The organism is Pseudomonas sp. I8001, assembly GCF_013385345.1.
Taxonomy (GTDB): Bacteria; Pseudomonadota; Gammaproteobacteria; order Pseudomonadales; family Pseudomonadaceae; genus Aquipseudomonas.
Genome location: NZ_JACAQC010000057.1, coordinates 1 through 55,937, shown reverse-complemented (window position 1 = coordinate 55,937; position 55,937 = coordinate 1). Strand labels below are relative to the sequence as shown.

Sequence of the window (55,937 nt, the reverse complement as noted above, 5' to 3'; positions counted from 1 at the left end):
ATGGAAACGGCTGACGGCCCATCGGATGTGGTCGCGCAAGGTGCGCAGGCGGGAAGTGATCACGGGGGCAAGCTCCTGGAAAAAACGACCGGCGATTCTAACAGTCTTAAGCTGTACCGACGATGTACGAAAAAACCCTTTGCCGCACGTCGGATTTCATCTTAAACGTGGTTTTTGCCTAAACGTAGTGCCCTATTGACATCGCTGCACGCCAACAACGGCGTACCTTACGATGGTAGCGATTCACAGAAGCGCTCAGCCAGAGGACAATGTCACAAAAGCCCCACTCACAGGAGCCCCAGAATGTCCGTTCCAAAGACGATGTTTCAACTCAGCGGTCGTGGTTACGCAGCGGCGAACCTGAACCATGCGACCCTCGTGATCATCGACGCCCAGAAGGAATACCTCAGTGGTCCCCTCGCCCTCTCGGGCATGGACGCTGCTGTCGAACATATCAAGCAACTGGCGGCTGCCGCGCGCAACGCCGGGCGCCCGATCGTGCATGTGCGCCACCTGGGCACTGTCGGCGGGTTGTTTGACCCTCAGGGCGAGCGCGGTGAGTTCATTCCTGGCCTTGAGCCACAGGCCGACGAAACCATCATCGGCAAGCTGCTGCCCAGCGCCTTCCACGGCACCGGCCTGGAGAAACACCTGCAAGACCTCGGTTCCCTGGACCTGATCGTCTGCGGCTTCATGAGCCACTCCAGCGTCAGCACCACGGTGCGTGCGGCAAAAAACCTGGGCTTTCGCTGCACCCTGGTGGAAGACGCCTGCGCCACCCGCGACCTGCCTTACAAGGGCGGCATCCTCAGCGCCGACCACGTGCAGCAGACTGAAATGGCCATCATGGCTGACAACTTCGCCACCCTCGCCTTGACCAAAGATCTGATCTGATCGACCTTCGATGAGCGGGTAGCCGCCCGCTCATCCGCAAATACCTGTCATTTGCTGCAATTGCCTCTGTACCCGGAACAACCTGTGTATCTTCCGGTCGAAGGGCCGATACCCTGGAGGAAAGGTCGGAATGAAGATATCCGATGGTTTTGATGCTCGTCGCTTGCGCCCCAAGGGCCCGAGCAACTGGCGTCTGCGCATCGGCGCCGGCTTTGCCGCGCTGTTGGCGATAGGTGGCGTACTACTGGCAATTGCTGGCGGCGCTGGTTTGGTTGGACACTCACCGGCCCTGGGCGAGCTGAATGCCAGCCCTGGCGGTTCTGCAATACTCTTGGTCATCGGCCTGCTGGTGCTGTGGTTCGGCGTATGGCTGTGGCGCCGTTGCCGTCGGCGCATGCGCCAACCGCTGTCACTGAACATCGCTTCGCACCTGATGAAAAAGCACGACTGATGGCGCACAGATAGCGTTTGTTGCGCATCAAGCCGCCGCGATTAGGTAAACTGCCCGCCCTTCGCGGAGGCTGACATGCAAGACGACGATTTTTCCCTATTCAAGAACGAGCTGCGCGGCGTCAAGCCGATCAAGCATGATCGCGCCGACACCGGCAAACCCAAGACCGATCGCGCCCAGATCGCCAAGCTGCGCCAGGCCGCGACCGTGCGCACGGACGCCACCACCGTGGACGGCCTGTCGGATCAATTCGTTATCGATGTAGGTCCCGAAGACGAGTTGATGTGGGCCCGCGACGGCGTGCAGGAAAGCCAGATGCGCAAGCTCAAGGTCGGCCAGATCCCGTTCGAGGGCAGTCTCGACCTGCACGGCATGACCGTCGAAAAAGCCCGCGAAACCCTCTGGGCGTTCCTCGCCGAAGCCACCAAATTCGAAATCCGCTGCGTGCGCGTCACCCACGGCAAGGCCGTGCGCCTGGACGGCAAGCGGCCGATGATCAAAAGCCACGTCAACACCTGGTTGCGCCAGCACTCCCAGGTGCTGGGTTTTACCTCATGCCAGCCACGTCACGGCGGCGCTGGCGCGGTGTATGTGATGCTCAAGCGCACCATGATGGAAGGCCGCGACGAGTAACAAGTGCCATCGTCAGGCTTGCAGCGATGTGTTGGCCGCCGTACCCTTGCCCTTTGCGAAAATCCCACTAGGTAGTTTCATGTCCCTGGAACAGAATTACACCGCGATCCTCGGCCAGCTCGGCGAGGACGTTTCCCGCGAGGGCCTGCTCGACACGCCAAAACGTGCCGCCAAGGCCATGCAGTATCTCTGCCGCGGTTATGAACAGACCCTCGAAGAAGTCACCAACGGTGCCTTGTTCAGCTCTGACAACAGCGAAATGGTGCTGGTCAAGGACATCGAGTTGTACTCGCTGTGCGAACACCACCTGCTGCCGTTCATCGGCAAGGCTCACGTCGCGTATATCCCGAGCGGCAAAGTGCTGGGCCTGTCGAAGGTCGCGCGTATCGTCGATATGTATGCCCGCCGCCTGCAGATCCAGGAAAACCTCAGCCGCCAGATCGCCGATGCGGTCCAGCAGGTCACCGGCGCCCTGGGCGTTGCAGTGGTGATCGAGGCCAAGCACATGTGCATGATGATGCGCGGTGTGGAGAAGCAGAATTCGTCGATGATCACGTCGGTGATGCTGGGTGAGTTCCGCGAAAACGCGGCGACCCGCAGCGAGTTTCTCAGCCTGATCAAGTAATACGCGGCACCTGGAAAAACCGGCGTTCATCGCCGGTTTTTTTTCGCCTGTGAAAAATCAGGTAAGCTGCGCCCCCTTAAGTCTAGGGCAAGAGGTTTCAGCCATGTTCGTCAAAGCACTTCGAGTGGGCCTCGGCCACGTCATCATCGCCGGCGACTTCCTGACCCGTCCGCGCAAAAAGCAGCGCCCTGCCGAACAACAGGCGCAGGTGAACGCAGCGGCCAAGGACCTGACCCTGTATCAATTCCACGCCTGCCCGTTCTGCGTGAAGACCCGCCGCACCCTGCACCGCCTGAACGTGCCGGTGGCCTTGAAGGATGCGAAGAACAACGAGCAGGACCGCCAGACCCTGCTGGAGCAAGGCGGCAAGATCAAGGTGCCATGCCTGCGCATCGAAGAGAACGGCCAGACCACCTGGATGTACGACTCCAAGGTGATCATCGATTACCTCGACAAGCGGTTTGCGGCGGTCTGACAAACAGCGAGGATCCAGTGTGGGAGCGGGCTTGCTCGCGAAGGCGGAGTATCAGCCACAGACGTAGTGGCTGATACTCCGCCTTCGCGGGCAAGCCCGCTCCCACATTAGTTTGGTATTGCCAATTCAAGATCCAGCAATGCTGAGCCCAGGCACTTGCCATGGGCGTCCAGCGCCAGCGACCGCGTCACCCCGCCCCGCAGGATCCCCGGCAACACGAAGTTCAGTGCCTGCACATTGGGCAGTTCATAACGCCGCACCGGTGCGGCACCCGCCTCCAGCAACGGCGCAAAAAACGCCGCCACCACCTCAGCCGTGAGTTGCTTGCAGAGCAGCGGATAGTCCTCGGCCCGATACGCGATGATCGAGATGTTCGAGGTGTCGCCCTTGTCGCCCGTTCGGGAGTGGGCCAGGGTGTGCAGTTTCATGACTCGATCCTCGGGTTGACCGCGTGACGAGGCAGCAGCAACGATGCCACCGCCACCACCTGGCGCAGGCTCTTGCTGGCGCCGCCGCCGCCGGACGGGCCGTTGGTGTAGAGGGTTTCCACTTCATTGCCGACACGCACCGCCTCGCTGCGTTCTGCGCAGCGGGCGGCGATGCGCAGGCGCACTTCCCACGGTTCAACCGTGCTGCGCGGGCCGTGCAGGGAGTCGACGCCGATCAATTCGGCACGCACGTCCTGCATGCGCACACCGGTCAACTCCAAGCGTTTCAGGACCACATCGCGAGCCAGTTGCGCACGAGCGACCGCGCCCGGGCCACCGTAGGAAATCTGCCCCTCACCGATCCAGCCGTCCAGATAACCGACGCTGACTTTCAACGCTTCGGGACGTGGCCGTCCGCTCGCGCCGTGGGCACGCACCCGGTCCACGGCTTCTTCGGTAAACGCCACCTGGGAAAAATCCGCGCACACGTCCGGTGTGAGGTAGGCCGCCGGGTCGTGCACTTCGTAGATCAATTGTTCGGTACACGTGGCACGGCTGACCCGCCCACCGGAACCTGCGACCTTGGTGATCAAGGCCTCGCCGTCTGGGTCAATCTCGGCCAGTGGAAAGCCCAGGCGTGCCAGATCGTCCACGTCCTTGAAACCCGGATCGGCAAAGTAGCCACCGCTGACCTGCCCCGCACATTCCAGTAAATGCCCCACCAGCGTGCCGCGCCCCAGCCGTTGCCAATCATCCGCAGCCCAGCCGAATTCGAACATCTGCGGCGCCAGGAACAACGAAGGGTCTGCCACCCGGCCGGTGATCACCACGTCAGCCTCGGCGCGCAAGGCGTCGATAATGCCGTCGGCGCCCAAATAGGCGTTCGCGGAAATCAACCGCTCGCCCAACGAGCCAAGGGTCTGGCCGTTGTCGAGCAACTGCTCCGGCTGGGCACGCAAGGTCTCAAGCACGTCGTCGCCAACCACCGCCAGCACCTTGAGGTTAAGCCCCAGTTCACTGGCAATCCGCCGCACTTCAACCGCCGCCGCCACCGGATTGGCCGCGCCCATATTGGTGATTACCCGCAGGCGTCGGCGCCCTTCGGGCCGGCCGACAAAGGGCAGCACGCGGCGCATGCGCTCACTCAACAGCGGGTCGTAACCGCCTTGTGGATCGCTGATCCGCGCCTGTTGCGCCAGGGCGATGGTGCGTTCGGCCAGGCATTCGAAGACCAGGTAATCCAGGTCGCCCTGTTCGGCCAATTCCACCGCAGGTTCGATACGGTCGCCGGAGTAGCCGGCGCCGGAACCGATGCGCAAGGTTTTCATTTCAAATCACTCCCAGGAGCAAAGCCGTCAGGGTCATCAACACCGATGCGGCAAACAGAAAGGGGATGGTGAAGCGCTGGTGATCGGCCAATTCGATCTTGCACAGGCCCACCAACAGGAAGGTCGCAGGCGTCAACGGGCTGACCGGAAAGCCGGTGGTGTGCACGCCCAGCAACGAGGCCTGGGCCACTTGCAGCGGGTCGACGCCCAAGGCCTTGCCGACTTCGGCGATCACCGGCATCACGCCGAAGTAGTAGGAATCCGGGTCAAACAGCATGCTCAGCGGCATCGACAGGAAGCCCACCACCGCCGGGATCAACTTGCCGTGGCCCGCCGGAATCTGCGCCACCGCCACTTCGGCGATGGCCTTGAGCATGCCGGTGCCTTGCATGATGCCGGTGAACACACCGGCAGCGAGCAGGATGCTGGCCATGGTCAGGGCGGTTTTTGCGTGGGCGTCGATCCGCGCGCGCTGGGCGTCGACGTTCGGGTAGTTGATGCACAGCGCCACCACCGTGCCGAGCATGAACATCACCACCGGGTCGACCCAGCCGGCGATCATCACCACCATCACCAGTACCGTCAGGACCAGGTTGACCCAGAACAGCCGCGGGCGACGCAGGGCAATGTCATCGTCGCTGAGCACCCGTTGCGGCACGGCGTCCACGCTGGAACCAGCGCCCAGGCCCAGGCGTTTTTCTTCCCGGTGGCCCAGCCACCAGGCGCAGGCGAATACAAAGACCAGGCCGACGATCTGCACCGGGATCAGCGGCTGGAACAAGTCCGCCACCGGCACGTGCAGCGCCGCCGAGGAACGCAGTACCGGGCCGGTCCACGGCAGGAAGTTGACCCCGGCCGCCATCGCCGCCACACACGCGAGGATGCGTTTATCAATTCCCAGCCGCGTGTACAGCGGCAGCATCGCCGGCACCGTCACCAGGAAGGTCACCGCGCCGGAGCCGTCGAGGTGCACCAGCAGGGCCAGGGTCGCGGTACCGACGACAATCCTTGTAGGACGCGTCCCTACCGTGCGCAGGATGCGATCAATGATTGGATCCAGCATGCCGGCATCGGTCATGATCCCGAAGAACAGGATCGCGAACACAAACATCCCCACCACGGGGGCGACGTTCTTGATGCCGGTGATGATGAAGGCGCTGGTTTGCAGGCCGAAACCGCCCAGCAGCGCGGCGATGATCGGCAAGGCGATCAGGGCCACCAGTGGCGACAGACGTTTGCTCATGACGGCAGTGAGCAGGCACAGGATGGTGATGACACCCAGGGTAGCGAGCATGGGGTAGCTCCAGAACGGCGTTTTCGGCCGGTTATTGTTTTCCCTGGAGTATTGGAATCGCGTTAGGCTTTGTAAATTGGAATATTCGGCACTCCACATTCGAAAAAACAAAACGCTCGAGCAAAATAAAAATGAAAAATTCGATCCAGCATATCCAGGCGTTTCTCGCCGTTGCCCGCACGGGCAGCTTTACCAAGGCCGCCAACGAACTGCATTTGTCGCCCTCGGCGCTGACCGTGCAGGTGCAGCAACTGGAGGAATGGCTGGGCGTCGCGCTGCTCGACCGCAGCCCGCGCCACGTCAGCATCACCGCCGCCGGGCTGGATGCACGCGGGCCGATGGAGAAGCTGTTGCTGGACCTGGACAACATCGTCACCGGCTCCCGTGACCTGGCAGCGCTACGACGAGGCGTGGTGACCATCGCCGCCCTGCCCTCCGTGTGCGCCGGCGCGTTGCCTCCCGCCCTGCGCCTGTTTCGCGAGCGTTTTGCCGGGATCGAGGTCCGCTTGCATGACCTGGTTGCTCACCGCATTCATGCGCAAGTGCGTTCGGGCGAGGTGGATTTCGGTATTGGTGTGCGGGCGCGGCTGAGTCATGGACTGGCGTTTGTGCCGGTGCTGAATGATCGGTTATGTGCGTTCGTGCCGCTGGATCATCCGCTGACTCGTTTTGCAAAGTTGAGCCTGGAGCAACTGGCCGACCAGCCGATCATCCTCACCGGCCGCGACAGCAGCGTGCGGGAACAGGTGGACGCGTTGTTCGATGAAACACGCCTGACGATGCTCGCGGGGATGGAGGCCAACTACATGTCGACCGTGTTGGCGTTGGTGCGGCAGGGCTTGGGGATCAGTGTGTTGCCGGAATCGGCGGCGGACAGTCTGGAGGGGTTGAAGCGGATTACCATTGATCATCCGGGGGTGAACCGGGAGATCGGGTTGATCAGTCGCAGTGGACAGCCGTTGAGCCCAGCGGCGCAGCGCTGTTTTGAGTTGCTCAGTGAAGAATTACCTGGCGCACCGCAAAACTAAATGTGGGAGCGGGCTTGCTCGCGAAGGCGGTGTGTCAGCCAATGCATAGGTTGGCTGATCCACCGCTTTCGCGAGCAAGCCCGCTCCCACATTTTTGACCGCATTTCAGCCCAGCATCGGCACATGCTTGGGATGGCTGGCCACGCGCTTCAACCAGGCTTGCACACCTGGATAGGCGCTCAGGTCAAAGCCACCTTCATCCGCCACATGGGTGTAGGCATACAGCGCCACGTCGGCAATCGAGAATTGGTCGCCCACCAGATACGGTGTCAATTGCAACTGGCGCTCCATCACCTTCAGGGCTTTATAACCGCCCTTGTGCAGCTTCTTATATTCCTCCAGGCGATCTTCCGGCAGCCCCAGGTAAAACTGGATAAACCGCGCCACCGCGATGTACGGCTCGTGGCTGTACTGCTCGAAAAACTGCCACTGCAGAACCTGGGTGCGCAGGCGCGGTTCGCTGGGCAGGAACTCGCTGCCATCGGCCAGGAAGTTGAGAATCGCATTGGACTCCCACAGGCAGGTGCCGTCTTCCAGCTCCAGCACCGGGATCTTGCCGTTGGGGTTCTTGGCCAGGAACTCCGCGGTCTGGGTGTCGCCCTTCAGGATGTCGACATCGATCCACTCATAGTCGATGCCCAACAGGCTGAGCATGAGTTTGACTTTGTAGCAGTTGCCCGATTTGTAATCGCCGTAGACCTTGTACATGGAGGCTCCCCTATGCCGCTTGCGCGTGCTGTGCTTGACGGACCACCGCAGCGAGACGCTTGAGACCTTCGTCCAAGCGCGCCGGGTCGATATGGCTGAAATTGAGCCGCAGGTGACCGTGATGATTGTCCGGCTCGGAAAAGAACGGTTCACCGGGCATGAACGCGATGTCCTGGTCGAGCGCAGGTGCCAACAAGGTGCGGGTATCGAGCGGCTGTTTCAAGGTCAGCCAGAAGAATAATCCGCCCTGGGGTATTTGCCAGTCGGCCAGGTCGCTGAAATGCCGCGCCAGTGCAGCCTGGAAAGCGTCGCGCCGGCCTCGGTAAAAGCTGCGCAACTCTACCAGGTGATGCTGGTATTTCTCGGTGCCGATCCATTGCATCGCCTGCCACTGGCCAACGCGGTTGGTATGCAGGTCGGCTGACTGCTTGAGTTTGAGCAGGTGCGGGAACAGGTCCGGACTGGCGATCAGGTAGCCGACCCGCAGGCCGGGCAACAAGGTCTTGGATACGGTGCCGGTGTAGATCCAGCTGGCCTTTTTCAGTCGGCTGACGATGGGTTGCGCGCTGCCGCCGTCGAAGGTCAGTTCGCGGTAGGGTTCGTCTTCGATCAGGGTTACGCCAAACTCGTCCAGCAACGCGGCGACGGCCTCGCGCTTGGCATCGCTGTAGCGCACCGCCGAAGGGTTCTGGAACGTCGGGATCAGGTAGACGAAGGACGGGCGATGCTGCTCAAGGCTGCTGCGCAAGGCTCTGAGGTCCGGACCGTCCGCCTCAAGCTGTACGGTCAGGCAATCGGCGCCGAACAATTGGAAAATCTGCAATGCCGCAAGGTAAGTCGGGCCTTCCAGGAGGATTTTGGTGCCCTTGTCGATGTACAGCTTGGCCGCCAGGTCCAGGGTTTGCTGGGAGCCGCTGACCACCATGACCTGGCGCGCATCGCAGGCAATACCCAGCACCCGCGCCTCGGCCGCCAGCAATTCACGCAACTGTGGCTCGCCTTCGCTCATGCCGTATTGGCCGATATTCAGCGGCATGCCTTCCCAATCCAGCGTGGGCAGCATCACTTCGGCCGGCAGGCCACCGGCGAAGGACATCACCTGCGGCTTTTGCGCCGCCGCGAGGATTTCACGGATCAGGGAGCTTTTAAGACGCGAAACACGTTCTGAGAAGGCCATAAGGGTCACCGGTAGCAAAGCCTGGGGAAAATACGTCAAACTGCTTGACCGAAATTACGACGACTTGGGCAGATACGTCAATATGCTTGACCTTAAAAACCAGACCAGCCAGCAAACCGCCATGGAAGCCTTCTTCTTCGGCTACCAGGCGTTCACCGCCAAGGCTGACGAAATGCTGGAGCGCCGCGGCTTGAGCCGGGTGCATCAACGCATCGTGTTTTTTATCGCGCGCTACCCGGCCTTGAGCGTCAAGGAGCTGCTGGAACTGCTCGGCGTGAGCAAACAGGCGCTGAACATGCCGTTGCGCCAACTGCAGGAGATGCACCTGGTGGACAGCGTGGCGTCCGAGACCGACAAGCGTAAGCGCCTGCTGGAGTTGACCGAGGAAGGCCGGCGTTTCGAACAATCGCTGCGGCGCGAACAGGTAAAGCTGCTGCAACGGGCGTTTGCCGAGGCAGGCGAGACGGCGGTAGAAGGCTGGCTGGCGGTAAACAAGGCACTCAGTGGCCAATCCTGAATTGCCTTTCATCCCCTTTCGCACACAAAATAGAAAACATTATTTGCTTTATTTGTATACAAAAGCATAATTCGCTTCGTGCGAGTTCCTGACCTATTGGTCAACAAAACCCGCTGGTACCTCAAAGCGCTGCTGCCCACTCATGTGTCCGGCGCTGGAAATAACAATAAAACTCTTGAGGAGTACTTGCTGTGGAAAGCCGCAAATCCGAAGCCCCTACGCTCGACCTCTCGCCAACCCACAACGGTTGGCTGGAACGCCTGTTCAAACTCCGCTTGCATGGCACCACAGTGAAGACCGAGCTGATCGCTGGCCTCACGACCTTTATCACCATGGCCTACATCATCTTCGTCAACCCCAACATCATGGCCGACGCCGGCATCGATCACGGCGCGGCGTTTGTCGCCACCTGCATCGCCGCCGCGCTGGGTTGCCTGCTGATGGGCCTGTACGCCAACTGGCCAGTAGGCCTGGCGCCGGGCATGGGCCTGAACGCGTTTTTCACCTACACCGTGGTCGGGACCATGGGCTACAACTGGGAGACGGCACTGGGTGCGGTGTTTATCTCCGGTGTGTTGTTCATGATCCTGACGCTCTCACGCATTCGCGAGTGGCTGCTCAACAGCATTCCGGTGAGCCTGCGCCATGCCATGGGCGCCGGCGTCGGATTGTTTCTCGGGGTGATCGGCCTGAAAACCGCCGGCATCATCGTGCAAAGCCCGGCCACCCTGATCAAGCTCGGCTCCCTGCATGAACCCGCCCCATTGCTGGCGGCCATCTGCTTCCTGTTGATTGCGATCCTCAGCTACCACCGGGTATTCGGCGCGATCCTGATCAGCATCATCGCCGTGACCCTCGCCGGTTGGGGCCTGGGCCTGGTGGAGTACCACGGCATCATGGCCACCCCGCCAAGCCTGGCACCGACCTGGATGGCCATGGACGTGATGGGCGTGTTCAACGTCAGCATGATCAGCGTGGTGTTCGCCTTCCTGTTTGTGCACATGTTCGACACCGCCGGCACCCTGATGGGCGTGGCCCAGCGCGCAGGCCTGGTGAATGCCGACGGCAAGATCGAAAACCTCTCCCGCGCCCTGAAAGCCGACAGCGCCTCCAGCGTGTTCGGCGCCATGGTCGGCGTGCCGCCAGTCACCAGTTACGTGGAAAGCGCCGCCGGGGTTGCCGCTGGTGGCCGCACCGGGCTGACGGCGGTTACGGTTGGCGTGTTGTTTATCGCAGCGATGTTTTTTGCCCCGCTGGCTGGCATGATTCCGGCCTATGCCACCGCCGGCGCGTTGATTTATGTGGCGATGCTGATGATGAGCGGCATGGCCCATATCAATTGGGACGACGCCACCGACAGCATTCCGGCGATCGTCACGGCCATCATGATGCCCCTGACCTTCTCGGTGGCCGACGGCATCGCCCTGGGTTTCATCACCTACGTGGCGCTGAAGGCCGGCACGGGTAAACACAAGGAAATTTCCATCAGCCTGTGGGTGCTTTGCGCGATCTTCATCGCCAAGTTCGCGTTCCTGTAGGCCAACCCGCTTGACCCTGCCTCACCCCGTCGGGTGGGGCTTTTGTACGAATGGAGGAATGCAATGAGTCTGGAAACCTGGCTGCTGTTCAGCGGCGCTGCGCTGGTGGTGATCCTGATCCCCGGCCCCCTGTCCTTGCTGATGATCAGCAACAGCCTGAACTACGGCCTGCGCCGTTCGTACCCGGCCTTTCTCGGCGGGGTGATTGCTTCCATCTGCCTGCTGAGCGCCTCGGCGCTGGGTTTGGGTGCGTTGTTGCTGGCATCGGAACAGCTGTTCAGCGCCCTGAAGATCGTCGGCGCGCTGTACCTGTTCTACCTCGCCTGGCAGAGCTGGCAGCAATCCCGGCAACCGGCCCACGTCGCCGACGTACCGCAAGTGGCCGCCACCCCGCGTTTTCGTGCGCTGTTTGGCCGGGCCTTTGTGCTGGGCGCCAGCAACCCGAAGGACATCCTGTTTTTCGCCGCCTTCCTGCCGCAATTCCTCAGTGCCCAGCAGGCCTTTTTGCCGCAGTTGCTGATCATGATCGCCACCTGGACCGTGCTCGACCTGCTGTGCAAACTGGCCTACGGCCTCGGCGCCCATGGCGCCGCGCGCTACCTGCGCAGCGGCAGGGGCCAGAGCTGGTTCAACCGGATCAGTGCGGGCTTGTTCACAGGCGCCGGCGCTGCGTCGCTATTGAGCCGCTGAAGATCCAACCCCGATCGCACTGAAGATCGGGGCCGCCTTTATGGTGCAATCAGCAGGCGAAAAAAAGCCCGCAGTGTGAGCGGGCGAAAAACCAACGAAGAGCTTTGGGGGTGTGAAGCGCGGTGACGACTCAGCTACCGCGATAGGTGGAGTAGCTGTAAGGCGAAATCAGCAAAGGCACGTGGTAGTGATCCTGTTCGGCGCTGATGCCGAAGCGCAGCACCACCACATCGAGAAATGCAGGTTCGGGCAGTTGCACACCGCGGGCGCGGTAGTAATCACCGGCGTTGAACTGCAACTGATAGACACCGCTGCGGTAGTCATCGCCTTGCAGCAGGGGTGCATCGCAGCGGCCGTCGCTATTGGTCAGGGTGCTGGCGACCAGCTCAAGCTGTGCGCCCTCGACACGGTACAACTCAACCTTGATTGCGCTGCCAGGGCAGCCATGCGCGGCGTCCAATACGTGTGTGGTCAAACGTCCCATAGCGTCTGCGCGCCTCCCGAAGTCAGTAAAAGTGAAAGACCGCACCTTTTCAGGTCACTGAAAAAGCCGGCGATGGCTGATTAAGACACTTTTCAAAAAAATTGTACACAATAAATTCAACAAGCCTGCGTTCCGTTGCTGACGCCGATACTGTAGGAGCGAGCTTGCTCGCGAAGATCGTTAACGATAACGCAGCGCTTCAGGGTTAACGAGGCGCTCTCAGGTTTTTCGCGAGCAAGCTCGCTCCTACAGTGAATGAGGTTTTTTTCAATTTAGCTGACCAGTCAGGCAGGTTTCTTGCAGTGCTATTCTGCAAAGACCCTGCGGAAAAAATGCAGAAATACAGGCTTACAAAGTGCACACTAAGTTGTATACAATCAGTCATCGTTGTGACGCCACCCAGTCTTTCCGCTGCCCGGCCGCCACACACACCGCTACCACGAACAAGAAGGAAGACTGCAGTGAGCGCTGACTACCCACGCGACCTGATCGGTTACGGCAGTAACCCTCCTCACCCACACTGGCCGGGCAAGGCCCGTATCGCCCTGTCGTTCGTACTCAACTACGAAGAAGGGGGTGAGCGCAACATCCTGCACGGCGACAAAGAGTCGGAAGCCTTCCTGTCCGAGATGGTCTCGGCGCAACCGCTGCAAGGCGAGCGCAACATGAGCATGGAGTCGCTGTACGAATACGGCAGCCGTGCCGGCGTGTGGCGCATCCTCAAGTTGTTCAAGGAATTCGATATCCCGCTGACCATCTTCGCCGTGGCCATGGCCGCCCAGCGCCACCCGGATGTGATCCGCGCGATGGTCGCCGCCGGCCACGAGATCTGCAGCCACGGCTACCGCTGGATCGACTACCAATACATGGATGAGGCCCAGGAACGCGAGCACATGCTCGAAGCGATCCGCATCCTCACCGAACTCACCGGCGAGCGCCCACTGGGCTGGTACACCGGCCGCACCGGCCCCAACACCCGGCGGCTGGTGATGGAGGAAGGCGGCTTCCTCTATGACTGCGACACCTATGACGACGACCTGCCCTACTGGGAACCCAACAACCCGACCGGCAAGCCGCACCTGGTGATCCCCTACACCCTGGACACCAATGACATGCGCTTCACCCAGGTCCAGGGTTTCAACAAGGGCGACGACTTTTTCGAATACCTGAAAGACGCCTTCGACGTGCTGTATGCCGAAGGCGCGGACGCACCGAAAATGCTCTCCATCGGCTTGCACTGCCGCCTGATCGGCCGCCCGGCACGCCTGGCCGCCCTCAAGCGGTTTATCGAATACGCCAAGGGCCATGATCAGGTGTGGTTCACCCGCCGCGTCGACATCGCCCGTCACTGGCATGACGTACACCCTTTCCAGGGAGCCGCCAAATGACCGCGTTCCAAACCCTGAAACCGTCGACCCTGAGCCGCGACGAATTCGTCGCAGCCTTCGCCGACATCTACGAACATTCGCCATGGGTGGCCGAAAAGGCCTTCGACCTGGGCCAGGACGCTTCGATCGACGAGATCGAAACCCTGCACCAGCGCATGAGCGACATCCTGTTGAGCGCCGATCACGCAAGCCAACTGGCCCTGATCAACGCTCACCCGGACCTGGCGGGCAAAGCGGCCGTCCAGGGCCAGTTGACCGAAGCCAGCACTAATGAACAGGCTGGCGCCGGTATTCACCAATGCTCGAGCGACGAGTTTTCGCGCTTCACCGAGCTGAACGATGGCTACAAGGCCAAGTTCAAGTTTCCCTTCATCATGGCGGTAAAAGGCAGCAACCGGCACCAGATCCTTGCCGCGTTTGAAACGCGCATTCACAACTCGGTGGAAGCCGAGTTCAAATGCGCGCTGGCCGAGATCAATAAAATCGCGTTGTTCCGATTACTGACCCTTTAGCAGACCTGGCCCGAGCGATTCATGAACGCCCAGGGCCTGGCGAGCATCCCAAGCCACTTACTTTAAGGCAGACAAGAAGAATGAAAGCGCAACCCGTACCTTTCGAAAAGTTCGTCAACCTGGCCGACGCCCGCCTGGGCACCAAGATCATCTCTGTCACCGATGACTGGTTCGCCGACGCCAACCGTCTGTTCCAGCCGACCCCGGCCGTGTGGAAGGAGGGCGTTTTCGATGACAACGGCAAGTGGATGGACGGCTGGGAGTCGCGCCGCAAGCGCTTCGAAGGCTACGACAGCGCCGTGATCCGCCTGGGCGTACCGGGTTCGATCAAAGGCGTGGACATCGACACTTCATTCTTCACCGGCAACTTCCCGCCATCGGCGTCCCTGGAAGCCTGCTTCCTCGCGAGCGGCGAGCCGGATGACAACACCCAATGGGTTGAAGTGCTGTCGGCTGTAGAGCTGCAAGGCAACAGCCATCACTTCCACGAAATCAACAACGACCAGGCCTTCAGCCACCTGCGTTTCAACATCTACCCGGATGGTGGCGTGGCCCGTCTGCGTGTGTACGGCATTCCGTTCCGCGACTGGTCGGCGGTGGGCGACAACGAACAGGTGGACCTGGCTGCTGCATTGAACGGCGGCCGCGCACTGGCCTGCTCCGATGAACACTTCGGGCGCATGAGCAACATCCTCAACCCGGGCCGTGGCATCAACATGGGCGATGGCTGGGAAACCGCACGTCGTCGTACGCCGGGCAATGACTGGGTGATCGTCGCACTGGGCCACCCGGGCGAGATCGAGAAGATCGTGGTCGACACCCTGCACTTCAAGGGCAACTACCCGGACACTTGCTCGATCCAGGGCGCATTCGTGAAGGGCGGCACCGACAGCCAGATCGAAACCCAATCGCTGTTCTGGCGCGAACTGCTGCCGGCGCAGAAACTGGAAATGCACGCTGAACACACGTTTGCCGAGCAGATCAAGGCGCTGGGCCCGATCACCCACATTCGTCTGAATGTGTTCCCGGATGGTGGTGTGAGCCGCCTGCGGGTTCTCGGTAAGGTCTCGAAGTAACACCCGATCGTTCCCACGCTCTGCGTGGGAATGCATACCGTGACGCTCTGCGTCACAAGAGCGGACGCAGAGCGTCCAGGGCGGCGTTCCCACGCAGAGCGTGGGAACGATCCATACACAAGATTAAGAAGACAGCCATGCGCACACTGATGATCGAACCCCTGACCAAAGAAGCCTTCGCCCCTTTCGGAGACGTTATCGAAACCGATGGCAGCGATCACTTCATGATCAACAACGGGTCGACCATGCGCTTTCATAAACTGGCGACGGTTGAAACCGCCACGCCAGAAGATAACGCGATCATCAGCATCTTCCGCGCCGACGCGCAGGACATGCCGCTGACAGTGTGCATGCTGGAACGACACCCGCTGGGCAGCCAGGCTTTCATCCCGCTGCTCGGCAACCCCTTTCTGATCGTGGTCGCGCCACTTGGCGATGAACCTGTATCGGGCTTGGTCCGCGCCTTCGTTACCAACGGCAGGCAGGGCATTAATTACCATCGCGGCGTCTGGCACCACCCGGTGCTGACGATCGAAAAGCGGGATGACTTCCTGGTGGTTGATCGCAGTGGCACAGGCAATAACTGCGATGAGCATTTTTTCAAAGAGGATGAGCGGTTGATCCTCGCCCCCCACCAATAAGAGAAGGTCTGATCACTCGACGACAGAGTGACAGGCGAGAGGTAAAGACTGTGGAAGCACATTTGATGGAATGGCTGAACCTGAGCGTGCGCTGGGTTCACATGATCACTGGCGTCGCCTGGATCGGCGCTTCGTTCTACTTCGTCTGGCTGGAAAACAACCTCAACCGCGTCAACCCCAAGGACGGCCTCGCCGGTGACTTGTGGGCGATCCACGGTGGCGGTATCTACCACCTGGAAAAATACAAACTGGCCCCGCCGACCATGCCGGACAACCTGCACTGGTTCAAATGGGAAGCCTACTTCACCTGGATGTCCGGCATCGCGCTGCTGTGCGTGGTGTTCTACGCCAACCCGACCTTGTACCTGCTGGCCCCGGGCAGCAGCCTCAGCGGTCCGGAAGGTGTGTTGCTGGGCCTAGGCTCGCTGCTGGCCGGCTGGTTCATCTACTCCTTTCTGTGCGACTCGGCACTGGGCAAGCGCCCTGCCCTGCTCGGCCTGATCCTGTTCGTACTGTTGATTGCCGCCGCGTACGGCTTCAGCAAGGTGTTCAGCGGTCGTGGTGCGTACCTGCATGTGGGCGCCGTGATCGGCACCATCATGGTGGGCAACGTGTTCCGCATCATCATGCCGGCCCAGCGTGCACTGGTGGCGGCCATCGCGGAAAACCGCACACCCGACCCGGCACTGCCGGCCAAGGGTTTGCTGCGTTCGCGTCATAACAACTACTTCACCTTGCCGGTGCTGTTCATCATGATCAGCAACCACTTCCCGAGCACCTACGGCAGCCAATACAACTGGCTGATCCTCGCAGGTATCGCGGTGGCGGCGGTGTTGGTGCGTCACTACTTCAACACCCGTCATAACAGCCAGAAATATGCCTGGACCTTGCCGGTTGGCGCACTGGCAATGATTTGCCTGGCCTACGTGACCGGCCCAAAACCGGTGGCGACTGCACCGGAAGTGGCCAAGGCGCCAGCGGCCATCGAGTACCAGCCGCTGCCGGAAACGGCGTTGGGTGGCGGGCTTAAACCGGCTGCTCCAGCGGCACCTGCACCGGCACCTGCCGAAGCAGCACCGGCCCAGGCATCGATTGATTTTGACAAGGTCCACGGGGTGATCCAGGAGCGCTGCGCGGTGTGCCATTCGGCCAAGCCGACAAGCCCGCTGTTCAGCACCGCGCCGGCCGGGGTGATGTTTGATACGCCGCAGCAGATCCAGCAAATGGCCCCGCGCATCCAGGCACAGGCCGTGGCCAGCCAGATCATGCCGCTGGGCAATATCACCCAGATGACCCAGCAGGAACGGGACTTGATTGGCACCTGGATCACTCAGGGGGCGCGTACCAACTGACTGATTAACGCAGGACTAGTGTGGGAGCGGGCTTGCTCGCGAATGCGGTGTGTCATTCAACACTTCAGGTGACTGAACCACCGCGTTCGCGAGCAAGCCCGCTCCCACATGGGATCTGCGGTGTGCTTTGACGAATGAGTTCCACACGGCAATTGAATGCCGAACAACACAACAATAAAAAGATCCGAGGTGTTGCATGTCCCAGCTAGAAACGCAGACTCCTGCCGCGCCCGCCATGGTGCGGCTGCCCCTCTTGCAACTGATTCTGGTAGGCCTGCAACACGTCTTGCTGATGTACGGCGGCGCCGTCGCCGTGCCTTTGATCATCGGCCAGGCCGCAGGCCTGAGCCGTGAAGAAATCGCCTTCCTGATCAACGCCGACCTGCTGGTGGCGGGCATCGCAACCATGGTCCAGTCCTTCGGCATCGGCCCGGTAGGCATTCGTATGCCGGTGATGATGGGCGCCAGTTTCGCCGCTGTCGGCAGCATGGTGGCCATGGCCGGCATGCCCGGCATCGGCCTGCAGGGGATCTTCGGTGCGACCATCGCCGCCGGTTTTTTCGGCATGGTGATCGCGCCGTTCATGTCCAAGGTCGTGCGCTTCTTTCCACCGCTGGTGACCGGTACCGTGATCACCGCCATTGGTCTTTCGCTGTTTCCCGTCGCGGTCAATTGGGCCGGCGGTGGCGCAGCGGCGTCCACGTTTGGCTCACCGATTTACCTGGCGATTGCCGCGCTGGTGCTGGCCACCATCCTGCTGATCAACCGTTTCATGCGCGGCTTCTGGGTGAATATCTCGGTGCTGATCGGCATGGCCCTCGGCTACGGGCTGTGCGGGATGATCGGCATGGTCGACCTCAGCGGCCTGGCGCGCGCCCCGTGGGTGCAAGTGGTGACGCCACTGCATTTCGGCATGCCCAAGTTCGAGTTGGCACCGATCCTGTCGATGTGCCTGGTGGTGGTGATCATCTTCGTCGAGTCCACCGGGATGTTCCTCGCCCTGGGCAAGATCACCGGCCAGGAAGTCACGCCGAAAATGCTCCGCCGTGGCCTGTTGTGTGACGCCGGCGCATCGTTTTTTGCCGGGTTCTTCAACACCTTCACCCACTCCTCGTTCGCGCAGAACATCGGCCTGGTGCAGATGACCGGCGTGCGCTGCCGTTCGGTGACGATCGTGGCCGGCGCGTTCCTGATTGTGCTGAGCCTGCTGCCCAAGGCCGCCTTTTTGGTAGCGTCGATTCCACCCGCAGTGCTGGGCGGCGCGGCGATTGCCATGTTCGGCATGGTGGCAGCCACCGGGATCAAGATCCTCCAGGAAGCCGACATTGCCGACCGTCGTAACCAGTTGCTGGTGGCGGTGAGTATCGGCATGGGATTGATCCCGGTGGTACGTCCCGAATTCTTTGCACAGTTGCCGCTATGGATGAGCCCGATCACTCACAGCGGCATCGCCATGGCCACGATCAGCGCGCTGTCGCTGAACCTGTTATTCAACATCCTGGGTGGCGCCGAACGCGCTGCCCCAAGCGCTCACGCACACCCACATTGATTCCTGCGTCACAACAAAAACAATAACGATCAGGGAACACACCATGTACGCCATTCACCCGGGGCCGGCCACGCGCCGTGCCCCATTCTCGCCCCGCGCGCTCTTTAACGGCGCACTTGAGCACAGGCCTGGGAGTCAGTATTCTCGGCGCCCGCTCAAATCGACTCAAAAAAAAACAGCGAATGTAAAAGCTGACTGCAAGGCCAACTTATCCCGGCCCCACGTCCGCAGCCAACGTGTGCAAAAACTCTCCGAATTCGACTGTGTTCATCACAGCCGACGGGGATTTTTTGGCTTTTTAAACACCTTGGCGCAGCTCTTGCTAAAAGCATCAAAGCTGACCGAACAGACGATTTTTGCGGCAAGCCAAAAGACGCCACACCAGAGCGTCCGCTTAGAAAAAAAACCAGAAACCTTTACCTCGGGAGCAACCGAATGAAACGTACCGTGAACAGCCTGATGCTGGCAGGATCCCTGCTGGCCGGGGGCCAGGCCATGGCCGGTGATCTGCTGCAGTGGCAGAACAACAGCCTGACTTATCTGTGGGGCAAGAACTTCACTGTTAACCCGCAGATCCAGCAAACCGTGACCTTCGAACACGCCGATGCGTGGAAGTACGGCGACAACTTCTTCTTCCTCGACCGCATCTTTTACAACGGCAAGGAAGACGGCAATGTCGGCCCGAGTACTTACTACGGTGAGTTCAGCCCACGCTTGTCGTTCGGCAAGATTTTCGACAAGGACTTGTCGTTCGGTCCGATCAAGGACGTGTTGCTGGCGTTCACTTACGAGTTCGGCGAAGGCGACAACGAGTCGTACTTGCTCGGCCCGGGCTTCGACCTGGCAATCCCTGGTTTCGACTACTTCCAGCTGAACTTCTACCAGCGCCAGACCGAAGGCAATCGCCCGGGTGACGGCGTATGGCAGATCACACCGGTGTGGTCGTACACGATCCCGGTGGGCAACTCCAATGTGCTGATCGACGGCTTCATGGACTGGGTGGTGGATAACGACAAGAACGCCCGCGGCACTTACCACGCCAACCTGCACTTCAACCCGCAGATCAAATATGACCTGGGCAAGGCGTTGCATTGGGGCGAGAAGCAGTTGTATGTCGGTATCGAATACGACTACTGGAAGAACAAGTACGGGATCCAGGACAGCGGCGCGTTCGAGACCAACCAGGACACTGCGAGCCTGTTGGTGAAGTACCACTTCTAACCACACCGCCTATCCCCTGTGGAATCGGGTTTATGTGGGAGCGGGCTTGCTCGCGAATACGGTGGGTCAGTCAATACATCTGGCGACTGACACACCGCATTCGCGAGCAAGCCAGCTCCCACACAAGCCCGCTCCCACATTCAGTCCGGTGTCAGGCCCAGGAACCGCTGCAACTCTTCGCGCTTGGCCAGCGCATCCCGCCTTCCCAATTCGATCAATTCGCTGCAATACCCCGCCTCGAACAGCAGGTAACTGAGCACCCCCGCGCCACTGGTTTTGGTCGCCCCCGGCCCGCGCAGAAACAGGCGCAATGCCGCCGGCAATTCCTGGCGGTGACGTGCCGCGATTTCGTCGATTGGCTGACTGGGAGCGATCACCAATACTTCCACTGGCGCCAAACCTTGTATCGCCGCGTTGGCCGGCAACACGTGGCTGAACTGGTTCAGGCGCTCGAGCAATTCGATATCGCTTTCCAGGCTGTCGATGAACGTGCTGTTGAGCATGTGCCCGCCGATCTGCGCCAACGTCGGCTCCTGGCCGGTGAAGGTGCGCGCCGGGTTCGATGGATCGTTGCCACGCGGGTTGCCACTGACCCCCACCACCAGCACGCGGCTGGCGCCCAGGTGCAACGCAGGACTGATCGGCGCCGACTGGCGCACCGCCCCGTCACCAAAATATTCCTGGCCGAGTTTGACCGGCGCAAACAGCAACGGAATCGCCGAGCTGGCCAGCAAGTGTTCAACGGTCAATTGGGTGGGAATGCCGATGCGCCGATGCCGCAACCAGGCATCGATGGTGCCGCCGCCCTGATAGAAGGTCACGGCTTGCCCGGACTCGTACCCGAACGCGGTCACCGCCACAGCATGAAGGTGTTTCTCGCGGATCGACTGCGCGATACCTTCCAGGTGCAGTTTGTCGCGCAACAAGTCCCGCAGCGGCGAACTGTTGAGCAGCGCCACTGGCTCGTGCGCCCCCATCCCCAGCAGGCTGTGGATAAGGAATCGACTGGCCTGGCTGATCACCCCGGGCCAGTCGCTGCGCAGCACCAGGTGGCTGCGAAAGCCCTGCCAGAAGGCGGTCAGGCGCTGGATGGCGGCGGTAAAGTCCATGGCGCCACTGGCCAGGCTCACCGCATTGATCGCCCCGGCCGAGGTGCCGACGATCACCGGAAACGGATTGGCCGCGCCCGGCGGCAACAGCTCGGCTATCGCCGCCAATACCCCCACCTGATAGGCGGCCCGCGCCCCGCCGCCGGAAAGAATCAAGCCTGTGACCGGTTCAGCTGGGCGCATTGCATCACTCCATGGTGCTTGGGGACTTCAGATCAACGGCGGCGTTTTTCATACAGCTTAGGCTCACCTGGCGGCCGGCTCTTGAAGCGGCGGTGCGTCCACAGGTATTGCTCGGGGCATTCGCGCACGGAGGCTTCGACCCACTGGTTGATGCGCAGGCAATCGATCTCGTCGGATTCACCCGGGAAGTCGGTCAGCGGCGGATGGATCACCAGGCGATAACCGCTGCCGTCGGCCAGGCGCTCCTGGGTGAACGGCACCACCAGAGCCTTGCCCAGGCGTGCGAACTTGCTGGTGGCAGTGACGGTGGCGGCCTGAATACCGAACAGCGGCACGAAGATACTTTGCTTGGCGCCGTAGTCCTGGTCCGGTGCGTACCAGATCGCACGACCGGCCCGCAGCAGCTTGAGCATGCCGCGCACGTCTTCGCGCTCTACGGCCAGGGAGTCGAGGTTGTGCCGCTCGCGGCCACGGCGCTGGACGAAATCGAACAAGGGGTTGCCGTGCTCGCGGTACATGCCGTCGATGGTGTGCTTCTGCCCGAGCAAGGCGGCGCCGATTTCCAGGGTGGTGAAATGCAGGGCCATGAGGATCACGCCCTTGCCTTCCAGTTGCGCCTGCTTGAGGTGCTCCAGCCCTTCGACATGGGCCAGGCGCGCCAGGCGCGGCTTGGACCACCACCAGCTCATGGCCATCTCGAAGAACGCGATGCCGGTGGAGGCAAAGTTTTCCTTGAGCAAATGTTTACGCTCTTTAGCGGACTTTTCCGGGAAGCACAGTTCCAGGTTTCGTGCGGCGATACGTCGACGTTCACCGGCCACCCGGTACATTCCCGCCCCCAAGGCACGGCCAATCCCCAGTAAAGCCCGGTACGGCAACTGCACAATCAGCCACAGCAAACCCAGCCCCAGCCATAACAGCCAGAAGCGCGGATGAAAAAATACAGCTCGAAAACGCGGGCGATCCATTCAAGATTCCGGTAAAGACAACGGCCGCGCATTCTACAACGGTTCGACCCGGCTTGCGGCTAGCGGATGTTCTCGTTATAAGTCTCGACACTTTTCGTGACAAGCCGCTTTGCCGACCATGAGCCAAACCGAACCGCTAGACCAAGATCCCGTGTTCCAGTTGAAAGGCAGCATGCTCGCCATTACCGTGCTGGAACTGGCCCGCAACGACCTTGATGCCCTGGACCGCCAGCTCGCCGCCAAGGTCGCCCTGGCGCCGAACTTCTTCAACAATGCACCGCTGGTGCTGGCCCTGGACAAGCTCCCGGCCGGCCAGGGCGCGGTCGACCTGCCCGGGCTGATGCGCGTGTGCCGCCAGCATGGCCTGCGCACCCTGGCGATCCGTGCCAGCCGTATCGAAGACATTGCTGCGGCAATCGCTATTGAACTGCCAGTACTGCCGCCGTCGGGTGCCCGCGAGCGTCCTCTCGACCCGTTGGTCGGCGAAGAGAAGAAAAAACCGGAGAAACCGCCGGAGCCGACGATCAAGCCGACAAAGATCATCACCTCTCCCGTACGGGGCGGGCAGCAGATTTACGCCCAGGGTGGCGACCTTGTCGTCATCGCCCCGGTCAGCCCGGGGGCGGAACTTCTCGCCGATGGAAACATCCATGTATACGGCCCCATGCGTGGTCGTGCCCTGGCCGGCATAAAAGGTGACACCAAGGCCCGTATTTTTTGCCAGCAGTTGACCGCTGAGCTAGTGTCCATCGCAGGCCAGTACAAGGTTTCGGAAGATTTGCGCCGCGATCCGCTGTGGGGGGCCGGGGTACAAGTCAGCCTGTCGGGCGATGTGTTGAACATCGTTCGTCTTTAACGGATACTGCCGCATTTTCCAAGCATCTCTGGACTCTGATAGCACAGCGAAAACGGCAAAACTTGTGTAGGAATAATTTTAAGGTGGGGTTTGCCCAGGCAAACCGTGCTTTCTCCTACAAGAGCTGCCCGCCTGCAGCGAGTGACAAGAGATGTTTTTCAGGGACTAAAAAGTCCTTTTTCCTTAGGGGTGAAACACCTTGGCCAAGATTCTCGTGGTTACATCCGGCAAGGGTGGTGTGGGTAAGACCACCACCAGCGCCGCTATCGGTACCGGCCTCGCTCTGCGCGGCCACAAGACAGTTATCGTCGACTTCGACGTCGGCTTGCGTAACCTCGACCTGATCATGGGCTGTGAACGCCGCGTGGTTTACGACTTCGTCAACGTCGTCAATGGCGAAGCCAACCTGCAACAGGCCCTGATCAAGGACAAGCGCCTTGAGAACCTGTATGTACTGGCCGCCAGCCAGACCCGCGACAAAGACGCGCTGACCAAGGAAGGCGTGGGCAAGGTCCTCGCCGAACTGAAGGAAACCTTCGAATACGTGGTGTGCGATTCCCCGGCGGGTATCGAGACCGGTGCTCACCTGGCGATGTACTTCGCCGACGAAGCCATCGTCGTGACCAACCCTGAAGTCTCCTCGGTACGTGACTCGGACCGCATGCTCGGCCTGCTGGCCAGCAAGTCCCAGCGCGCCGAGAAAGGTGAAGATCCGATCAAGGAACACCTGCTGCTGACCCGCTACAACCCTGAGCGCGTCAGCAATGGCGAAATGCTCGGCGTTGAAGACGTGAAGGAAATCCTCGCCGTGACCCTGCTGGGTGTGATCCCGGAATCCCAGGCCGTCCTGAAGGCATCCAACCAAGGTGTGCCGGTGATTCTTGACGACCAGAGCGACGCCGGCCAGGCGTACAGCGATGCGGTAGATCGCTTGCTGGGCAAGACCGTGGAACATCGCTTCCTCGATGTTAAGAAGAAGGGATTCTTCGAGCGTATCTTTGGAGGCAACTAAACAATGAAATTTCTCGACTTCTTTCGCGCCAACAAAAAGCCAAGTACCGCGTCGGTAGCGAAAGAGCGTCTACAGATCATCGTGGCGCACGAACGCGGCCAACGCAGCACCCCGGATTACCTGCCAGCCCTGCAGAAGGAACTGGTGGAAGTGATCCGCAAGTACGTCAACATCGGTAACGATGACGTGCATGTCGCCCTGGAAAATGACGGCAGCTGCTCGATTCTGGAACTCAATATCACCCTGCCTGATCGTTGATCGAAAAGGCGGTCGCCACGGCGGCTCGGTTACCTGGCTCCCCTCACGGGGCCGGGTGAGCGAGCCGCCGTTGGCGTTTGTTACGAGGCTGTTTTAATGCCGTTGTCCAATGTCCATATCCTTCATCAGGACGCTGCTGTCCTGGTGGTGAACAAGCCTACCCTGCTGCTCTCGGTGCCCGGTCGCGCCGACGACAACAAGGACTGCCTGATCACCCGCCTGCAGGAAAACGGCTACCCCGAAGCCCGCATCGTCCATCGCCTGGACTGGGAAACGTCCGGGATCATCCTGCTGGCCCGAGACGCGGATACCCACCGTGAACTGTCCCGCCAGTTTCATGACCGGGAAACCGAAAAGGCCTACACCGCACTCTGCTGGGGCCAACCGGAACTGGACAGCGGCAGCATCGACTTGCCCTTGCGCTACGACCCACCGACCAAGCCACGGCACGTGGTGGACCACGAGTTCGGCAAGAACGCGCTGACCTTCTGGAAAGTCCTGGAGCGTTGCGGCGACTGGTGTCGGGTTGAGCTGACACCGATCACCGGCCGCTCCCATCAACTGCGCGTGCATATGCTGTCCATCGGGCATCCGTTGCTGGGCGATGGCTTGTACGCCCACGAACAGGCCTTGGCTGCCTGGCCACGTCTGTGCCTGCACGCCAGCATGCTGAGCTTCACCCATCCCCAGAGCGGCGAGCGTCTGCGCTTCGAGTGCCCCGCGCCGTTTTAACCTGTAAACGCAATTAAAATGTGGGAGCGGGCTTGCTCGCGAATGCGGTGGATCAGTTAGCCCATTCGGCGACTGACACACCGCATTCGCGAGCAAGCCCGCTCCCACATTTGTTCTGTGCACTTATCCCGTCGGACGGTAAACTCGCGCCATTGCTGTCTGGAGCTACTTATGCGCGAAGAGTTGAACCAAGGCCTGATCGACTTCCTCAAGGCCTCCCCTACCCCGTTCCATGCCACCGCCGCCCTTGCACAGCGCCTGGAAGCGGCCGGTTTCCAGCGTCTTGACGAGCGCGAGACCTGGACCACCGAGGCCAACGGGCGCTATTACGTGACCCGCAACGACTCCTCGATCATCGCCTTCAAACTCGGCCGACACTCGCCCCTGCAAGGCGGCATCCGCCTGGTCGGCGCCCACACCGACAGCCCGTGCCTGCGGGTCAAGCCACAGCCTGAACTGCAACGCCAGGGCTTCTGGCAACTGGGTGTGGAAGTGTACGGCGGCGCGCTGCTGGCGCCGTGGTTCGACCGCGATCTGTCCCTGGCCGGCCGCGTCACTTTCCGCCGCGACGGCAAGGTCGAAAGCCAGCTGATCGACTTCAAGCTGCCCATCGCGATCATCCCCAACCTGGCCATTCACCTGAACCGTGAAGCCAACCAGGGTTGGGCGATCAATGCCCAGACCGAACTGCCGCCGATCCTTGCGCAGTTCGCCGGTGACGAGCGCGTGGACTTCCGCGCAGTGCTGACCGAGCAACTGGCTCGTGAACACGGGTTGAACGCCGATGTGGTGCTCGACTACGAGCTGAGCTTCTATGACACCCAGAGCGCGGCCGTGATCGGCCTCAATGGCGACTTTATCGCCGGTGCCCGCCTCGACAACCTGCTGTCGTGCTACGCCGGCCTGCAAGCCCTGCTCACCGCCGAAACCGATGAAACCTGCGTGCTGGTCTGCAACGACCACGAAGAAGTCGGCTCGTGCTCCGCCTGCGGTGCCGACGGCCCGATGCTGGAGCAGACCCTGCGTCGCCTGCTGCCCGAGGGCGATGAGTTCGTACGCACTATCCAGAAGTCGCTGCTGGTGTCTGCCGACAACGCCCACGGCGTGCACCCCAACTACGCCGAGAAGCACGACGCCAACCACGGCCCGAAACTCAATGCCGGCCCGGTGATCAAGGTCAACAGCAACCAGCGCTACGCCACCAACAGCGAAACCGCCGGGTTCTTCCGCCACCTGTGCATGGCCGAAGAAGTGCCGGTGCAAAGCTTTGTGGTACGCAGCGACATGGGTTGCGGCTCGACCATCGGCCCGATCACCGCCAGCCACCTGGGCGTGCGCACCGTGGATATCGGCTTGCCGACGTTTGCGATGCACTCGATTCGCGAGCTGTGCGGCAGCCACGACCTGGCGCACCTGGTGAAGGTGTTGAGTGCGTTTTACGCGAGTCGCGACTTGCCGTAATTGCAGGATGAACACAAATCAAATGTGGGAGCGGGCTTGCTCGCGAATGCAGAGGGTCAGTCAATACATCGGGTGACTGATCCACCGCTTTCGCGAGCAAGCCCGCTCCCACATTTTGATCTTCATTGTTTGATAGATCGGGCTCAGTTCAACACTTCACTCAGCGGAATGAAGTTGACCCGGTCACCGATCTCCAGCGTCGTCCCCTCCAGCACTTCTACCAAACCTTCGGCCCACGCCGCGCTACGCAGCACACCCGAGCTCTGGTTGCGGTAGATGATCGCCTTGCCCTGCTCCAGCCGCCCGCGCAAATACTCGCGGCGATTCCCCGGCTTGGGCCAGACAAACCCCACGGGCACTTCAATGCGCAGCGGCTGCACGTCTTCCACGCCCTGGCGGCGCAACAGGTAAGGCCGCGCCAGCAAGGCAAAGGTCACCAGCGTCGACGCCGGATTGCCCGGCAAACCGATCACCGGTACACCACGGAAATGCCCGAACGTCAGCGGCTTGCCCGGCTTGATCGCCAGCTTCCACAGCGCCAGCTCCCCTTCTTCCCGCAGCGCAATCCCGAGAAAATCCGCCTCCCCCACCGACACACCGCCGGTGGACAGAATCAGGTCTACCGAGCCCAATGCGCCCAGGCGTTCGCGGGTTTGTTCCAGGTCATCCGGCAGGATCCCGGCGTCCACCACTTCGCAGCCCAGGCGCTCCAGCCAGCTGCACAGCACCCGGCGATTGCTGTTGTAGATCTGCCCGGGCCCCAGCGGCAGGCCCGGCTCGATCAACTCGTCGCCGGTGGACAGCACAGCCACGCGGGCGCGTCGTACCACCTCCAGCCGATCACGACCCAGTGAAGCCGCCAGGCCCAACTCGATCGGGCCCAGGCGTGTACCTGCTGGCAACACCCACTCGCCCACCGTGGTTTCCTGGCCTTGGGGACGGATGTTTTGATGCACCTGCAACGCTTCGGTGAAGCTCACCCGCTGATCGGCATGGACCACGGCGTTTTCCTGCATCTCGACGCAGTCCGCGCCCTCCGGTACCGGGGCTCCGGTGAAGATCCGCGCGCAGGTACCGGCAGCCAAGGGCTCGGGTGCCGTGCCCGCAAAAATGCGCTGGCTGACTACCAGTGGCTCACCGGTCCAGTCCGCCAGGCGCAGGGCGTATCCGTCCATGGCGCTGTTGGGCCAGGGCGGCAAGTCCAGCGTGGAGATCAACGCCTGGGCCAGCACCCGACCATCACACTCGGCCAGCGCCAACGTTTCCGGCTCGCGAATCGGCGCTGCCTCGGCCATCGCCAGCAATTGTTCGAGGGCGTCTTCCACCGGCATCAACGCGCCGGTCTTGCCCGGCTTACCCACGGGATTCACAGGGCTCGGCCTGTTTCAAATGCGGGACGAAGTTGCACGGGCGGTGACGGTTATCCAATTGCTCGGCGAGAATCCCGTCCCAACCGGTGCGCACCGCGTTGGTGGAGCCCGGCAGGCAGCACACCAGTGTGCCGTTGGCCAGGCCGGCCAGGGCACGGGATTGCACGGTGGAGGTGCCGATATCGGCCACGGAGATTTGCCGGAACAGTTCGCCGAAACCATCCACCTGCTTGTCCAGCAGGCAGCTCACCGCTTCCGGGGTGCTGTCGCGGCCGGTGAAGCCGGTGCCGCCGGTGATCAACACCACCTGCACCACGTCTTCGGCAATCCAGTGCGCCACTTGCGCACGGATTTTGTACAGATCATCTTTAAGCAAAACTCGCTCGGCCAGCAGGTGACCGGCGGCGGTCAGGCGGTCGACGAAGACCTGGCCCGAGGTGTCGGTTTCCAGGGTGCGGGTGTCGCTGACCGTCAATACAGCGATATTCAGGGGTACAAAGGGCGCATCAGCCTTGGCTTTCATGGCTCGGTCCGGTTGTCGAAGGAACAGCCCGATGTTATATCACAGCCCCCCATTTCACTGCCCGCAGGAGCCGTCATGCCAAGCCATTCTTCCCCACTGCCCTGCTCGATCCTTTTGCTGGCCGGCGGTCGTGGCCAGCGCATGGGCGGCCTCGACAAGGGCCTGCTGGACTGGCACGGGCAGCCGCTGATCGCGCACCTGCATCGCCTGGTGCGGCCGTTGACCGACGACCTGATCATCTCCTGCAATCGCAACCAGGCGCAGTACGCGGCCTACGCCGATCAATTGGTCGGCGATGACAGCCCCGACTTTCCCGGGCCACTGGCCGGCATTCGCGCAGGACTGGCGGTGGCGCAGCATGGGCATCTGCTGGTATTGCCGTGCGATGTGCCGCAGATCGATGCACGATTGCTCGCCGACCTGCGCAGTACGGCGCAGCAAAACCCGTTGCTGCCGGTGATGGTGCGCCACGGCGATTTCTGGGAACCGCTGCTCTGCGTGATCCCCACTTCGCTGCGCGAGCCCTTCGAACGGGCCTGGGCAGCCGGCGAGCGCAGCCCGCGCCAGATCATGCAGGCGCTGGGGGCCAAGGCCCTGGATTGCCCCGCCGACGATCCGCGCCTGGCCAACCTCAATACACCGGAGTTGTTGCACCGCCCGCCCAGCGTGTCAGAATGAGCGTCGAACAAGGAACTTTGCCGACGTTGCACACGTCACAAGGTCAGTACTCAACAAAGCATTCTCTCGGAGACAAACTCATGACTCAACGGACCATCGCCGCTCTCATGCTTGCACTGGGCCTCGCTACCCTTGCCGGTTGCGCCTCGCCGACAGTGATCACCCTGAATGACGGTCGCGAAATCCAGGCCGTCGACACTCCTAAATTCGACAAGTCCACCGGCTTCTACGAATTCGAACAGCTGGATGGCAAGCGCACCCAGATCAACAAGGATCAGGTTCGCACCGTTAAAGACCTGTAAGTCTTAACGCCAGATACAAAAAAGCCCGCGTAATGCGGGCTTTTTCGTTGCTGGGGTTTACCAGTCCAGGCTGATCTCGCTGCGAAAGTCGCGCTCAAGGCCGGTGACCGGGTCGATGAAACGCACCCCCTGGGCCAGCAGCTTGAGCGGGTTGGCGTAGTCGTCCTCGGCATCCTTGATAACGTCGGGGTAGAACGGATCGTTGCAGATACTCGCGCCCAGGGCCGTCATGTGCACCCGCAACTGATGCTTCTTGCCGGTCACCGGAAACAGGCCATAGCGCCACAGGTCGCCATTCTTTTCCCGCACCTCGACCGCCGTCTCGGTGTTGCTCGCCCCCTCGCCTTCCTGCATGCGAAAGAACGGCTCGCCATCCACCAGCCGGCTTTTGTGCACCAGCGGAAAGGTCAGCCCAGGCAATGCAGGGGCAATGGCTTCGTAGAACTTGTCGATCTTGCGCGTGGGAAACAGCTGTTGATACGCCGAGCGCGTCTGGGGGTTGGCCGAAAACAACACCAGCCCTGCGGTATGCCGATCAATGCGATGCAGCGGCACCAGCGCCGGGTTGTCCAGGCGACGGATCAGGCGTCGCAACAGGGTTTGCTCGACGTACTCACCGGCAGGCGTGACCGGCAGGAAGTGCGGCTTGTCGGCCACCACCAGGTGTTCATCGGCATACAGGATCGTCTCCTGCACCGGGATTACTTTCTCGTTTGGTACTTCGCGAAAGTAGTAGATGCACAGGCCTTCGCGGTAGGCGAGGTCCTGATTGATGGGGGTGCCATTGATGTCCAGCACCCTGCCCCGGGCGATGCGGTCCAGCCATTGCTCACGGCTGATGGCCTGGAAGTGCTCACACAGGCAATCCAGCACGGTGGCCCAGGCGCCTGGCGGCAGGTACAAGGTGCTGGCTTGGTGCTGGGCAGCGGAAAAAACGGACATGGCAGGCTCAAGACGTGGACATACAGGCGCACATTATCCCGCATGCACCCGGATCAGGCCCAGCACAGATTCAGGCCTTGGCCAATTCCACGCGCAACACCGGTGACGCACTGGCCGCCTCGGTGAACTCCTTGAGCCAGCGCAGCACATCCACCGCTTCCCAGCGGCCCGGGTCGTAAAGCGCATACAGCAAGCCCTGGTAACCCACCACATCCAGCTGCTTGTGATAACCCGCGCGCTGGAACAGCGCCTCGATCTCGGCAAAGCAGGTGTTGAAATGCACTTTGTTAAACGGCGTCTTGCCTTCCGTGACCAGGCCATCGAGGCGCAGCTCGTTCACCGCGTCACGCACGACGTCGGCGGACATGCGATTGACGCTGCTTTTCAGTTGTTCAACATTCACCACGGGCGTTCCCTCTCATTCAATCGCTGTACAAACATACAGTAACCGAATAATCGGGAACTCGCCATCGCCGAGTGCTAGCTAAGAAAGTTCACTACCTGCGCTTCGTCGAACGGCCACTCCAGCTCCGCGCCCGTGTCTACCCGGCGCAGCACCGGAATACGCAGGCCGTAGGCTTCATACAGGGCCTCGGAATCGGCGATATCCACCAACTCCACCAGCAGGCCGTGTTCGACCAACGGCATGATTTCGGCTTCGGCAATCTCACACAGATGGCAGCCCAGGGTGCCGAACAACTGACATTCAGGAAGCATGGCAAAGGGTCCGAGAAGAATCAGGCACCTATTCTAACAGCGTCGGGACACTGCAAAAGCCTGACCCAGATCAGCATGGCGTATAACTGATTCAGTGACTCTCGCGACTTTTTTCCCGTAATACCTGCAATGGAGCTGCATGTGTTTGCCAACCTGCTGATTATCCTGGCCTCCTCCCTGGTGGTGATTGCGCTGTTTCGTCGCCTGCAACTGCCGCCGGTGCTGGGCTATCTGTGTGTTGGCCTGGCCGTGGGCCCCACCGCCCTCGACTGGGTCAATGACAGCGAAGAGTTGCCAGACCTTGCCGAACTGGGTGTGGTGTTCCTGCTGTTTTCCCTGGGCCTGGAGTTTTCTCTCAACAAAATGCTCAGCCTGCGCCGGGTGGTGTTTGGCTTGGGCAGCCTGCAGGTACTGTGCTGCGGGTTGCTGCTGGGCGGTTTGCTGGCACTGTTCGGCCTGTCGCCGACGACCGCGCTGTTGCTCGGTGCTGGGCTGGCGTTGTCGTCCACCGCCATCGTCAGCAAGGAGCTGACCAGCCTCGGCGAAATCTTCAGCAGCCATGGCCAGAATGCGATTGGGGTATTGCTGTTCCAGGATGTAGTGGCCGTATTGCTGCTGACCCTCGTGCCAGTGTTCGCCGGTAACAGCGAGCAAGCCTGGTACTGGGCATTGCCACTGACCCTGGGCAAAACCGTGGTGCTGTTCCTCGGCCTGCTGCTGGCCAGCCGCTGGTTGCTGCCGCGTTTGTTCCGTGAGGTGGCGGCGTCCCATTCGGCCGAATTGTTCGTGCTGCTGGCACTGGTGATCGTACTGCTCACCGCCTGGCTGACCCACTTGCTGGGCCTGTCCCCGGCACTCGGTGCGTTTCTCGCCGGCATGCTGCTGGGGGAAAGCCATTACCGCCATCAGATCGAAGCCGATATCCGACCGTTTCGCGACATCCTGCTAGGACTGTTTTTTGTCAGCATCGGCATGCTGATCGACCTGCAACTGTTCGTCAGTCATAGCCTGTTGATTCTCGGCCTGACCCTCACGCTGATGTTCATCAAAGGCTGTGTGGTCGCGCTATTGGTGCAACTGCGCGGCAGCGACGGTGAAACCGCCTGGCGCAGCGGCCTGGCGCTGGCCCAGGGCGGCGAGTTCTGTTTCGCCTTGATGGCGCAAATGCAGCAAAGCCGCCTGCTGCCCGCCGACATCAGCGGCCTGCTGCTGGCTGCCACCTTCTGCTCGATGCTATTGACTCCGCTGTTGCTCAGGGCTGCACCCGCGATTGCCCTGCGCCTGCACCGCAAGCCCAACCAGCAAGTACAGCTTGAAGAGATTACGGCCCTGAATGCCGAGCTGCGCGACCACGCGGTGATCTGCGGCTACGGCCGGGTTGGCCAGTCCATCGGGCGCTTCCTGCACCGTGAACAACAGGCGTTCATTGCCCTTGATGACGACCCGGAGCGAGTCCAGGAAGCTTCTACCGAAGACAGCGCCGTGCATTACGGCGACTGCCGCCGTGGCGCCCTGCTCAGCGCGGTCGGCCTGGAACGTGCGCGCCTGGTGGTGATCGCGGTGGATAACAGCGACGTCGCCCTGACCGTGCTCAACGAAGCGCGGCGGATCAACCTGACCGTACCGATCCTGGTACGCACCCGCGACGACAGTCAGCTGGCCGAACTGAAAGCCGCCGGCGCCACTGAAGTGGTGCCCGAGCTGCTGGAGTCGAGCCTGATGCTCGCCTCCCATGCGTTGATCCTGCTGGGGTTGTCGGAGCAGCAGGTGCAAGGCCGTGTCGATGAAGTGCGCCAGAGCCGGTACCGGCTGTTACATGGCTGCAACCAGAACGAAGGGGACGCGCCCCTCAATCCTGACTGACCGCGCCAATCTTGTGGATCGACAAATCCGCGCCGTAATACTCCTCTTCCTGGCTCAAGCGCAGGCCATGCACGCGTTTGATCACGCCATACACCAGGAAGCCACCGGCCAGCGCCACCACCACACCCAGCGCGGTGCCGATCAACTGGCTGATCAGACTGACGCCGCCCAAACCGCCCAGGGCGGTCTGGCCGAAGATCCCGCAGGCAATCCCGCCCCACACGCCGCACAGCCCGTGCAACGGCCATACACCCAGCACATCGTCGATCTTCCAGCGATCCTGGGCGGCAATGAAGAACCAGACGAACAAGCCGCCCGCCACCACGCCGGTCACCAACGCGCCCACCGGGTGCATCAGGTCGGAACCGGCACAGATCGCCACCAACCCGGCCAATGGACCGTTGTGCAAGAAGCCTGGATCGTTACGGCCGATCACCAATGCCGCTACCGTGCCACCGACCATCGCCATCAACGAATTGACCGCCACCAGCCCGCTGACCCCGGACAGGGTTTGCGCACTCATGACGTTGAAGCCGAACCAGCCGACGATCAAGATCCACGAGCCCAACGCGAGAAATGGAATGCTCGACGGCGCGAACGCCACCAGGCGCCCTTCCCGATAACGGCCCTGCCTTGGCCCCAGCAACAGCACCGCCGCCAGCGCCAGCCAGCCGCCCATGGCGTGCACCACGACGCTGCCGGCAAAGTCATGGAAGCTGGCGCCGAAGGTGGCCAGCAACCAGGCTTGCAGGCCGTAGTTGCCGTTCCACACCATGCCTTCGAAAAACGGATAGATGAAGGCTACGATCAACGCAGTGGCACACAGTTGCGGAACAAACCGTGCACGCTCGGCGATTCCCCCGGAAATGATCGCCGGGATCGCCGCCGCGAAGGTCAGCAGGAAGAAGAACTTCACCAGGCCGTAGCCGTGGTCGGCGCTGATCACCGCCGCCGGTTGCATGAAGGTCACCCCGTAGGAGATCCAATAGCCTATAAAGAAATAGGCCAGTGTTGAAATCGCGAAGTCACTGAGGATTTTCGACAGGGCATTGACCTGGTTCTTCTGGCGCACCGTGCCGACTTCCAGGAAGGCAAAGCCGGCGTGCATGGCCAGGACCATGACCGCACCAATCAGAATAAACAGCGTGTTGGAGCTGTGGACGAGGGTGTCCACCGCGCTTTGCAAATTTTCCATGGAGGATGGCAGGCCTGCACATGCAGGAAAAAGCACCAAAGCAGTTCATGACCTTCATGATGCGCACTAAATTGGCACCAGCGGTCCGACCCTCGTTTGAGGCCGTGAACCGCTTTGGCGCAGCGATCATTGAAAAAGGCAGAATCCGACAGGGTTTTTCCGCGAGTTTTAGTTATTTAGGGTAAGGTTTTTCAGGGTTTGAGCCCCAACCGCCCGGATTCAGCGCAAGGCCCCGGGGCCGCGCACCAAGGCAAAGCAAAAGCTGTACCAGACAATTGCAGTGAACCTTCACCGACACCGGTGACTCGAAACCAGAAGTAAACAGACCAGCCACTCACGGAGATAACCATGGCCAGAAAAACGGCAAAGACTGCTCAAGAAATACTGATGGCGGATTTTCAAACCCTGGTCAGCGATACCGAGAAGCTGCTGGACGACACGGCGATCCTCGCCGGTGACCAGGCTGACGAGCTTCGCAGCAAGATTCACGAAAGCCTGCTCAAGGCCCGTGAAACCCTGCAACTGACCGAGGACTCCCTGCGCGAACGCGGCCAGGCGGCGGTCACGGCCACTGAAGACTATGTGCAGGCCAACCCCTGGCAGTCCGTCGGCATTGCGGCCGGCGTGGGCTTTTTGATCGGCCTGCTGGCTACAAGGCGCTAATCATGTCTATCGGCGAATCCGGCTCGTCCACGGGCCCAAGTTCTACTTCACGGCGCCTGGGCGCGGCTGTCCTGGGTTTGCTGCACAGCCATGTCGAGCTGTTCGGCATCGAGTTGCAGGAGCAGAAAGCCCGCACCGTCAGCCTGTTGCTGTTCGCCGGCCTGGCGCTGGTGTTTGCCTTGCTGTTGCTGGTGGGTTTGTCGGCGCTGGTGATGATCCTGGTGTGGGATACCTACCGCCTGACCGGGATTATCAGCCTGTGTGTGTTCTACATACTGGCCGCAGCATTCTGCGGGTTGCGCCTGAAGGCGGCGGTGTTCGATGAGTCCACGCCGTTCCACGCCACCCTCGAAGAGCTGGCCAACGACCGGGAGCGCCTGCTGCCATGAGCATGACTGAATTGCCGCAAAACACTTCCCGGCGAGAAATGCGCAAGGCGTTGATCCGCCTGCGCATGGAAATGCACCGCCAGGAAATCCGTCACGAGTCCCAGCAACTGATGCTGCCGCTGCAAAAGGTCCGCAACATGGGCCAGAGCTGGCAGGACGGTTTTGGCATCAAGCACGCGCCGCTGTGGGGCGTGGGCGTGGTGACGCTGCTGGGGTTTCTCACCGGCAAAGGCGCCAAGGGTGGCGGAATCGGCACCATGACCCGCCTGGTGCGGCTGGGTGCCGGCCTGATCCCGCTGATCAAACTGGCCATGCAAGGTGCTTCGCGCAAAAGTTGAGCGTGCTGGCTGCATTCTTGCAAACAGATCAGGCCCGGCCCTCTCCATTGAGGGCCGGGCCTTTTTTATTTCCGGTCTTTTAAGGAGGCCCCGTGATCGACGGGCAACCGCTCGCCTGCTTCCAGCCATTCATCGACACCGCCACCGGCCGCATCGCCGGCGTAGAAGCCCTGGGCCGCCTACGCCAGGCGAATGGCCAACTGCGCTCGGTGGGTCCGCTGTTCGCCGACCCGCGCACGCCCTCGGTGGCCTTGCGCCGCCTGGACCGGCAGATCCGTGACAATGCCCTGAGCCGCCTGCATGAAGCCCCGCAGGAGTGGTTCCTCAGCCTGAATATCTCGCCACGCTGGATCACCCGCCTGCGCCCGGGCCAGGCACTGCCGAGCCTGAAGCAATTGCAACTGCATAACGTCGACCCGCGCCGCATCGTGTTCGAGATCACTGAACTGGGCGGCGATATCCTGCGCCTGGCCGAAGTCGTCGAGCGCTACCGCGAGGCCGGCGCGCGGATTGCCATTGATGACTTCGGCGCCGGCTATTCGCAGCTGGACCGGGTGCTGGCCTTGCAGCCGGACATTCTCAAGCTGGACATGCGCCTGTTCCAGGCCGCGGCCCGCGGTGGCCCGAGCGGTGAGGTGGTACGGGCACTGGCGCAAATGGCGGAAAAAACCGGCTGCTGGATCATCGCCGAAGGGGTGGAAACCGAGGGCCAACTGAATTTCGCCCTGGAATGCGGTTCGCGTTATGTCCAGGGCTACCTGTTCGCCCAGGCCCAACTGGACTGGTTCGACACCGACGCATTCGTGCCGCGCTTCGCCCAGTTGCGCACCGGCTATGTCCAACAGAAGCTCGCCGAACGTGGCCGGATCATGCAACTGCGCCAGCAACTGGCGGAGCTGATGCAGATCCTGCAAACCTGGGCCCACACCCGTGCACCGCTGAGCCATCTGCCGCAATTGACGGGGTTTCCCTGGCTGCTGCGTTTTTACCAGTGCGACCGGCATGGCACGCAATTGACGCCCAACTTCGAATGGCACCAGGGCGCCTGGCAAGCCGACAGCCGCTACCTGGGCCACAACTGGTCATGGCGTCCGTATTTTTATCATTTGCTGGCCGAAGGTTGGGAGGAGCGGCGGCTGACCCTCTCCTCAACCTATCGCGATGCCACGACCAACCAGTACTGCCTGACTGCCGGACAATTCTTTGATAATGGTCAGCGCCTGCTGTTAATCGATATCGACGCCGCCGGCCTGTAGTTTTTCGCTTGCGAAGGCCTGGCTGAACCGGGAAGCTGGGAGCCGTCATTCACCGCACGGAGAGTACCCGCCTTGGATTGGCCCACCCTGCTTACCCGCGAACGCCTTGGAAAACCCCTGCACAGCCCGGAAGAACTGGGGCGCAGTCCGTTTCACAAAGACCATGACCGCATCATCTTTTCCGGTGCGTTTCGCCGCCTGGGCCGCAAGACGCAAGTGCACCCGGTGACCAGCAACGATCACATCCACACCCGGCTGACCCACTCCCTGGAAGTCAGTTGCGTGGGACGATCCCTGGGCATGCGCGTGGGCGAGACCATCCGCAGTGCCCTGCCCGACTGGTGCGACCCGAGCGACCTGGGCATGGTGGTGCAGTCGGCCTGCCTGGCCCATGACATCGGCAACCCACCCTTCGGCCATTCCGGCGAGGACGCGATCCGGCACTGGTTCCAGCAAGCTTCAGGCCGTGGCTGGCTGGATGACATGAGCAGCGCCGAACGCAATGACTTCCTCAACTTCGAAGGCAATGCCCAGGGCTTCCGGGTACTCACGCAACTGGAATACCACCAGTTTGATGGTGGCACCCGCCTGACCTACGCCACCTTGGGCACCTACCTGAAATACCCCTGGACCGCCCGCCACGCCGACTCCCTGGGCTACAAGAAACACAAGTTCGGCTGCTACCAGAGCGAACTGCCGATCCTGGAGCAGATCGCCCAGAAGCTCGGCTTGCCGCAGTTGGAAGAACAACGCTGGGCCCGGCACCCGCTGGTGTACCTGATGGAGGCGGCCGACGATATCTGCTACGCGTTGATCGACCTCGAAGACGGCCTGGAAATGGAGCTGCTGGAATACGCCGAGGTCGAGTCACTGCTGCTGGACCTGGTGGGCGACGACTTGCCGCAAACCTATCGGCAACTCGGCCCGCTGGATTCCCGGCGACGCAAGCTGGCGATCCTGCGAGGCAAGGCCATCGAACACCTGACCAACGCCGCGGCCCGGGCGTTCGTCGAACAACAGGACGCGCTGCTGGCCGGCACCCTGCCGGGGGACCTGGTGGAACATATGCACGGCCCGGCCAAGCGCTGCGTGCTGGATGCCAAGGACATGGCCCGCAAGAAGATCTTCCAGGACAAGCGCAAGACCCTGCATGAGATCGGCGCCTACACCACCCTGGAAATCCTCTTGAATGCCTTCTGCGGCGCGGCCCTGGAACAACATGGCGGTCGCACACCGTCGTTCAAGAACCGACGCATCCTCGACCTGCTGGGCAATAGCGCCCCGGACCCTTCCTGGTCATTGCACGCGTCCTTCCTGCGCATGATCGACTTTATCGCCGGCATGACTGACAGCTACGCCAGCGAGATGGCCCGCGAGATGACCGGCCGCTCCAGCCCGCAATAAATCGGAGCCCTGGCTGATGGCCAGGGCGACTTTTCAAAGAATCGCCCTACGCACGGAACAGAGCGGCCTGATCGAAGTTCTTCCCCGCCGCGATGAATAATCGCGCGCCCTGACCGCAGTCTTTCGACCTGCTCCTGCGCCCGATAGCTGGCGGGCCCATTAACTTCTTACTACACGCCCTGGTGGAGCGTCTTCAGGGCTCTTGTCCATTCCATGGAAAAAACCATGCTCGAACAACTTCGCATCCTGTTGGTGGAGGATCACCCCTTTCAATTGCTGGCCACCCAATGCCTGCTACGAAACTATGGCTACCACGACCTGGCACTGGCCGAGAATGCAGAACAGGCAATGCGGCTGATGACACAAACCGACGTGCCATTCGATATTCTGCTCTGTGATCAATGTTTGCCCGACTTGCCTGGGCTGGAGTTGATTGAAATTGCCAACCGCAGAGGCTTTATAAGGTCCGCGATATTGCTCAGCGGCCTGCCCGTCAATGAACTGGAACACCTGATGGCCCAGGCATCCCGACGCAACTTTCCATTACTTGGCTATTTGTCGAAGCCGTTAAGCCACCTTGAGCTGAATGAACTCATACGCCAATCACGCCTTACTCGCTCAACAGAAAAGTAGGAAGTTAAACACCCGGGCAATCCGAAAACGCCTCTTTATAACGCTGCCCTCTCACGACCAGTTACTTTTAAATTCCACCCACGCAAAACTCTTACACCCAAACAACAAACACCTCACAGAGCGTAATCCCTTGCTTTTTTTGATGTAGGATTATTCTTGTTTTACGTTTGTTCCACATCAAGTTCATCCTCCTTCATTGCCATGTGAGCTAATGTGCCGACTTTATTTGCGCCTGTATGGAATTTGATCATGAACTCAGTTTTTATTATTGACGACCACCCCGTCATCCGACTTGCCATTCGGATGTTGTTAGAACACGAAGGCTATAAAGTAGTGGGAGAAGCCGATAACGGTTGTGATGCGATACAAATGGTCAAGGAGTGTCAGCCTGACCTGATTATCCTTGATATCGGCATTCCGAAACTCGATGGCCTGGAAGTGCTGTGCCGGTTCAACGCAATGAGTACACCGACCAAGACGTTGATACTCACTGCCCAGACCCCCAAGCTCTTTGCTACCCGGTGCATGCGCTCCGGCGCGGATGGCTATGTGTGCAAGGAAGGTGACTTGAGCGAACTGCTCAGTGCCATCAGGGCGGTCTTGTCAGGTTACAACTACTTCCCGAGCCAGGCCCTTAACGGCAGCACTAACGAAACGGATAACAATGAAGAGCTTGAACTTTTCAAAGTCGTCAACGATCGTGAACTCATGGTATTACAACTTTTTGCCCAAGGCCGGACAAACAAGGAAATCGCCAAGGGCATGTTTCTCAGCAACAAGACCGTCAGCACTTACAAAAAAAGGCTCATGCAAAAACTGAAAGCCAAATCCTTGGTAGAACTTATCGAGATGGCAAAACGTAACGCGCTAGTGTGAGAAATCGGATGCCCAGGCGATTAAAGGACTATCTAATCATATTGAGTATCGGGGTGTGCCTCAGCACTTCCGTGCCTGCCGAACAAACTGTTCCCGAGCAATATGCCCTGCTGGGGCGTGCCGGTGCCGTTCAACTGGACACCCCCCTGAACAAGACACAACGCCAGTGGCTGCAGAACAAACGGGAACTGATACTGGGCACCTCTGCACCCGACTATCCGCCCTTCGACATCACCTCCAGCGGGCGTGATTATGAAGGGCTGACTGCCGATTACGCCGGGCTGCTGGCCAGGACACTGGCGATACCGCTCACCGTGTTGCGCTACTCCTCCCGTGAAGCCGCGATCCAGGCGCTGGCAAACGGCGAAATCGATTTTCTGGGGTCTGCCAACGGTTTTGAAGCGGCGAATCCCGACATCGTCCTGTCACTGCCCTACGCAGTGGATCAGCCGGTACTGGTGACCCGTGAAGGTGAGAACCGCGACCTTGGCGACGGCCTGGCCGGCCTGCGCCTGAGTCTTGTCTACCATTACCTGCCCATGGACGAAGTGCAGGCGCTGTACCCCAAGGCGACCATCCACGCCTACCCGTCCTATCAAAATGCCTTGAATGCCGTGGCATTCGACCAGGCTGACGTATTCCTGGGCGACACCATTTCCACTCACTACATGATCAACAAGGGCTACCTGAAAAATATCCGCATGGCCAACTTCGGCAAGCACGAGGCCCACGGGTTCAGCTTCGCCTTGCGCAAGGATCAACCCATTCTCCTGAGTATCATCGACTCAGTGCTCGATGGCGTATCAACCTATGAACGTGACAGCATCGCCAAGCGCTGGAGTGCGGGCAGCGACATTCTGCTGACCGACCGCAAGCTGCAACTGAGCCTGCGCGAAGAGCGCTGGCTCAAGGACAACCCCGTGGTGAAGGTGGTGGTCAATGAAACCCTCGCCCCCCTGACGTTCTTCGATACCGACGGCAAGTTCCGGGGCGTCACCGCCGACGTGCTGGAGCTGATCCGCCTGCGAACCGGCCTGCGCTTCGAGATTCAACACGTGCGTGACGTCGCCAACATGATGGAACTGGTGCAGACCGGCGCAGCCGACATCATCGGCGCAATTACCCCCAGTACCGGGCGCGAGTCCCAGTTGAACTTCAGCCGCCCCTACCTGGAAAACTCCTACGTATTACTGACCCGTAAAGAGCCGGGCGCGCCCACAAGCCTTCAAGAACTGGCCGGCAAGCGCCTGGCGATTACCCAGGGCAATCAGCTGGAAAAATTCCTGCAGCAGGCATTTGCCCAGATAAACCTGGTGGAAACCGGGGATACCTTCAAGGCATCGGAATTGCTGGCACAGGGGCAAGTCGACGGCGCAGTGAACCCTTTGGTGATCGCCAACTACCTGCTTTCTTCTCCGGCATTCCAGGACAAACTGCAGATCAGTTCCAGCATCGGCACGTTGCCTGCGACGTTTGCCCTGGCGACGTCCCGGCACGCCACGGAGCTGAGTTCGATCCTGGACAAGGCACTGCTGAGTATCGCCCCGGATGAGATGGCCGCGATCAACAGCCGCTGGCGCGGCTACAACGCAGCGTCCGATGGCTACTGGCGCAATTACCATCGCCTGATTGCCCAGATCATCATCGGCACCGGGCTGCTGCTGTTGATTTCCCTGGCCTGGAACGGCTACCTGCAGCGCCAGATCAAGCACCGAAAACTGGCCGAGCGCGCCCTTAACGACCAGTTCGAGTTCATGCGGGCGCTGGTCAATGAAACGCCCCATCCGATCTACGTACGCGACCACAACGGCTATCTGCAGACCTGCAACGACAGCTACCTGCAGACGTTCGACATCAAGCGTGAAGACGTCATCGGCAAAAGCATCACGCAGATGAGCATGGCCCTTGAGACGGAGGCGGCGCAGTACCATGCCGACTACCAGCGGGTAGTGGCCGAGGGTAAACCGTTGATCCTTGATCGCACCCTGCACGTGCACGGGAAAAAACTCACGATCTACCACTGGATCCTCCCCTACCGCGACTCCGTGGGCGAGGTCCAGGGCATCATTGGCGGCTGGATCGATATCAGCGAACGGCGCCAGTTGTTCGACGAACTGCGCGCCGCCAAGGAACGCGCCGACGAGGCCAATCGCGCGAAAAGCACGTTCCTGGCCACCATGAGCCACGAAATCCGCACGCCGATGAACGCCGTCATTGGCATGCTGGAATTGACACTCAAGCGCGCCGATCAGGGTCATCTTGATCGCCCTGCGATCGAGGTCGCCTACAACTCGGCCAAGGACCTGCTGGAGTTGATCGGCGACATTCTGGACATTGCACGTATCGAGTCCGGTCGATTGAGCCTGGCCCCGGAGCGGGTCAACCTGCGCGAAGTCATCGAGTCGGTGGTCCGCGTGTTCGATGGCCTGGCGCGCCAGAAAACCCTGAGCCTGGTGCTGGAGTTCACCCCCGATGTCGAGGATACCGACGTACTGATCGACCCTCTGCGGTTCAAGCAGGTGCTCTCGAACCTGGTGAGCAATGCGATCAAGTTCACTGAACGCGGGCAGGTGAAGATCAAGGTGCAGCTGAAGGCGACCGGACAACCTCAACAGATCGAGATGAAACTGGTAGTGGAGGACACCGGCATCGGGATCAATCGCGAAGACCAGCTACGCCTGTTCGAGCCGTTCGCCCAGGCCGACAACTCCGGGCACCTGGCCAGGAGCGGCGCCGGCCTTGGCCTGGTGATCTGTCGCAGCCTGTGCGCCATGATGGGCGGGCAATTGAGCCTGAGCAGCGTGCCCATGGTAGGCACCCAGGTCCACGTCAGCCTGAAGATGACCAGCCTGCCGCCGGTCAAGGCCGTAGACAAGCTCGAACCGGCCGCAGCCACGCCGGCGCCAGTGCTCAACGTGCTGGTGGTGGATGACCATCCGGCCAACCGCTTGCTGATGTGCCAGCAACTGGGTTTCCTGGGGCATCAGTTCACCGCGGCCCATCATGGTGCTGCGGGGTTCCAGGCCTGGCGCCAGGAACACTTCGACCTGGTCATTGCCGACTGCAATATGCCGATCATGAACGGCTACGAATTGAGTCACTCCATTCGCGAGTATGAGGAGCGCGAGCAGAAAACTCCGTGCGTGATACTCGGCTTCACCGCCAACGCGCAGCCCGAGGAGAAACAACGCTGCTTTGACGCCGGCATGAATGACTGCCTGTTCAAACCCATCAGTCTTACTGCGCTGGAACAGCACCTGGCGCAGGTCGATCCGCTGCCCACCCGCAACGTGTTTACCCTGCAAAGCCTGGACGCGATGACGGGCGGTGACCCACAGTTGAGCCGGCGTTTGCTCGAGGAGTTGCTCAGCAGCAGCCGGAATGATCGGGTCGAGCTGATGGCCATGCTGGCACGGCAAGCCGCGCCCGGCGACCTGATCGACCAGGCCCACAAGATCAAGGGCGCCGCCCGGATCATCCAGGCCGATACCTTGTCCGGACAATGCGAAGCGTTGGAGCAGGCGTGTGGCGAACGCGAGACACCACACGTTATCGAGGCGGGCATCAAGGCAGTAGAGAAATCCATGCTTGAGCTGGAGAGGATGCTGCAGATGCAACTGGACGTGCTGGACTGTCGATAGTCTGCAGGAGCGAACTTGCTCGCTCCTGCAGGAGACTCACCCCATCAACAATCGGTCAACCGCAGGAAAATCGCCGCCAACTGCTCGATGCCGGCCTGATCCTGCGGGGTAAACCGCGACAGCGATGGGCTGTCCAAGTCGAGCACACCAATCAAGCGCCCGTCCTTGACCAACGGGACGACCAACTCGCTGTTGGACGCACTGTCACAGGCGATATGCCCCGGGAACGCGTGCACGTCTTCCACCCGCTGGGTTTGCCGCGAGGCCGCTGCCGCGCCGCACACACCGCGACCGAACGGAATGCGCACACAGGCGATCTGCCCCTGGAACGGCCCGAGCACCAGCTCTTCATTGCGGTTGAGGTAGAAGCCTGCCCAGTTCAAATCATCCAGCTGGTTGAACAGGAACGCAGAAAACTGCGCGGCATTGGCAATGAAATCCCGCTCATCCGCCAACAGCGATTCCAGCTGCGCATGCAGCATGGCGTAGCCATCGAGGCCGGTTCCAGCCTGTTGCAAATCAATCATGGTTGACGCTCCAACAACTTGAGGCCCACCCAGTAGCGGGCGAACTGATAGGCACAACGGCCGTTGCGATTACCGCGCCCGGTGGCCCAGCGCACGGCGAGGATGTCCAACTCTTCATCGCGTTGCCACTGCAGACCGGCCTTACTCGCCAACTCACCGATCCAGTGCTCGACCACATCCAGGAAGTGCTCCTGATTGAACGGGTAAAACGACAGCCACAAACCGAAACGGTCAGACAGGGCAATCTTGTCCTCCACCGCTTCGTTGGGATGCAGCTCGCCGTCTATGGTCTTCCAGTTCTCGTTATCGCTCTGGTTCTCGGGCACCAGGTGACGACGGTTGGAGGTGGCATACAACAGGACGTTTTCCGGCGCCTGCTCCAGGGAGCCGTCGAGTACGCTCTTGAGCACACGATAATCGCTCTCGCCGGCTTCGAAAGACAGGTCATCGCAGAACAACACAAAGCGTTGTGGCAATTTGATCAGTTGCTCGACCACCCGCGGCAAGTCCGCCAGGTGATCGCGCTCGATTTCGATCAGGCGCAGCCCGGCCTTGGCGTGCTGCGCCAGCAAGGCGCGCACCATGGACGATTTACCGGTGCCGCGCGAGCCCCAGAGCAGCGCATGGTTGGCCGGCAGGCCGTCGAGAAACTGTTGGGTGTTACGGGCCAATTGTTCGCGCTGTTTATCCACGCCGATCAGGTCGGACAGGCGCATATCCAGGCTGACTTCCAGTGGCAATAAAAAGCCGCTGCGACCTTCGCGCTGCCAACGGGCAGCCAGGCAATGGTTCCAGTCAACGGCTTCACGCGGGGCAGGCAACAAGGGCTCCAGGCGAGCCAGTACCGCGTCGGCACGCTCAAGAAAGGCATTCAATCGAGAATCCACGACTATTCCTCTGGCAAGTTCTTGTAAAAGATGGCGTATTGGCAACCCTGAGGCAGACCGTGCAGGGCTGCACCGAATAAAATCGATTCATGCCGGGCAAGTTTGAGCCTGTGGATGTTCAGCTATGCTTGCCGGGCGAAAGGAAACGTAAAGTGGTACAGCACCCGATGGATATCAAGTTCGCCCACCGCTTGTCTTATAAACAAGCCAGACTGACAGTGCTGGTCGGATTCGTCTTGGGAACCTTGCTCAGCCTGATACAGATTGGGATTGATTATGCCAGCGAAGACGCTTCCATCAACCGGGAAATACGTGCGCTGATTGAAATCAGCCATAACCCGGCTTCGCGCATCGCCTACAACATCGACGCCGAGCTGGCCCAGGAACTGACGCTGGGCCTGCTGCACTCCCCCGCCATCACCCATGCACAACTGATCGACAACAACGGTTTGGTGCTGGCCGATGTCCATCGCCCGCGCAAGGAAAGCACCTACCGGCCCATCAGCGACTTCCTGTTTGGCGCCAACCGCCAATTCGAAGATCGGCTCTACCTCGCCCACATGCCCAACGATTCCCTCGGTGTACTGCGTCTTGACGTAGACACCTACGCGTTCGGCAGCCGCTTCCTGCACCGCGCCGAGATCACCCTGCTCAACGGCTTCGCCCGCAGCCTGATCCTCACCGGCATTCTGTTGGCGCTTTTCTACGTGATGCTGACCAAGCCGCTGGTGCGCATTATCCGCGAGCTGAGCTCACGCAAGCACGAGCGCCTGGACTGCCCGCCGGGGCACGAGCACGACGAGATCGGCGTACTGGTCAGCGTCGCCAACCAACAGTTTGAAAACATGGAGACTGAAATCCAGCAACGCCGGCATGCTGAAAATCGCCTGACCGAATACCTCGGCCAACTGGAAGACATCGTCTCCGCACGCACCACCGAGCTCAAGGCGATCAATCATCGGCTGACGCTCTCGAACGACGAGCTGGAAGCGGCGAAGATGACGGCCCTGGGCATGGCCCAGGCACGGGCGGCGTTCCTGGCCAACATGAGCCATGAAATCCGTACACCGCTGAACGGCCTGCTGGGGATGATCGCCCTCTCCCTCGACAGCCCGCTGAACGCCGAGCAACGCCAGCAACTGTCGATCGCCCATGACTCCGGCAAAGTACTGGTGGAGCTACTCAACGATATCCTCGACCTGTCGAAGTTCGACGCCGGCCAACTGGAACTGGAAAGCATCCCGTTCGACCTCGGTTCACTGGTGGAAGACACCGCCAACCTGCTCTCGCAAAACGCCGCGCCCAGCGTGGAGCTGACGTGCCTGATCGACCCGCAGTTTCCCGCCCAGGTGCTGGGCGACCCGACGCGGGTACGGCAGATTGTCAGCAATTTGCTGTCCAACGCCCTGAAGTTCACGCGTTTCGGCCGGGTGGATGTACGCCTCAGTGCCCAGGCCGGCCGAATCAGGATCGAGGTGTGCGACACCGGTATCGGGATCGCCCAGGATGCCCAGGTCAAGATTTTCCAGCCGTTCACCCAAGCCGGTGCGGGCATCACCCGCCAGTTCGGCGGGACAGGCCTGGGCCTGGCGCTGACCCACAACCTGTGCGAAGCCATGAAGGGCCGCCTGAGCATCAGCTCGGAAGCTGGCTTTGGCAGCCAGTTCTGTGCCGACCTGCCCTTGCCGACCCACTTGCCGGCGGTGCGCCTGGCGCCTTTGGCTGGAGATGTAATCGCCATCACCAGCACCAGCAGCGGGCTGGCAGAACTCCTCACCAGCCTGCTGCCGAGTTGGGGCCTGGCTCCGCGCTGTTATTCCATCGACGATGACTTGAGCGGGCAGAATCCCGACCTGCTGATCACCGACTGCCCCGAATGCCTGTTCCGCCTGCGCCCGATGATCACCGCCCCGATCCTGGTGGTAACCGCCTACGGCAACTTCATGCCCAGCGAAGAAGTCGCGGCCCTGGCCCCCTTGCAGCAACAGGCCCGCCCCCTGAGCCGCACCGCGCTGTACCAGGTCCTGCAACGCAACTTGCGCACCGATCCGGACCTGGTCCTGGACCTGATCCAGCTGGAAACCGGCCCCCTCGCCCACCGGGCGCGCATCCTGCTGGTGGAGGACAACCCGGTCAATCAACTGGTGGCCAAGGGCATGCTCGGCAAGCTCGGGTGCGAGGTGATCGTCGCCGCCCACGGTGGTGAAGCCCTCAAGCTGCTGGAAGAGCAAGGCTTCGACATGGTGTTGATGGACTGCAATATGCCGGTGATGGATGGCTATGAGGCCAGTCGGCAGATCCGCCGCAGCGGGCGCTGGCCGGACTTGCCGATCGTCGCCTTGACGGCCAATGCCATGTCCGAGGAACGCGAGCGCTGCCGGGCTGCGGGCATGAACGATTACCTGGCAAAGCCGTTTCGCCGGGAAGAACTCAAGGCCTTGCTCGATCTGTGGGTGCCGACTACGACAAGTCTTTGATCTGGCGCAACAGCTGATCCAGACCGTCACGCAAGGCATCGGCCTGGTTCAGATCAACGCCGCTGTCACACAACAGGCGGGCCTTCAGCGGCTGCACCCGGTCGCGCAGGTGCCGGCCTTCATCGGTCAGGCTCAGGTGCACTTCACGCTCATCCAGCGCACTGCGCTGACGCCGCACCAGGGTAAGCTGCTCCAGGCGCTTGAGCAGTGGCGTCAGCGTGCCGGAATCCAGCAGCAGGCGCTCGCCCAGGGCCTTGACCGTAGGCTGCGACACCACTGCAGCCTGCCATTCCCACAGCACCAGCATCACCAGGTATTGCGGATAGGTCAGGCCCAACTGATCGAGCATCGGCTTGTAGGCCCGGGTGACTGCGCGGGAGGCGGCGTAGAGCTTGAAGCACAGTTGGTCGTCGAGGGCCAGGGACAGGTCGGTCATTTGAGCAGGGCTTCGATCTCTTGGGTCAGGTCCTGGGGCTTGGTGGTCGGGGCGAAGCGCTTGACCACCTGGCCGTCGCGACCGATCAGGAACTTGGTGAAGTTCCACTTGATGCCCTTGGAGCCCAGCAATCCCGGGGCCTGCTTTTTGAGCTGTACGAACAATGGGTGGGCATCGCTGCCGTTGACGTCAATCTTCTTGAACAGCGGGAAACTGACACCAAAGTTCAGCTCGCAAAACTCCGAAATGGCGCCTTCGTTGCCCGGCTCCTGCTTGCCGAACTGGTTGCAGGGAAAGCCCAATACCACCAGGCCCTGGTCCTTGTAATGCTGCCAGAGCTCCTCAAGCCCCTTGTATTGCGGGGTGAAGCCGCACTTGCTGGCAGTGTTGACCACCAGAATCGCCTTGCCGGCGAAATCGGCCAAGGTCTTTTGCTCACCCTTGATGGTGGTGCAAGGGATGCTCAGCAGGTTGTCGCTCATGGCAGTGCCTCTACAGAGATAAGAAGGACTGAACGATAGTAGGCAATTCAATTGCGTGCAATTTAATTGGCGGGACTTATGCCTTGATATAACGGCCCCTGCGGGCACGAAGCCCGCAGGAGCTTGACGGCTCAGCGCGGTACCAGGTCCAGGCACACCGAGTTGATGCAGTAACGCAAACCGGTCGGCGGCGGTCCGTCCGGGAACACGTGGCCCAGGTGCGCATCGCACTTGGCGCAGGTGACTTCGGTGCGGATCATGCCGTGGCTGACGTCCCGGATCTCGACCATGGCCTGCTTGGCGATCGGCTCGTAGAAGCTGGGCCAGCCGCAGCCGGAGTCAAACTTGGCCCTGGAATCGAACAGCGGCTCATTGCAGCAGATGCAGTGGTAGACGCCGTCGGTCTTGGTGCCGTTGTACTTGCCGCTGAACGGTCGCTCGGTGCCTTTGAGGCGGCACACGTTGTACTGCTCCGGGTCGAGCATGGCTTTCCATTCTTCAACGGTTTTCTGCAACTTTTCCATCGGTACACCTCGGCAACTGAAAAAGCCTGATCTGTGTCTTTTCCATGGATCAGGCGGCACGTATGATTGCGCCTCTTCAAAGCGCCAGTCTGGCACCCGCGTTACCGGCATTCAAACGTATTTATGGGTCAGGCCAACGCAGGATTCTCAGCACGGTAGTCTTCACACCGTCTGGATCGTTCATTTTCAGGATCACATCGCCATGCAGGTCAGCAAATCGAACAAGCTCGCCAACGTCTGCTACGACATTCGCGGCCCGGTGCTCAAGCACGCCAAACGCCTGGAAGAGGAAGGCCATCGCATCCTCAAGCTGAACATTGGCAACCCGGCACCCTTTGGTTTCGAAGCGCCGGACGAAATCCTCCAGGACGTGATCCGCAACCTGCCTACCGCCCAGGGCTACAGCGACTCCAAAGGCCTGTTCAGCGCGCGCAAGGCCGTCATGCAGTACTACCAGCAGAAGCAGGTTGAAGGTGTCGGCATCGAAGACATCTACCTGGGCAACGGCGTGTCCGAGCTGATCGTCATGTCCATGCAGGCCCTGCTCAACAACGGCGACGAAGTACTCGTTCCGGCTCCCGACTACCCGCTGTGGACCGCCGCCGTAACCCTGGCCGGTGGCCATCCGGTGCATTACCTGTGTGATGAAGGCGCCGACTGGTTCCCGGACCTGGCCGACATCAAGGCCAAGATCACCCCGAACACCAAGGCCCTGGTGATCATCAACCCGAACAACCCCACCGGCGCCGTCTACTCCAGGGAAGTGTTGCTGGGCATGCTCGAACTCGCGCGCCAGCACAACCTGGTGGTGTTTTCCGATGAGATCTACGACAAGATCCTCTACGACGACGCCGTGCACATCTGCACCGCCTCCCTGGCGCCGGACCTGTTGTGCCTGACCTTCAACGGGCTGTCTAAATCCTACCGGGTGGCGGGCTTCCGTTCCGGCTGGATCGCCATTTCCGGCCCCAAGCACAATGCCCAGAGCTACATCGAGGGCATCGACATGCTGGCCAACATGCGCCTGTGTGCCAACGTGCCGAGCCAGCACGCCATCCAGACCGCACTGGGCGGCTACCAGAGCATCAACGACCTGGTGCTGCCACAAGGCCGCCTGCTGGAGCAGCGCAACCGCACCTGGGAACTGCTGAACGCGATTCCCGGCGTCAGTTGCGTCAAGCCGATGGGGGCGCTGTATGCGTTCCCGCGGATCGACCCGAAAGTGTGCCCGATCCTCAACGACGAGAAGTTCGTGCTCGACCTGCTGCTGTCGGAAAAGCTGCTGGTGGTCCAGGGTACGGCGTTCAACTGGCCGTGGCCGGATCACTTCCGGGTGGTCACCCTGCCGCGGGTGGATGACCTGGAGATGGCCATCGGTCGCATCGGCAACTTCCTGAAGTCCTATCGCCAGTAATGGGCATTGCGCTGTACGGCCCACCCGTGGTCGTACAGCGATTATCTGGCAACACTTCTCTGCCCTGCGCGGGCGGTATCGCCTTTTACGCCTGCCGGCTCCACCCTTGCTCGGGCATCACCCTATAATTACAGGGCTGCAAGGTAATGGGGCGAGGCTGCCGAGCCACACCAGGCCTCGGAAATTCCCTTCAAGGCTCTACATTCAGGCTGTAGGACACAGTTTGAAATAGTCCCCCGGTTGAATAGCCCCATGCCGCACCTTATATACCCCGCAGTACGCGACATATTAAGCATGAGGAGAATTCTACAACCATGATGCGCATTCTGCTGTTCTTGGCCACTAACCTGGCGGTCGTGCTGATTGCCAGCATCACGCTGAGCCTTTTCGGCTTCAATGGGATCATGGCGGCCAACGGGGTTGATCTGAACCTCAATCAGCTGCTGATCTTCTGTGCGGTCTTTGGTTTTGCCGGGTCGATTTTCTCGCTGTTCATCTCCAAGTGGATGGCGAAGATGAGCACCAGCACCCAGATCATTACCCAGCCACGCACCCGTCATGAGCAATGGCTGCTGCAGACCGTCGAGCAACTGTCCCGCGAAGCCGGGATCAAGATGCCTGAAGTCGGGATCTTCCCGGCCTATGAAGCGAACGCCTTTGCTACCGGCTGGAACAAGAACGACGCCCTTGTGGCCGTCAGCCAGGGCTTGCTGGAGCGGTTCTCGCCCGACGAAATCAAGGCGGTGCTGGCCCACGAGATCGGCCACGTGGCCAACGGTGACATGGTCACCCTGGCGCTGGTCCAGGGCGTGGTGAACACCTTCGTGATGTTCTTCGCGCGGATCATCGGCAACTTCGTCGACAAGGTGATCTTCAAGAACGAACAGGGCCAGGGCATGGCCTACTACGTGGCGACCATCTTCGCCGAACTGGTACTGGGCTTCCTCGCCAGCTCGATCGTGATGTGGTTCTCGCGCAAACGGGAATTCCGCGCAGACGAAGCCGGCGCACGCCTGGCCGGTACCGGCGCGATGATCAGCGCCCTGCAGCACCTGCGCTCCGAACAGGGCTTGCCGGTGCACATGCCGAACACCCTGACCGCCTTTGGCATCAACGGTGGCATCAAGCAGGGCATGGCTCGCCTGTTCATGAGCCACCCGCCACTGGAAGAGCGAATTGACGCACTGCGTCGTCGCGGCTGATAGCGACAAGAAGAAGGGGCGATTCAATCGCCCCTTTTTTGTGGGCGCTCTTCAGCGCCTGGCCAACCGGTACACCCGCTCGTCCAGGCGCGTGACGCCGTCCTGAACAAACTTCCAGCTGTCCCCCAGGATGTCCTGCTCCTGCAGCACATCCAGGCTCCACCGGCCGCCCAGGAGCAATTGCACTTCCTCATCGCTCACCGCGAACGGCGGGCCGGCCTTTTGCGACTGTTCATAGTCGAGGGTGATCAACAGGCCACGACTGCCTCCCGCCAGAATCTCATTCAAGTGCGCCGCATACTGCTCGCGCATCAACGGTGGCAGGGCAATCAGCGCCGCCCGGTCGTAAAGCGCTGTGCAACCAACCACGGCCCCGGCATCCAGGGCGAAGAAATCCCCGCACCACAGCTCGATGGAACCCGCCTGGAAGACTTTGAAAACACCGCGCTGGCTGACCTGCGGCGTCAGCTCCTGCTCGCTGAAAAACTCTTCAACGGCCTTTTCCGACAACTCGACCCCGATCACCCGATGCCCGATGCTCGCCAGCCACACCAGGTCCAGGCTCTTGCCGCACAACGGCACCAGCACCTGCGCCCCGCTCGCCACACCCAGACCGGGCCAGTGGCGCAGCAGGTAAGGATTCACCTCGGGCAAGTGGAAACCCGTCTGATTGCGCGCCCAACGCTCATGCCAAAATCCAGGTTCCATGATTTATTCTAAAAATTGATCAAATAGCGCTAAAACTTATATTAGATTTAGATCAATGATCTGATTGAAGATGGTCCCATCTTAACCCTCAGGACCCTACTCATGCTGCCCAGCCTGTTTATCTCCCACGGTTCGCCCATGCTTGCCCTGCAACCCGGTGCCAGTGGCCCGGCACTCAAGCGCCTGGCGGCCGAGCTGCCACGCCCCAAGGCCATTGTGGTGGTCTCGGCGCACTGGGAAAGCCAGGGGCTGCTCGTGACTGGCAGCGCCGCACCAGAGACCTGGCACGACTTCGGCGGCTTCCCACGGGAACTGTTCGCGGTGCAGTACCCGGCCCCAGGTGACCCGCAGTTGGCCGCCCAAATCGTGCAGCTCCTCAAGGCTGACGGCCTGGAAGCGCGCATTGATGATCAGCGCCCCTTCGACCACGGCACCTGGGTGCCCCTGTCGCTGATGTACCCGGCGGCCGATATCCCGGTGGTGCAGGTATCGCTGCCAAGCCGCATGGGCCCTGCCCTGCAAACCCGTGTCGGCCACGCACTGGCGAGCCTGCGGGAACAGGGCGTGCTGCTGATCGGCTCCGGCAGCATTACCCACAATCTCGGCGAACTGGACTGGCATGCCGGGCCGGAGAGCATCGAGCCCTGGGCGCGGGATTTTCGCGATTGGATGGTCAGCAAACTGGCAGCCAACGATGAAGCCGCGCTGCACGACTATCGTCGCCAGGCACCTCATGCCGTGCGCAGCCACCCCAGCGACGAGCATTTGCTGCCGCTGTATTTCGCCCGGGGCGCCGGCGGTGAATTCAGCGCAGCCCACCAAGGCTTTACCATGGGTGCGCTGGGCATGGACATCTACCGTTTCGCCTGATTGCAGGCAAAAAAAATCCCCGAACCAGTCGGGGATTTTTTATGTTCGATCAATCAGCCCGGGGGCGGATCAATCTTCGCGGTAGCGACGCAGCTTCAACTGCTTACCGGCAACGCGGGTGTCCTTCAGCTTGGTCAGGAGTTTCTCCAGGCCATCTTCCGGCAGCTCTACCAAGGAGAAGCTGTCACGCACCTGGATGCGACCGATTGCTTCACGTGCCAGGCCACCCTCGTTGAGGATAGCGCCCAGCAGGTTCTTGGCAGCGATGCCATCACGCGCGCCCAGCGCGGTACGGCAGCGAGCACGGCCTTCAGCCAATGGAACCGGAGCACGACGCTCACGATCACCACGGTCCGGACGGTCGCCAGTACGCTCTGGACGATCACCGCGCGGAGCGTTGTTCGGCACCAGTGGACGTTCTTTCTCGATGGCAGCCAGGGTCAGGGCCTGACCGTTGGTAGCCTTGCGCAGCAGGGCTGCAGCCAGGGCACGCGGGGTGCAACCGATATCGGCAGTCAGGCGGTCCAGCAGGTCGCCGTGGGTCGATTCAGCATCAGCCACCAGTGGCGACAGGCTGTTGGTCAGTTTCTTGATGCGCGCATCGAGAACGGCCTGGGCATCCGGCAGGCGGACTTCGGCAACTTTCTGACCGGTTACACGCTCGATCACTTGCAGCATGCGGCGCTCACGTGGAGTCACCAGCAACAATGCACGACCTTCGCGACCAGCACGGCCGGTACGGCCGATACGGTGAACGTAGGACTCTGGATCGTAAGGCATGTCAACGTTGAACACGTGGGTGATACGTGGAACGTCGAGGCCACGGGCAGCAACGTCGGTCGCCACAACGATGTCCAGACGGCCATCCTTGAGGGAGTCGATCACGCGCTCACGCTGGTTCTGGGCAATGTCACCGTTCAGCGCAGCGGCTTTGTAGCCTTTGGCTTCCAGGGCGCTGGCCAGGTCCAGGGTCGCTTGCTTGGTGCGCACGAACATGATCAGGGCGTCGAAGTCTTCGACTTCCAGCAGGCTCAATACAGCCGAGGTCTTCTGGTCAGCGTGAACCAACAGGTGAGCCTGTTCGATCGCGGTAACGGTCTGAGTCTTGGTCTGGATCTTCACGTGTTGCGGATCGCGCAGATGGCGTTCGGCAATGGCACGGATCGACTGTGGCAGGGTAGCCGAGAACAGTACGGTCTGACGGGTTGCTGGCAGTGCCTTGAAGATGACTTCCAGGTCGTCCATGAAGCCCAGCTTGAGCATTTCGTCAGCTTCGTCCAGAACCAGGTGGTTCACGGTCGACAGCACTTTTTCGTCGCGACGCAGGTGGTCGCACAGACGGCCCGGAGTGGCGACAACGATCTGTGCGCCGTTACGGATTGCTTTCAGTTGTGGGCCCATAGGCGCGCCGCCGTAAACGGCCACAACGGTAACGCCCGGCATTTGCTTGGCGTAGGTTTCGAAAGCGGTTGCTACTTGCAGCGCCAACTCACGGGTTGGCGCCAGGATCAGGGCTTGCGGCTCGCGCTTGGCAGGATCGATGCAGTGCAGGATTGGCAGGGCGAACGCGGCGGTTTTACCGGTACCGGTTTGCGCTTGGCCAATCATGTCTTGGCCGGCCATGATGATCGGGATCGATTGCTGCTGAATAGCCGAAGGTTCTTCGTAGCCAGTCGCGATGACGGCAGCAAGAATGTTCGGGTTAAGATTAAAAGCGGCGAAGCCGCCGGTTTCCTGGGTCATGGGTCTGCCTCTAAGTGCATCCGCAAAGACCCATGCTCCAAAGCTGCGCATGCCGTGTTGAGACTCAAGAGTCGCCCTGGCTGCTTTGTCGGCGGGGATTTGCGAAAACGAATGAATGAAAAAGATTCGTCAAGGAAGAGTCCGCTGTGCGGACGTGCAGCCGAAGCTGACTTCGGGGAATTGCGCTACCTAAACGCGGCCCGGTTAAAGGCCGGCGCGCACTATACCGGAAATCGCTGAAAAAGGGAGCTTTTTTTATCGCAAACCGCAGGTAAACGCCTCTGCATCAAAGGCTTTGCGCATCCAGGCAGCAGGGTCTATTTTTCAAAGGCCCGGCCCTGTTGGTCATGACGCTTAAACGGTTCACCCTTAACAGCGGGCCCTTCGGTCCGAAACCTCCCTTTGCGCCCGAGGGCACACCCCATGAACCAAGCCACCAACAGCCGCGTCAGCCGTGAACAGCAGGGTCATATCCTGTTGCTGGGCCTGGATCGCGTGGCCAAGCGCAATGCGTTCGACCTGGAATTGCTCAATGATTTGAGCCTGGCGTATGGCGAATTTGATCGCAATGAGGAAGCGCGGGTGGCCATTGTCTTCGGGCATGGCGATCACTTTACCGCCGGATTGGACCTGGCCAATGTGGGGCCCACGATGGCACAAGGCTGGCAACCGCCGTTGGGTGGTTGTGATCCGTGGGGCGTTTTCGCGGGGCCCCGGGTCAGTAAGCCGGTGATTGTTGCGGCTCAGGGGTACTGCCTGACCATTGGTATCGAGTTGATGTTGGCGGCGGATATCAATCTGTGTGCCAGCAATACCCGGTTTGCGCAGATGGAAGTGCAGCGCGGGATTTTTCCTTTTGGGGGCGCGACGTTGCGCTTTCATCAGATCGCGGGGTGGGGGAATGCCATGCGCTGGTTGCTCACGGGGGATGAGTTTGATGCCCATGAAGCGCTGCGGTTGGGGTTGGTGCAGGAGGTGATGGCCAGCGAGGATTTGTTGCCCCGGGCGGTGGCGCTGGCAAACCGCATTGCCCAGCAGGCGCCGCTGGGGGTGCAGGCCACGCTGATGTCGGCGCGCCAGGCACGGATCGAGGGGGAGACCGCGGCGGCGGCCGGGTTGCCCGTTTTGGTGGAGAAACTGCTGAATAGTGAGGATGCCAAGGAAGGTGTACGGGCGATGATCGAGAAGCGGCCTGGGGTTTTTAAAGGCTGTTGATTGTGGAGGGGGGCTTGGGGCGGGGTACATATCCGTTATTTAGGTAACGGCCACTATTGGTTCCGCTCTTACAG

The 55,937-nt window shown here is 60.8% G+C and carries 60 protein-coding genes (1 of these 60 running past the window's edge); 38 read left to right on the top strand and 22 right to left on the bottom strand.

Going from position 1 to position 55,937, the window contains the following annotated elements:
- A protein-coding gene (gene prmB / locus HX839_RS28635; RefSeq protein WP_177020688.1) for a 50S ribosomal protein L3 N(5)-glutamine methyltransferase crosses the window boundary here: on the bottom strand, positions 1–63 show its beginning. Its footprint begins 846 nt before the window's first position; the window shows 63 of its 909 coding nt (coding positions 1–63); it begins with the start codon at positions 61–63; the stop codon falls past the left edge of the window.
- Between the two features lie 240 nt (positions 64–303).
- Here prmB and HX839_RS28630 point away from each other — a divergent pair, with 240 nt between their 5' ends.
- The 5 genes from HX839_RS28630 to HX839_RS28610 all read left to right on the top strand — a co-directional run bounded on the left by HX839_RS28630 (position 304) and on the right by HX839_RS28610 (position 3,078).
- Positions 304–894: a cysteine hydrolase family protein gene (locus tag HX839_RS28630; protein ID WP_003213131.1), complete on the top strand. Its 591-nt coding sequence runs from the start codon at positions 304–306 to the stop codon at positions 892–894.
- 130 nt (positions 895–1,024) lie between these two features.
- Complete coding sequence (locus HX839_RS28625; protein WP_003213133.1) at positions 1,025–1,345, top strand: hypothetical protein; 321 nt, start codon at positions 1,025–1,027, stop codon at positions 1,343–1,345.
- A gap of 75 nt (positions 1,346–1,420) precedes the next feature.
- Complete coding sequence (locus HX839_RS28620; protein ID WP_003213135.1) at positions 1,421–1,978, top strand: Smr/MutS family protein; 558 nt, start codon at positions 1,421–1,423, stop codon at positions 1,976–1,978.
- A 79-nt stretch (positions 1,979–2,057) separates the two neighbouring features.
- Complete coding sequence (folE, locus tag HX839_RS28615) at positions 2,058–2,603, top strand: GTP cyclohydrolase I FolE (protein WP_003204506.1); 546 nt, start codon at positions 2,058–2,060, stop codon at positions 2,601–2,603.
- Between the two features lie 103 nt (positions 2,604–2,706).
- Positions 2,707–3,078 (top strand): glutathione S-transferase N-terminal domain-containing protein, encoded by a 372-nt coding sequence (locus HX839_RS28610; protein ID WP_063031984.1) that lies wholly within the window; start codon positions 2,707–2,709, stop codon positions 3,076–3,078.
- Positions 3,079–3,185: 107 nt separating this feature from the next.
- On the opposite strand, the gene HX839_RS28605 is transcribed toward HX839_RS28610, so the two are convergent.
- From HX839_RS28605 to HX839_RS28595, 3 genes are read right to left on the bottom strand one after another with little or no spacing between them, the layout of a single operon-like run.
- Positions 3,186–3,506: a hypothetical protein gene (locus HX839_RS28605; protein ID WP_177009490.1), complete on the bottom strand. Its 321-nt coding sequence runs from the start codon at positions 3,504–3,506 to the stop codon at positions 3,186–3,188.
- Positions 3,503–4,834: an acyclic terpene utilization AtuA family protein gene (locus HX839_RS28600; RefSeq protein ID WP_177068061.1), complete on the bottom strand. Its 1,332-nt coding sequence runs from the start codon at positions 4,832–4,834 to the stop codon at positions 3,503–3,505. The genes HX839_RS28605 and HX839_RS28600 overlap by 4 nt, the downstream gene beginning before the upstream one ends.
- A gap of 1 nt (position 4,835) precedes the next feature.
- Positions 4,836–6,128, bottom strand: a complete 1,293-nt coding sequence (locus HX839_RS28595; protein WP_003213142.1) for a CitMHS family transporter — start codon at positions 6,126–6,128, stop codon at positions 4,836–4,838.
- Between the two features lie 131 nt (positions 6,129–6,259).
- On the opposite strand from HX839_RS28595, the gene HX839_RS28590 reads away from it, so the two are divergent.
- On the top strand, positions 6,260–7,156 hold the full coding sequence (locus HX839_RS28590) for a LysR family transcriptional regulator (protein ID WP_003213144.1): 897 nt from the start codon (positions 6,260–6,262) through the stop codon (positions 7,154–7,156).
- 105 nt (positions 7,157–7,261) lie between these two features.
- On the opposite strand, the gene HX839_RS28585 is transcribed toward HX839_RS28590, so the two are convergent.
- Both HX839_RS28585 and HX839_RS28580 read right to left on the bottom strand, forming a co-directional pair.
- On the bottom strand, positions 7,262–7,864 hold the full coding sequence (locus HX839_RS28585; RefSeq protein ID WP_008432197.1) for a glutathione S-transferase family protein: 603 nt from the start codon (positions 7,862–7,864) through the stop codon (positions 7,262–7,264).
- A 10-nt stretch (positions 7,865–7,874) separates the two neighbouring features.
- On the bottom strand, positions 7,875–9,041 hold the full coding sequence (locus HX839_RS28580) for a PLP-dependent aminotransferase family protein (protein ID WP_003212839.1): 1,167 nt from the start codon (positions 9,039–9,041) through the stop codon (positions 7,875–7,877).
- An 82-nt stretch (positions 9,042–9,123) separates the two neighbouring features.
- Here HX839_RS28580 and HX839_RS28575 point away from each other — a divergent pair, with 82 nt between their 5' ends.
- The 3 genes from HX839_RS28575 to HX839_RS28565 all read left to right on the top strand — a co-directional run bounded on the left by HX839_RS28575 (position 9,124) and on the right by HX839_RS28565 (position 11,786).
- Positions 9,124–9,558: a MarR family winged helix-turn-helix transcriptional regulator gene (locus HX839_RS28575; RefSeq protein WP_003212841.1), complete on the top strand. Its 435-nt coding sequence runs from the start codon at positions 9,124–9,126 to the stop codon at positions 9,556–9,558.
- Positions 9,559–9,749: 191 nt separating this feature from the next.
- Positions 9,750–11,096: an NCS2 family permease gene (locus HX839_RS28570; RefSeq protein ID WP_063031998.1), complete on the top strand. Its 1,347-nt coding sequence runs from the start codon at positions 9,750–9,752 to the stop codon at positions 11,094–11,096.
- Positions 11,097–11,159: 63 nt separating this feature from the next.
- Complete coding sequence (locus tag HX839_RS28565; protein ID WP_008432192.1) at positions 11,160–11,786, top strand: LysE family translocator; 627 nt, start codon at positions 11,160–11,162, stop codon at positions 11,784–11,786.
- A gap of 130 nt (positions 11,787–11,916) precedes the next feature.
- On the opposite strand, the gene uraH is transcribed toward HX839_RS28565, so the two are convergent.
- Positions 11,917–12,270, bottom strand: coding sequence for a hydroxyisourate hydrolase (uraH, locus tag HX839_RS28560; protein WP_134326010.1), 354 nt, complete (start codon positions 12,268–12,270; stop codon positions 11,917–11,919).
- 461 nt (positions 12,271–12,731) lie between these two features.
- Here uraH and puuE point away from each other — a divergent pair, with 461 nt between their 5' ends.
- The 8 genes from puuE to HX839_RS28520 all read left to right on the top strand — a co-directional run bounded on the left by puuE (position 12,732) and on the right by HX839_RS28520 (position 20,009).
- A complete protein-coding gene (gene puuE, locus HX839_RS28555) occupies positions 12,732–13,658 on the top strand; it encodes an allantoinase PuuE (RefSeq protein ID WP_008432189.1) in 927 nt (308 codons plus the stop codon).
- Complete coding sequence (gene uraD / locus HX839_RS28550; protein WP_087694786.1) at positions 13,655–14,170, top strand: 2-oxo-4-hydroxy-4-carboxy-5-ureidoimidazoline decarboxylase; 516 nt, start codon at positions 13,655–13,657, stop codon at positions 14,168–14,170. The genes puuE and uraD overlap by 4 nt, the downstream gene beginning before the upstream one ends.
- 80 nt (positions 14,171–14,250) lie before the next feature.
- Positions 14,251–15,246, top strand: a complete 996-nt coding sequence (alc, locus tag HX839_RS28545; protein WP_003209112.1) for an allantoicase — start codon at positions 14,251–14,253, stop codon at positions 15,244–15,246.
- A 137-nt stretch (positions 15,247–15,383) separates the two neighbouring features.
- Positions 15,384–15,887, top strand: a complete 504-nt coding sequence (locus HX839_RS28540) for an ureidoglycolate lyase (RefSeq protein ID WP_003209110.1) — start codon at positions 15,384–15,386, stop codon at positions 15,885–15,887.
- Between the two features lie 50 nt (positions 15,888–15,937).
- Positions 15,938–17,239: a urate hydroxylase PuuD gene (locus HX839_RS28535; protein WP_008432185.1), complete on the top strand. Its 1,302-nt coding sequence runs from the start codon at positions 15,938–15,940 to the stop codon at positions 17,237–17,239.
- A gap of 196 nt (positions 17,240–17,435) precedes the next feature.
- Entirely contained in the window at positions 17,436–18,788 is a 1,353-nt protein-coding gene (locus HX839_RS28530; RefSeq protein ID WP_087694784.1) for a nucleobase:cation symporter-2 family protein, read from the top strand.
- Between the two features lie 43 nt (positions 18,789–18,831).
- A complete protein-coding gene (locus tag HX839_RS28525; protein ID WP_134326009.1) occupies positions 18,832–19,227 on the top strand; it encodes a hypothetical protein in 396 nt (131 codons plus the stop codon).
- A complete protein-coding gene (locus HX839_RS28520; RefSeq protein ID WP_003209104.1) occupies positions 19,224–20,009 on the top strand; it encodes an outer membrane protein OmpK in 786 nt (261 codons plus the stop codon). Before HX839_RS28525 ends, HX839_RS28520 begins: the two co-directional genes overlap by 4 nt.
- A 140-nt stretch (positions 20,010–20,149) precedes the next feature.
- On the opposite strand, the gene HX839_RS28515 is transcribed toward HX839_RS28520, so the two are convergent.
- A complete protein-coding gene (locus HX839_RS28515) occupies positions 20,150–21,301 on the bottom strand; it encodes a patatin-like phospholipase family protein (RefSeq protein WP_177068060.1) in 1,152 nt (383 codons plus the stop codon).
- A gap of 32 nt (positions 21,302–21,333) precedes the next feature.
- Entirely contained in the window at positions 21,334–22,269 is a 936-nt protein-coding gene (locus HX839_RS28510; protein ID WP_087694782.1) for a lipid A biosynthesis lauroyl acyltransferase, read from the bottom strand.
- Between the two features lie 118 nt (positions 22,270–22,387).
- On the opposite strand from HX839_RS28510, the gene minC reads away from it, so the two are divergent.
- From minC to HX839_RS28485, 5 genes are all read left to right on the top strand, one after another.
- Positions 22,388–23,125, top strand: coding sequence for a septum site-determining protein MinC (minC, locus tag HX839_RS28505; RefSeq protein ID WP_003209099.1), 738 nt, complete (start codon positions 22,388–22,390; stop codon positions 23,123–23,125).
- 199 nt (positions 23,126–23,324) lie between these two features.
- Positions 23,325–24,137, top strand: a complete 813-nt coding sequence (minD, locus tag HX839_RS28500; RefSeq protein ID WP_003209098.1) for a septum site-determining protein MinD — start codon at positions 23,325–23,327, stop codon at positions 24,135–24,137.
- A 3-nt stretch (positions 24,138–24,140) separates the two neighbouring features.
- Positions 24,141–24,395, top strand: coding sequence for a cell division topological specificity factor MinE (gene minE, locus HX839_RS28495; protein ID WP_003175252.1), 255 nt, complete (start codon positions 24,141–24,143; stop codon positions 24,393–24,395).
- A 96-nt stretch (positions 24,396–24,491) separates the two neighbouring features.
- On the top strand, positions 24,492–25,127 hold the full coding sequence (locus HX839_RS28490; protein ID WP_008432172.1) for an RluA family pseudouridine synthase: 636 nt from the start codon (positions 24,492–24,494) through the stop codon (positions 25,125–25,127).
- A 171-nt stretch (positions 25,128–25,298) separates the two neighbouring features.
- Positions 25,299–26,588: a M18 family aminopeptidase gene (locus HX839_RS28485; protein WP_003209095.1), complete on the top strand. Its 1,290-nt coding sequence runs from the start codon at positions 25,299–25,301 to the stop codon at positions 26,586–26,588.
- A gap of 143 nt (positions 26,589–26,731) precedes the next feature.
- Here HX839_RS28485 and glp read toward each other — a convergent pair whose 3' ends face one another.
- Positions 26,732–27,958 (bottom strand): gephyrin-like molybdotransferase Glp, encoded by a 1,227-nt coding sequence (gene glp / locus HX839_RS28480; RefSeq protein WP_177068059.1) that lies wholly within the window; start codon positions 27,956–27,958, stop codon positions 26,732–26,734.
- Positions 27,942–28,481 carry a molybdenum cofactor biosynthesis protein B gene (moaB, locus tag HX839_RS28475; protein ID WP_003209092.1) on the bottom strand — a complete coding sequence of 180 codons (540 nt, stop codon included), beginning with the start codon at positions 28,479–28,481 and terminating at the stop codon, positions 27,942–27,944. The genes glp and moaB overlap by 17 nt, the downstream gene beginning before the upstream one ends.
- A 75-nt stretch (positions 28,482–28,556) precedes the next feature.
- Between moaB and mobA the strand changes: the two genes are divergently transcribed.
- Positions 28,557–29,159 (top strand): molybdenum cofactor guanylyltransferase MobA, encoded by a 603-nt coding sequence (gene mobA, locus HX839_RS28470; protein ID WP_177035739.1) that lies wholly within the window; start codon positions 28,557–28,559, stop codon positions 29,157–29,159.
- Between the two features lie 80 nt (positions 29,160–29,239).
- Positions 29,240–29,461 carry a YgdI/YgdR family lipoprotein gene (locus HX839_RS28465; protein ID WP_003209090.1) on the top strand — a complete coding sequence of 74 codons (222 nt, stop codon included), beginning with the start codon at positions 29,240–29,242 and terminating at the stop codon, positions 29,459–29,461.
- A gap of 57 nt (positions 29,462–29,518) precedes the next feature.
- Here the strand turns inward: HX839_RS28465 and HX839_RS28460 are convergent, their stop codons facing one another.
- From HX839_RS28460 to HX839_RS28450, 3 genes are all read right to left on the bottom strand, one after another.
- Positions 29,519–30,403, bottom strand: coding sequence for a pseudouridine synthase (locus HX839_RS28460; RefSeq protein WP_177028920.1), 885 nt, complete (start codon positions 30,401–30,403; stop codon positions 29,519–29,521).
- Between the two features lie 70 nt (positions 30,404–30,473).
- Positions 30,474–30,809 (bottom strand): transcriptional regulator, encoded by a 336-nt coding sequence (locus HX839_RS28455; RefSeq protein WP_177009498.1) that lies wholly within the window; start codon positions 30,807–30,809, stop codon positions 30,474–30,476.
- A gap of 74 nt (positions 30,810–30,883) precedes the next feature.
- Positions 30,884–31,120: a glutaredoxin family protein gene (locus tag HX839_RS28450; protein WP_008432163.1), complete on the bottom strand. Its 237-nt coding sequence runs from the start codon at positions 31,118–31,120 to the stop codon at positions 30,884–30,886.
- Positions 31,121–31,261: 141 nt separating this feature from the next.
- On the opposite strand from HX839_RS28450, the gene HX839_RS28445 reads away from it, so the two are divergent.
- Positions 31,262–32,983 carry a monovalent cation:proton antiporter-2 (CPA2) family protein gene (locus HX839_RS28445; protein ID WP_177068058.1) on the top strand — a complete coding sequence of 574 codons (1,722 nt, stop codon included), beginning with the start codon at positions 31,262–31,264 and terminating at the stop codon, positions 32,981–32,983.
- Here the strand turns inward: HX839_RS28445 and HX839_RS28440 are convergent.
- Positions 32,970–34,178: an ammonium transporter gene (locus HX839_RS28440; RefSeq protein ID WP_003209083.1), complete on the bottom strand. Its 1,209-nt coding sequence runs from the start codon at positions 34,176–34,178 to the stop codon at positions 32,970–32,972. The genes HX839_RS28445 and HX839_RS28440 overlap by 14 nt on opposite strands.
- 348 nt (positions 34,179–34,526) lie before the next feature.
- Here HX839_RS28440 and HX839_RS28435 point away from each other — a divergent pair, with 348 nt between their 5' ends.
- From HX839_RS28435 to HX839_RS28400, 8 genes are all read left to right on the top strand, one after another.
- Positions 34,527–34,841 carry a YqjD family protein gene (locus HX839_RS28435; protein ID WP_003209080.1) on the top strand — a complete coding sequence of 105 codons (315 nt, stop codon included), beginning with the start codon at positions 34,527–34,529 and terminating at the stop codon, positions 34,839–34,841.
- 2 nt (positions 34,842–34,843) lie between these two features.
- Positions 34,844–35,230, top strand: coding sequence for a phage holin family protein (locus HX839_RS28430; protein WP_003209078.1), 387 nt, complete (start codon positions 34,844–34,846; stop codon positions 35,228–35,230).
- Entirely contained in the window at positions 35,227–35,568 is a 342-nt protein-coding gene (locus HX839_RS28425; protein ID WP_008432159.1) for a hypothetical protein, read from the top strand. The genes HX839_RS28430 and HX839_RS28425 overlap by 4 nt, the downstream gene beginning before the upstream one ends.
- Before the next feature lie 92 nt (positions 35,569–35,660).
- Positions 35,661–36,824 carry an EAL domain-containing protein gene (locus tag HX839_RS28420; protein ID WP_102606005.1) on the top strand — a complete coding sequence of 388 codons (1,164 nt, stop codon included), beginning with the start codon at positions 35,661–35,663 and terminating at the stop codon, positions 36,822–36,824.
- 72 nt (positions 36,825–36,896) lie between these two features.
- Entirely contained in the window at positions 36,897–38,228 is a 1,332-nt protein-coding gene (locus HX839_RS28415; protein WP_003209075.1) for a deoxyguanosinetriphosphate triphosphohydrolase, read from the top strand.
- Between the two features lie 225 nt (positions 38,229–38,453).
- Complete coding sequence (locus HX839_RS28410; protein WP_003209073.1) at positions 38,454–38,861, top strand: response regulator; 408 nt, start codon at positions 38,454–38,456, stop codon at positions 38,859–38,861.
- A gap of 249 nt (positions 38,862–39,110) precedes the next feature.
- Entirely contained in the window at positions 39,111–39,737 is a 627-nt protein-coding gene (locus HX839_RS28405) for a response regulator transcription factor (protein WP_003209072.1), read from the top strand.
- Positions 39,738–39,745: 8 nt separating this feature from the next.
- Positions 39,746–43,378, top strand: coding sequence for a transporter substrate-binding domain-containing protein (locus tag HX839_RS28400; RefSeq protein ID WP_177068057.1), 3,633 nt, complete (start codon positions 39,746–39,748; stop codon positions 43,376–43,378).
- 44 nt (positions 43,379–43,422) lie between these two features.
- Here the strand turns inward: HX839_RS28400 and HX839_RS28395 are convergent, their stop codons facing one another.
- The gene (locus tag HX839_RS28395; RefSeq protein ID WP_003209067.1) at positions 43,423–43,905 is read right to left on the bottom strand and encodes a GAF domain-containing protein; all 483 of its coding nucleotides are present in this window, start codon (positions 43,903–43,905) and stop codon (positions 43,423–43,425) included.
- Entirely contained in the window at positions 43,902–44,792 is an 891-nt protein-coding gene (locus HX839_RS28390) for an ATP-binding protein (protein WP_003209065.1), read from the bottom strand. Before HX839_RS28390 ends, HX839_RS28395 begins: the two co-directional genes overlap by 4 nt.
- Before the next feature lie 167 nt (positions 44,793–44,959).
- On the opposite strand from HX839_RS28390, the gene HX839_RS28385 reads away from it, so the two are divergent.
- Positions 44,960–47,269: a response regulator gene (locus tag HX839_RS28385; protein WP_177068056.1), complete on the top strand. Its 2,310-nt coding sequence runs from the start codon at positions 44,960–44,962 to the stop codon at positions 47,267–47,269.
- On the opposite strand, the gene HX839_RS28380 is transcribed toward HX839_RS28385, so the two are convergent.
- The 3 genes from HX839_RS28380 to msrB form a co-directional block, all read right to left on the bottom strand.
- Positions 47,253–47,705 carry a MarR family winged helix-turn-helix transcriptional regulator gene (locus HX839_RS28380; RefSeq protein ID WP_134326006.1) on the bottom strand — a complete coding sequence of 151 codons (453 nt, stop codon included), beginning with the start codon at positions 47,703–47,705 and terminating at the stop codon, positions 47,253–47,255. The genes HX839_RS28385 and HX839_RS28380 overlap by 17 nt on opposite strands.
- Positions 47,702–48,187 carry a glutathione peroxidase gene (locus HX839_RS28375; RefSeq protein WP_003209061.1) on the bottom strand — a complete coding sequence of 162 codons (486 nt, stop codon included), beginning with the start codon at positions 48,185–48,187 and terminating at the stop codon, positions 47,702–47,704. Before HX839_RS28375 ends, HX839_RS28380 begins: the two co-directional genes overlap by 4 nt.
- Before the next feature lie 131 nt (positions 48,188–48,318).
- Positions 48,319–48,711, bottom strand: a complete 393-nt coding sequence (gene msrB, locus HX839_RS28370) for a peptide-methionine (R)-S-oxide reductase MsrB (RefSeq protein ID WP_134326005.1) — start codon at positions 48,709–48,711, stop codon at positions 48,319–48,321.
- A gap of 202 nt (positions 48,712–48,913) precedes the next feature.
- Here msrB and HX839_RS28365 point away from each other — a divergent pair, with 202 nt between their 5' ends.
- Positions 48,914–50,125: a pyridoxal phosphate-dependent aminotransferase gene (locus tag HX839_RS28365; RefSeq protein WP_003209058.1), complete on the top strand. Its 1,212-nt coding sequence runs from the start codon at positions 48,914–48,916 to the stop codon at positions 50,123–50,125.
- Positions 50,126–50,439: 314 nt separating this feature from the next.
- Complete coding sequence (gene htpX, locus HX839_RS28360; protein ID WP_003209055.1) at positions 50,440–51,327, top strand: protease HtpX; 888 nt, start codon at positions 50,440–50,442, stop codon at positions 51,325–51,327.
- Between the two features lie 51 nt (positions 51,328–51,378).
- Here the strand turns inward: htpX and HX839_RS28355 are convergent, their stop codons facing one another.
- Entirely contained in the window at positions 51,379–52,035 is a 657-nt protein-coding gene (locus HX839_RS28355) for a thiopurine S-methyltransferase (protein ID WP_177068055.1), read from the bottom strand.
- Between the two features lie 102 nt (positions 52,036–52,137).
- Between HX839_RS28355 and HX839_RS28350 the strand changes: the two genes are divergently transcribed.
- Complete coding sequence (locus tag HX839_RS28350; protein ID WP_003209052.1) at positions 52,138–52,905, top strand: class III extradiol ring-cleavage dioxygenase; 768 nt, start codon at positions 52,138–52,140, stop codon at positions 52,903–52,905.
- A gap of 69 nt (positions 52,906–52,974) precedes the next feature.
- Here HX839_RS28350 and HX839_RS28345 read toward each other — a convergent pair whose 3' ends face one another.
- Positions 52,975–54,648, bottom strand: coding sequence for a DEAD/DEAH box helicase (locus HX839_RS28345; RefSeq protein ID WP_003209050.1), 1,674 nt, complete (start codon positions 54,646–54,648; stop codon positions 52,975–52,977).
- Between the two features lie 423 nt (positions 54,649–55,071).
- Here HX839_RS28345 and HX839_RS28340 point away from each other — a divergent pair, with 423 nt between their 5' ends.
- Complete coding sequence (locus HX839_RS28340) at positions 55,072–55,863, top strand: crotonase/enoyl-CoA hydratase family protein (RefSeq protein WP_177035732.1); 792 nt, start codon at positions 55,072–55,074, stop codon at positions 55,861–55,863.
- The last annotated feature ends 74 nt before the right edge of the window (positions 55,864–55,937 follow it).

Coding starts and splice junctions, on each gene's coding strand:
- HX839_RS28590 (WP_003213144.1), top strand. CDS start 6,260: ATGAAAAATTCGATCCAGCATATCCAGGCGTTTCTCGCCGTTGCCCGC.
- HX839_RS28620 (WP_003213135.1), top strand. CDS start 1,421: ATGCAAGACGACGATTTTTCCCTATTCAAGAACGAGCTGCGCGGCGTC.
- HX839_RS28625 (WP_003213133.1), top strand. CDS start 1,025: ATGAAGATATCCGATGGTTTTGATGCTCGTCGCTTGCGCCCCAAGGGC.
- mobA (WP_177035739.1), top strand. CDS start 28,557: ATGCCAAGCCATTCTTCCCCACTGCCCTGCTCGATCCTTTTGCTGGCC.
- HX839_RS28605 (WP_177009490.1), bottom strand. CDS start 3,506: ATGAAACTGCACACCCTGGCCCACTCCCGAACGGGCGACAAGGGCGAC.
- HX839_RS28610 (WP_063031984.1), top strand. CDS start 2,707: ATGTTCGTCAAAGCACTTCGAGTGGGCCTCGGCCACGTCATCATCGCC.
- HX839_RS28490 (WP_008432172.1), top strand. CDS start 24,492: ATGCCGTTGTCCAATGTCCATATCCTTCATCAGGACGCTGCTGTCCTG.
- HX839_RS28450 (WP_008432163.1), bottom strand. CDS start 31,120: ATGCTTCCTGAATGTCAGTTGTTCGGCACCCTGGGCTGCCATCTGTGT.
- HX839_RS28630 (WP_003213131.1), top strand. CDS start 304: ATGTCCGTTCCAAAGACGATGTTTCAACTCAGCGGTCGTGGTTACGCA.
- HX839_RS28540 (WP_003209110.1), top strand. CDS start 15,384: ATGCGCACACTGATGATCGAACCCCTGACCAAAGAAGCCTTCGCCCCT.
- HX839_RS28565 (WP_008432192.1), top strand. CDS start 11,160: ATGAGTCTGGAAACCTGGCTGCTGTTCAGCGGCGCTGCGCTGGTGGTG.
- HX839_RS28530 (WP_087694784.1), top strand. CDS start 17,436: ATGTCCCAGCTAGAAACGCAGACTCCTGCCGCGCCCGCCATGGTGCGG.
- HX839_RS28385 (WP_177068056.1), top strand. CDS start 44,960: ATGGATATCAAGTTCGCCCACCGCTTGTCTTATAAACAAGCCAGACTG.
- HX839_RS28580 (WP_003212839.1), bottom strand. CDS start 9,041: ATGGCCTTCTCAGAACGTGTTTCGCGTCTTAAAAGCTCCCTGATCCGT.
- HX839_RS28600 (WP_177068061.1), bottom strand. CDS start 4,834: ATGAAAACCTTGCGCATCGGTTCCGGCGCCGGCTACTCCGGCGACCGT.
- uraD (WP_087694786.1), top strand. CDS start 13,655: ATGACCGCGTTCCAAACCCTGAAACCGTCGACCCTGAGCCGCGACGAA.
- HX839_RS28510 (WP_087694782.1), bottom strand. CDS start 22,269: ATGGATCGCCCGCGTTTTCGAGCTGTATTTTTTCATCCGCGCTTCTGG.
- HX839_RS28485 (WP_003209095.1), top strand. CDS start 25,299: ATGCGCGAAGAGTTGAACCAAGGCCTGATCGACTTCCTCAAGGCCTCC.
- HX839_RS28410 (WP_003209073.1), top strand. CDS start 38,454: ATGCTCGAACAACTTCGCATCCTGTTGGTGGAGGATCACCCCTTTCAA.
- folE (WP_003204506.1), top strand. CDS start 2,058: ATGTCCCTGGAACAGAATTACACCGCGATCCTCGGCCAGCTCGGCGAG.
- moaB (WP_003209092.1), bottom strand. CDS start 28,481: ATGAAAGCCAAGGCTGATGCGCCCTTTGTACCCCTGAATATCGCTGTA.
- HX839_RS28400 (WP_177068057.1), top strand. CDS start 39,746: ATGCCCAGGCGATTAAAGGACTATCTAATCATATTGAGTATCGGGGTG.
- htpX (WP_003209055.1), top strand. CDS start 50,440: ATGATGCGCATTCTGCTGTTCTTGGCCACTAACCTGGCGGTCGTGCTG.
- minE (WP_003175252.1), top strand. CDS start 24,141: ATGAAATTTCTCGACTTCTTTCGCGCCAACAAAAAGCCAAGTACCGCG.
- HX839_RS28350 (WP_003209052.1), top strand. CDS start 52,138: ATGCTGCCCAGCCTGTTTATCTCCCACGGTTCGCCCATGCTTGCCCTG.
- HX839_RS28430 (WP_003209078.1), top strand. CDS start 34,844: ATGTCTATCGGCGAATCCGGCTCGTCCACGGGCCCAAGTTCTACTTCA.
- HX839_RS28460 (WP_177028920.1), bottom strand. CDS start 30,403: ATGTCCGTTTTTTCCGCTGCCCAGCACCAAGCCAGCACCTTGTACCTG.
- HX839_RS28575 (WP_003212841.1), top strand. CDS start 9,124: ATGCTTGACCTTAAAAACCAGACCAGCCAGCAAACCGCCATGGAAGCC.
- HX839_RS28440 (WP_003209083.1), bottom strand. CDS start 34,178: ATGGAAAATTTGCAAAGCGCGGTGGACACCCTCGTCCACAGCTCCAAC.
- HX839_RS28355 (WP_177068055.1), bottom strand. CDS start 52,035: ATGGAACCTGGATTTTGGCATGAGCGTTGGGCGCGCAATCAGACGGGT.
- HX839_RS28595 (WP_003213142.1), bottom strand. CDS start 6,128: ATGCTCGCTACCCTGGGTGTCATCACCATCCTGTGCCTGCTCACTGCC.
- HX839_RS28515 (WP_177068060.1), bottom strand. CDS start 21,301: ATGCGCCCAGCTGAACCGGTCACAGGCTTGATTCTTTCCGGCGGCGGG.
- HX839_RS28435 (WP_003209080.1), top strand. CDS start 34,527: ATGGCCAGAAAAACGGCAAAGACTGCTCAAGAAATACTGATGGCGGAT.
- HX839_RS28340 (WP_177035732.1), top strand. CDS start 55,072: ATGAACCAAGCCACCAACAGCCGCGTCAGCCGTGAACAGCAGGGTCAT.
- HX839_RS28345 (WP_003209050.1), bottom strand. CDS start 54,648: ATGACCCAGGAAACCGGCGGCTTCGCCGCTTTTAATCTTAACCCGAAC.
- HX839_RS28365 (WP_003209058.1), top strand. CDS start 48,914: ATGCAGGTCAGCAAATCGAACAAGCTCGCCAACGTCTGCTACGACATT.
- alc (WP_003209112.1), top strand. CDS start 14,251: ATGAAAGCGCAACCCGTACCTTTCGAAAAGTTCGTCAACCTGGCCGAC.
- minC (WP_003209099.1), top strand. CDS start 22,388: ATGAGCCAAACCGAACCGCTAGACCAAGATCCCGTGTTCCAGTTGAAA.
- HX839_RS28520 (WP_003209104.1), top strand. CDS start 19,224: ATGAAACGTACCGTGAACAGCCTGATGCTGGCAGGATCCCTGCTGGCC.
- msrB (WP_134326005.1), bottom strand. CDS start 48,711: ATGGAAAAGTTGCAGAAAACCGTTGAAGAATGGAAAGCCATGCTCGAC.
- uraH (WP_134326010.1), bottom strand. CDS start 12,270: ATGGGACGTTTGACCACACACGTATTGGACGCCGCGCATGGCTGCCCT.
- HX839_RS28465 (WP_003209090.1), top strand. CDS start 29,240: ATGACTCAACGGACCATCGCCGCTCTCATGCTTGCACTGGGCCTCGCT.
- HX839_RS28425 (WP_008432159.1), top strand. CDS start 35,227: ATGAGCATGACTGAATTGCCGCAAAACACTTCCCGGCGAGAAATGCGC.
- HX839_RS28525 (WP_134326009.1), top strand. CDS start 18,832: ATGTACGCCATTCACCCGGGGCCGGCCACGCGCCGTGCCCCATTCTCG.
- HX839_RS28375 (WP_003209061.1), bottom strand. CDS start 48,187: ATGAGCGACAACCTGCTGAGCATCCCTTGCACCACCATCAAGGGTGAG.
- HX839_RS28585 (WP_008432197.1), bottom strand. CDS start 7,864: ATGTACAAGGTCTACGGCGATTACAAATCGGGCAACTGCTACAAAGTC.
- HX839_RS28395 (WP_003209067.1), bottom strand. CDS start 43,905: ATGATTGATTTGCAACAGGCTGGAACCGGCCTCGATGGCTACGCCATG.
- HX839_RS28405 (WP_003209072.1), top strand. CDS start 39,111: ATGAACTCAGTTTTTATTATTGACGACCACCCCGTCATCCGACTTGCC.
- HX839_RS28380 (WP_134326006.1), bottom strand. CDS start 47,705: ATGACCGACCTGTCCCTGGCCCTCGACGACCAACTGTGCTTCAAGCTC.